Genomic DNA, 55,310 nt, shown 5'->3' with positions numbered 1-55,310 from the left:
CGGCATGCGCGGAAACGATCTGCTGGACGTCCTGGTGGAGCTGCGGGACCGGGGTGAGGCCCACGCCGTGGCCACGGTGGTGGAGACCGAGGGCTCGGTGTCCGCGGAAAAGGGAGCCAAGGCCGTGTTCGACGCCCAGGGGCGCACCATGGCCGGCTGGGTGGGCGGCGGCTGCGCCGACTCGTCCGCCGGCCAGGCCGCGCGCGAGGCGCTCGCCGATGGCCAGGGGCGGCTCATCGAGATCGACATGACCGACGAGATCCTGGGCGCCGGCGTCCCCTGCGGCGGCACCATGAAGGTGTGGGTGGAGCCGGTGCGGCCGCGCCCGACAGCCTGGCTGCTCGGCCAGGGCCGCCTGGTGGAGAGCCTGTGCCGGATGGCCACCATCTGCGGCTTCGACGTGGTCATCAACGACCCGCGCGCCACGCAGGAGCGCTACCCCGACGCGGTCCGCCTGGACACCGACGACCCGGAGTACCGGCGCCTCACGCCCGGCGCCGGGGACTGCGTCGTGGTCGCCACCCAGCACAAGGGCGATCACCATTCCGTCAGCCGCGCCCTGAGCGAGGGTGCCGGCTACATCGCCCTGGTCGCCAGCCGCAAGCGGGCGCGCCTGGTCCTGGACTCGCTCCGGGCCGAGGGATTCACCCCCGAGCAGCTGCACCGGGTCACCGCACCGGCGGGCCTGGACCTGGGCGGGCGGGCGCCGGAGGAGATCGCCCTGGCCATCCTCTCGGAGATGGTACTGCTCCACTACGGCGGCAGCGGTCGCCGCCTCTGCGAGGTCAAGCCCCTGGAGCCGCTCGATGGCTGAGATGGAATCCATCTACCGCGAGATCGTGCTGGACCACTACCGGCACCCGCGCCGCTTCGGGCCCGTGGACGACTACCCCCGGCGTGGGCAGGCCTACAACCCCCTGTGCGGCGACGATATCCGCGTCGGCGTCGCCCTGGAGCACGAGCAGCTCGCCGCCATCGGGTTCCACGGCCGGGGCTGCGCGGTCTGCATGGCAGCGGCGTCGTTGTTGTGCGAGACGCCGCCGGACACCCGTGCCGACGCCCTGCGCGCGTACGCGGGGACGGTCCGGGCTGCGCTGCAGTCCACGGACACGCCGCTGCCCGCCCCGCTGGAGCCGCTCGGTGCCCTGCGCGCCTACCCGACCCGCCACCGCTGCGTGACCCTGCCGGCGGAAGCCCTCGCCGCCGCCCTGGCCCAGGAAACCGGCACCCCGGACGACTGACGCGCCGCGGCCGGAGCACGTCGCGCAATTGTGCTGCTGCGCCATCCGCCGGCCGCTGCGGACCCATCTGCTTGTGGCCGCAGAACGGGCCGTGCGAGAATCCGCTCGCTTGCATGCGGCAGCGCAGCGGCACGTCCCAGGGATCACGCAGGAGCCCCCATGAGCGCAGAAATCCTCGACGGCAAGGCCGCAGCGGCCCGCCTGCGGCAGTCCGTGGCCACCGGCGTCGCCCGGCGCACCGGGGGCGGCGGGCGTCCCCCGGGCCTGGCCGTCGTCCTGGTGGGCGACAACCCCGCCTCACAGGTCTATGTCCGCAAGAAGCGCGCCCAGTGCGAGGAGGTGGGCATGCTCTCCCGGGCCTACGACCTTCCCGGGGACGCGGACCAGGAGCGGCTGCTGGCGCTGGTCGACGAGCTCAATGCCGACCCGGCCATCGACGGCATCCTGGTCCAGCTGCCGCTGCCGCCGCACATGGAGGCCCAGAGCGTCATCGACCGCATCGATCCGGCCAAGGACGTGGACGGCTTCCACCCCGTCAACATGGGACGGCTTGCCCTGAAGCTGCCCGGGCTGCGGTCGTGTACGCCCCACGGCGTAATGAAGCTCCTGGAGGACGCCGGCATCGCCCTCGCCGGCCGCGATGCCGTCATCGTCGGCCAGTCCAATATCGTCGGCCGGCCCATGGCCCTGGAGCTGCTCAACGCCCGCTGCACGGTCACCATCTGCCACAGCCGCACCCGGGACCTGGAGGCGCGGGTGCGCGGCGCGGACCTGGTGGTCGCGGCCGTCGGGCGCCCCGGCTTCATTCCCGGCGACTGGATCCAGGAGGGTGCCGTGGTCGTGGACGTGGGCATCAACCGCCTGGACTCGGGCAAGCTCACCGGCGACGTGGATTTCGACAGCGCCCGCGAGCGTGCCGGCTGGATTACACCGGTGCCCGGCGGGGTCGGCCCCATGACCGTGGCGACGCTCCTGGCCAACACCCTGGACGCCGCGGAGGCCCGGGACCCCCTCTGATCGCCCCGGTGCACTTTCTTCGCGCACCGCGGGAGTCGGTGCTATGGTATCCGCATCCAATCGTTAAGGATGTACGGCCAGCGAGGCCTGCCATGGCTCCCGGATCCCAAGAGCGTCGACATTTCAGTCGCGTCCCGTTCGACGGGCCGGCACAGCTGAGCACGCCGGAGACAACGCTGGACACCCAGGTCATCGACCTGTCCCTGAAGGGCGTGATGCTGATCGTCCCGGAAACGGTCCCGCTGGCCGCGGACGCCCGCTACCATCTCGTCATCACGCTGGCCGAGGAGGCCCGCATTGCCATGGCGCTCGAGCTGGCGCACCGCAACGGCCGCTATGCGGGGTTCCACTGTACCGAGATCGACATGGAGAGCATGGGGCATCTGCGGCGGCTGGTGGAGCTCAATCTCGGCGATCCCGCCACCCTGCAGCGCGAGCTGGGCGAGATGGCGGAGGACCTGCAGAGCGGCTGAGCGCCCGCCGTCCGCGGTTCAGCGGGAGAACACGGCGTCCATGGCGTCCTGCAGGCGTTCCACGCCCACGACCTCGATTCCCTTCGGCCCCTGCCTGGGAGCGTTCTTGGCCGGGATTACCGCCCGGGTGAATCCATGCTTGGCGGCTTCGGCGAGGCGCTCCTCGCCGTTGGGCACGGGCCGGATCTCGCCGGCCAGGCCCACCTCGCCGAACAGCACGCAGTCCGGGGCCAGCGGCCGGTCGCGCAGGCTCGACAGGGTGGCGAGAATCACCGGCAGGTCGCTGGCGGTCTCCGCCACCCGCACGCCGCCGACGACGTTCAGGAAGACGTCCTGGTCCGCCGTCATGACCCCGCCGTGGCGCAGGAGCACGGCGAGCAGCATGGCCAGGCGATTGCCGTCCAGGCCCACGGCCACCCGGCGCGGGCTGGAGAACGGGGTTTCCGCGACCAGCGCCTGCACCTCCACCAGCAGCGGCCGGCTGCCGTCGCGGGTGACCATCACGGCGCTGCCGCTTACCGGCTCCGGGTGGCGCGACAGGAAGATCGCCGACGGATTGCGGACCTGCTTGAGCCCGGCCTCGTCCATGGCGAAGATGCCGAGCTCGTTGGCCGCGCCGAAGCGGTTCTTCACCGCCCGCAGCAGGCGGAAGCGGCTGCCGCCCTCGCTCTCGAAATAGAGCACGGTATCCACCATGTGCTCCAGTACCCGCGGGCCCGCCAGCTGCCCTTCCTTGGTGACGTGGCCCACCAGGAACAGGCTGGTCTCGGTCTGCTTGGCGAAGCGGATGAGCCGCGCCGCGCTCTCGCGCACCTGCGCCACGGCACCCGGCGCCGACTGCAGGGCCTCGGTGAACACGGTCTGCACGGAATCCACCACCAGCACCCGGGGGCGTCGCTGCCGGGCATGCTCCAGGATCACCTCCACGCACGTCTCGGCGAGAACCTCCAGGGTGTCCGCCGATACGCCGAGACGCCCGGCGCGCAGCGCCACCTGGCGCAGGGACTCCTCCCCGGTGACGTAGAGCACCCGCTCGCGGGCGGCGAGATGGGCGGTGGTCTGCAGCAGCAGCGTGGACTTGCCGATGCCCGGGTCGCCGCCGATGAGGACCGCACCGCCCTGGACCAGACCGCCGCCGAGGACGCGATCGAGCTCGCGCAGCCCGCTGGAGAAGCGCGCGTCCTGCTCCAGCCCCACCTCGCCCAGGGTCATGACGCCGGATTCCGCGGCGTAGTGCCCGGTGGCGCGTTGCGCCGCAGCGGGCGCCTCCACCGTCTCCTCGAGGGTGTTCCATGCACCGCATTCCGGGCACTGCCCCGCCCATTTCGGGCTCCGTGCCCCGCAGGCGCTGCAGCTATACAGAGTGCGGGTGCGGGCCATGCCGGTCGCGTTCTTCCAGGAAGCGCACGCGCTGGGTCACGGTGCAGAAAAGCTCATAGGCGATGGTGCCGGCGTGCTCGGCGACTTCCTCCGCCGGCAGGCCCTCGCCCCACAGGGTTACCTCGTCGCCGACCTCCACCGGCTCGTCGATGCCCCGCAGGTCGATACAGATCATGTCCATGGACACGCGGCCGATGAGCTGCGCCCGCACGCCGTTGACCAGCACGGGCGTCCCGGACGGCGCATGCCGGGGGTAGCCGTCGCCGTAGCCGATGGCGGCCACGGCCACGGGCATGTCCTCCGGGCACACCCACGTGCCCCCGTAGCCGATGGCGTCCCCGGACCGGTGCTGGTAGATGGCATGAATGCGCGTGGTCAGGGTCATGGCCGGGCGCAGCGGGGCGTGGGGCGGATTCCGGTGATCGAACGGGGTGGCGCCGTAGAGCATGATGCCCGGGCGCACCCAGTCCGCCCGCGTACGGGGCCAGGCCAGCAGGCCGGCGGAGTTGGCGATGGTCCGCTCGCCGCGGAGACCGCTGGTCGCCTCGTCGAAGCACGCCAGCTGCCGATCCGTCTTGCCGGAGTCGAGATCATCCGCCTCCGCGAGATGCGTAATCAGCCGCAGGTGCGGCGACACCGACGCGCTGGCGGCCAGCTGCGCGTGGGCCTCGCGGACCCGCTCCGGGGGCAGGCCCAGGCGGTGCATGCCCGAGTCCACCTTCAGCCACGCGTTGAGCGGGCGCGCCAGCCGGGCATTCTGCAGCACGCTGATCTGCCAGTCCGAATGGATCACCACATCCAGGCGATAGCGGCTGGCCAGCTGCACCTCGCCGGGCTCGTACGGGCCCTCGAGGAGCAGGATCGGGTGGGCGAACCCCGCCTCCCGCAGGGGAATGGCCTCTTCCAGGCAGGTCACCGCGAAGGCGTCAGCGCCCCGCAGGGCGTACGCCGCCCGCAGCAGGCCGTGGCCGTAGCCGTTGCCCTTGATCACCGCCATGACCCGCGCCTGGCCCGCGGCATCCCGGGCCACCCCCAGATTGTGGCGCAGCGCGGAGACATTGATCACCGCCCGGGCTTCGCGGGTCACTGTTGCCAGCCCTCGCCGCCGTAGACGTCGTGGATGTAGTTCTCGAAGCGCGTGTACTGCCCGAGGAACGTCAGGCGGCAGGTACCGATCGGGCCGTTGCGCTGCTTGCCGATGATGATCTCGGCGGTGCCCTTGTCCGGGCTGTCCTCGTTGTAGACCTCGTCCCGGTAGATGAACACGATGACGTCGGCATCCTGCTCGATGGCCCCGGACTCGCGCAGGTCCGACATCACCGGCCGCTTGTTGGGCCGCTGCTCGAGGCTGCGGTTGAGCTGGGACAGCGCCACCACGGGCACGTCCAGCTCCTTGGCCATGGCCTTGAGCCCGCGCGAGATCTGCGAGATCTCCGCCGTGCGGTTCTCCTTGAAGCCGGGCAGCTGCATGAGCTGCAGGTAGTCCACCACGATCATGGACAGACCGTGCTCGCGCTTGAGGCGCCGTGCCCGGGCGCGCATCTCCTGGGGGGACAGGCCGGGCGAGTCGTCGATGAACAGCTTCGCCTCGGAGAGCAGGCTCATGGTGGAGGTCAGCCGCGGCCAGTCCTCGTCCTCCAGGTTCCCCGTGCGGATCTTCTGCAGCTCCACGCGCCCCAGCGACGAGAGCATGCGCATGGCCAGGGCGTCGGCGGGCATCTCCATGCTGAACACGGCCACCGGGGCGTCCCCCTTGAGCGAGGCCTGCTCGGCAATGTTCATGGCGAAGGTGGTCTTGCCCATGGACGGCCGGGCGGCGATGATCACCAGGTCCCCGGACTGCAGTCCCGAGGTCATGTGGTCGTAGTCGGTGAAGCCGGTGGGCAGGCCGGTTACGCTGCCGTCCTGGTGATAGAGCGTGTCGATGCGCTCGACCACTGTGGGGAGGATGTCCTTCACCCCGACAAAGCCCTGCTGGAAGCGGCCGCTGCTCTCCGCGATCTGGAAGATCAGGCGCTCGGCCTCCTCCAGGAGATCCTTGCTGTCGCGGCCGTCGGGCTGGAAGGCGGAGCTGACCACGTCGGTGCCGACGCGGATCATCTGCCGCAGGATGGAGCGCTCGCGGACGATATCCGCGTAGGCGACGATATTGGCGGCGCTGGGCGTCTCCGTCACTAGCGTGCCGAGATAGCCCATGCCCCCGGCGTCGTCGAGCTGGCCGCTGTTGCGCAGGGCCTCGGACAGCGTCACCACGTCCATGGGCTGCTGCTGCTCGGCCAGCTGCCCGATGGCGCGGAAGATCAGGCGGTGATCGTGGCGGTAGAAGTCCTCTTCACCGACGCGGTCGGCGACCCGGTCCCAGGCCTCGTTGTCCACCATGAGACCGCCGAGTACGGCCTGTTCCGCCTCCAGGGAATGGGGCGGCACCTTCAGGGCACTGGTATCCAGCTGTTCGGCGGGATTCGTCTCTGCCATGGCTCCCCGCTACCCTCGATACCGTGCATGGACTGCCGTCGGCCCCGGAGACCATGTCGCGGGCCGGACCGCACCCGCCGACGCGCCCCGGGGCAAACGCGGGCCCCCGGACTGCCGGCCATCGGTGCACGGCCCGGCGCAGCGCCGACGCGACTGCGTCAGGTCCCTTCGACGACGACCCGGATCGTGGTATCCACGTCCGTATAGAGGTGGACATGCACGTCGTACTCGCCGGTGACGCGAATGGGCCCGTTGGGCATGCGCACTTCGTGCTTGGCCAGCTCGACACCGGCCTCGGTGGCGGCATCGGCGATATCGCCGGGGCCCACCGAGCCGAACAGCTTGCCCTCGTCGCCGGCCTTGGCGGCGATGTTGAGCGTCAGCTCGGCGACGCGCTCGCGCCGGGCCTCGGCGGCCGCCAGGGCTTCCGCGGCGGCGCGCTCGAGCTCCGCCCGGCGCTCCTCGAAGTACCGGATGTTCTCCGGTGTCGCCGGCTTGGCCTTGCCCTGCGGCACCAGGTAATTGCGCCCGAACCCCGGACGTACTTTTACTGTATCACCCAGGCTACCCAGGTTTTCCACCTTTTCCAGGAGAATGACTTCCATCGCTGCAACCCCGATCAGTTCAAATCCCGAATCGACACCCGGTCGATTCACCCGCCGCTTCCGCTGCTGTGCCGCCACCGGGCCCGCAGGTCGAACCAGGTATCGGCAATGCCCGCGAGGGCATACAGCTTGAACAGAAACGGCAACAATACGTACACCGGTATCAGCACCGCCCGGTGCCAGCCGGTCACGGCCCGCAGCCCGTGCGCCACCGCCAGGGCCTGTATGGTAAACACACCCGAGGCGAGCAGCGACAGATCATGCACCAGCCCGGGCCCCGTGAACGTCGCCCCGAGCATGGCCGCCAGGGCCGCCGCCCCGAGACGCCAGTCCAGGCGCAGGGCATGGAACTCCGCCCGGAACCCGCCCGGATTGTACAGCAGTGCCTGCCACCAGCGGCCCAGAAGCAGGCTGCCCAGGACCAGGCTCCACAGCCCGAGCACCCAGTAGCCGGACATCACCGGCAGCAGCGCCTCCATCATCCCGGTCGCGTTCTCGCCCTGCGCCAGCGGCCCCAGTGAACGCTCCCAGAACGCCACCGGGTCGGTGACCAGCACGTGCCATCCGACGAGCACCACCGCGGCCATGGCGGCGGACGCCATCATGGCCAGCGGCAGCGACACCGTGACGCGCAGGACCCAGGCGAGCACGTACACCGGCCCCCAGTACTCGAGCACGCCCAGCGCCGAGACCACGGGGTTCGCCCCCATGGCCGCCAGCCCCACGCCCAGGGCCAGGGACGCCGCGGCCATGGTCACGAATCCTTCCAGCGGCCCGCGGCGCAGGGTGACCAGGGCCAGCGCCGCGCCGCCGAGCCACGCCAGCAACGGCACCAGGGTGGTGACGCCCATGAACAGCACCGGCTGCCACCGACCCTGCATGAGCAATCCCGCCAGGCCTCTCACGGACGTGCTCCGTGCTGTCCCGGCGGCCGGATCAGTGCCGGTCCGTATACGGCAGCAGTGCCAGGTAGCGTGCACGCTTGATGGCACGGGCCAGCTGGCGCTGATAGCGGGCGTTCGTCCCGGTGATCCGGCTCGGGACGATCTTGCCCGTCTCCGTGATGTAGTTCCGCAGCGTGGCGAGATCCTTGTAGTCGATCTCCTTCACGCCTTCCGCTGTAAAGCGGCAATACTTGCGACGACGGAAAAAACGAGCCATTACTCAACTCCTTGCGTTTCCTGATTCGGTTGCGGCTGAATGCGGCGCGCGATCACCACCAGCCGCTGCTGTTCCGGACGATAGCCGGTATGCCCGAGATGGCCGAGAACCCGTACCCGGCTGCCGGCCTGCAGGGCGGCGACCTCCGCCTGCAGCGCCTTGCCCCGGGCATGGACGCTTACCCGGAACCGGGTCTGGCGGCTCTCGCCGTCGTCCGGTTGCTCGGAGGCATGCTCCAGGGTGAACCGGCTCACCGGCACGCCGCCCGGCGAGGTCCGGGTCTGCGGCTCATCCACCACGGTCCCGGTGAGCGCCAGGCGATTGTCGGGCCACGGGGCGTGCCCGGACTCTGTCATGGGCGAGCACTCCTGCCCCGCCCGGCTCAGGCCTCGGCGCCGCTGTCAGCTTCCTCGGAAGCCTCGGCCTGCTCGCCCTCGCCCTGACCCTGGTCACGGGACTGCGGCCGGTCGTCGCCCCGCGGGCGATCCTCGCGCCGGCCCCGCTCCTTGCTCTCGTCCTTTTCCTTCATCATCGGCGACGGCTCGGTGACCGGCTCTTCCCGGGCGAGCACGAAGTGCCGGATGACGGCATCGTTGAAACGGAAGGCAGAGGTGAGTTCGTCCAGCTCGTCCTTGCCGCACTCGATGTTCATGAGAACGTAGTGCGCCTTGATGAGCTTGCGGATGGGGTAGGCAAGCTGCCGGCGGCCCCAGTCCTCGAGGCGGTGCACCTTGCCGTCATTGCCCTCGACGATGGCGCGATAGCGCTCCGTCATGGCGGGCACCTGGTCGCTCTGGTCCGGGTGGACCATGAAGACCACTTCGTAATGTCGCATTGTTCGCTCCCTACGGTTACTCGGGTATGTTCCCGGAGAAGCCTTTGCCGCCGCGGGCGAAAGGCAGGGACGGGCCGGTTCCGGCCCGATGGCTCTGCACCACGGCAGAGCTACCCGGGCACCTGCCCGGGTAAGCGCGGGAGTATAGCGCGGAAGGGCGCGGGATGAAAATCCTTGGGCTTACCGACCGGACCGACAAAGCGAGGCACTTGCACAGTGCAGGTGTCGACACGGCTATCAAGCAGACGGAAGCATCCGGGGCCGAGTGCGGTGTGGCCTCGGGGTTCTTGTCTGGGCTCCGGACTTCCGCCTGATTCCTCCGCTCCGGCCTGGCCGGCTGACAGCACATCCCTGTGCTGACAGCCGGTGGCGGCATCCCTGCCGCCACCCCTTCGGGGCCGGACGGCCTGCGCTCCGGGGCTCCAGTAGTCGCCCAGACAAGAACCCCGAGGCCACACCGCACTCGGCGCGGACACCCGCCCTCCAGCGCCCCCTACTCCGGAGCCTGCTGAGCTGTTCCGGCCGCCTGCCGCTGCCGGACGGCCTCGTAGAGCAGCACGCCGGTGGCAACGGAGACGTTCAGGCTCTCCACCTGGCCGGCCATGGGTATCCGCGCCAGGAAGTCGCAGGCCTCGCGGGTGAGCCGCCGCAACCCGGTGCCCTCGGCGCCCATGACAACGGCCAGCGGACCGTCCAGGTCCAGGGCCCAGGGCGGCGATTCCGCCTCTCCGGCGGCGCCCACCAGCCAGATGCCCCGCTGCTTCAGCGCCTCCAGGGTGCGCGCCAGGTTGGTCACCTGGAAGAACGGTACGCTCGCCGTCGCCCCCGAGGCCACCTTGTGCACCGTCGCCGTCAGGCCCACCGCGCGGTCCCGCGGCGCGACCACGGCGTCGACGCCGGCGGCGTCCGCCGTACGCAGGCAGGCCCCGAGGTTGTGCGGGTCCTGCACCTGGTCGAGGATCAGCAGCAACGGCGCCCCGGCCAGCCCGTCCAGGTGCCCTTCCAGGGCTTCGTCGCCCTGCGGTGCGGCGCCGCGGAACCGGATCACGACGCCCTGGTGGGCGGCGCCGTCAGTGAGCCGGTCGAGCTCGCGGCGCGAGACCTGCTGGATACGCGCGCCGCAGCGCTCCAGCTCCTCGCGCAGGCGCTGCATGCGCTGATCCCGCCGGCTGCGCTCCATCCAGGCCTCGACCACGCCGGCGGGATCGTAGCGCAGGGCAGCGCGCACCGCGTGGAGACCGTGGATCAGCTCCCCGGCGGCCACGGATCAGGCTTTCTCCTTGCGGGACCGCCGGCCCTTGCGCTGCTTGTCCGCGCCGCCCTTGCCCGGGCGCTTGCGCCCGCCCTTGCCCTGCTTGCCGGCATCGCCGTCCAGCGGCGCCTCCAGCTCGCCGTTGGCATCCAGCGAGCCCAGCATGGCCAGATCCACCTTGCGCTCGTCCGGGTCCACGCGTGCAATGCGCACGCGCACCCGGTCGGTGAGGCGGTAGACCTTGCCGGTGCGCTCCCCGGTGAGGTGGTGGCCGATGGGGTCGAAGCGGAAGAAATCGTTCTCCAGCTGGGTGACGTGCACCAGGCCGTCCACATAGAGGTCGTCCAGCTCCACGAACAGGCCGAAGCCGGTGACCCCCGTGACCGTGCCGTTGTACTCCTCGCCCACCTTGTCGCGGATGTACTGGCACTTGAGGATGGCCTCCGCGTCCCGGGTGGCCTCGTCGGCGCGCCGCTCGGTCATGGAGAAGTGCTCGCCGAGGCTGAGCAGCTCGTCCTGGCCGATGGGGAAGTTGCTGCCCTTGCCGCCGTCGAGCACGTGGCCGATGCCCCGGTGCACCAGCAGGTCCGGATAGCGCCGGATGGGGGACGTGAAGTGGGCGTACTCGTTCATGGCCAGGCCGAAGTGCCCCGAGTTCACCGGGTGATAGACCGCCTGCTTGAGCGAGCGCAGCATCACCGTCTGGATGAGGTGCCGGTCCGGGCGATTCTGGACGCTGCGCAGGAGCTTGGCGAAATCGCCCGGCTGCGGGTCGTCGCCGCCGCCCAGGCGCAGCCCGGTCTCGGCCAGGAAGCGGTTGAGGTTGTCCAGGCGGTCCTCGTCCGGGCCCTCGTGGTTGCGGAACAACGCCGGCAGCTTCTGCTTCTGGAGGTAGCGCGCCGTGGCCTGATTCGCCGCCAGCATGCACTCCTCGATCAGCCGGTGGGCGTCGTTGCGCTCCACGGGCTCGATGCTCCGGATCAGGCCGTCGTCATCGAACAGGATCTGCGTCTCGGTGGTCTCGAAGTCGATGGCACCGCGGCGGTTCCTCGCCTTGCGCAGGGACTGGTAGACACCGTGGAGATTCTCCAGCTGCGGCACCAGCGTCTCGTAGCGGGCGCGCAGGTCGCGGTCGCCGTCCACCAGGATGCCCGCGACCTCGTCGTAGAGCATCCGCGCGTGGGAGCGCATCACGGCCCGGTAGAAGCTGGAGCGGCGGATCTCGCCGCCGCCGGTGACCAGCATGTCGCAGACCATGCACAGCCGGTCCACCTCGGGGTTCAGCGAGCACAGCCCGTTGGAGAGCTTCTCCGGCAGCATGGGCACGACATTGCGCGGGAAGTACACCGAGTTGCCGCGCCGGCGGGCCTCGCGATCCAGGGCGGTGCCCGGGCGCACGTAGTGGGAGACGTCGGCGATGGCCACCACCAGGCGCCAGCCGGACGGCTTGGGCTCGGCGTAGACGGCATCGTCGAAGTCCCTGGCGTCGGCGCCGTCGATGGTCACCAGCGGCATCTTGCGCAGGTCCTTGCGGCCCTGCTTGTCGGCCTCCGGCACCTGGTCGGGGATGCGCTCGAGCTCCTTCATCACGGCATCGGGCCATTCCACCGGGATGCCGTAGATCAGCTGCGCGGTCTCGATCTCGGTGCCCGGCTGGATGTGCTCGCCCAGCACCTGGATCACCTCGCCGATGGGCTGGCGGCGCATGGTGGGCTGCTGGTTGATCTGCGCCACCACCAGCTCGCCGTTGCTGGCATTGTGCTGCTCGCCGGCGGGCACGATGACGTCCTGGTGGATGCGGCGGTTGCTCGGCACCACGAAGCCGATGCCGCTTTCCTCGAAGTAGCGCCCCACCACCGTCTTGTTGGCGCGCTCGATCACCTCCACCAGCAGGCCGGCGGGCTCGCCCTCGTGGTTGACGCCGGTGACCCGCACCACCGCCCGGTCGCCGTGCAGGACCATGCGCATGTCCCGGGGCGAGATGTAGATGCGCTGGCCGCCGACATCCGGGGCGAGCTGGCCGTAGCCGTCCTGGTGGCCGACGACGCGGCCGCGCAGCAGCTCCTCGTTGTCCACCAGCACATAGCCGCCGCGCCGGTTGCGGATGACCTGGCCGTCGCGCTCCATGGCGATGAGGCGCCGGCGCAGCCCCTCAAGGGCGTCGGGATCCTCCAGCTCCAGGGTGCGCGCCAGCTGATCCCGGGTCAGCGGCCGCGCCTGGTCGGCGATCACCTCCATGAGGAACTCGCGGCTCGGGACCGGATTGTCGTACTTGCTCTGCTCGCGCTCACGATAGGGGTCGGCCGCCGCGTCGCGCTGTTGTTTCCTTTTTGCCATAGGCTCTGGGTATCTCCCGTTGACGAACGTTTCCGGAGGCGCGGGAATCGCCGCGCCGCAGGGATGCGCACGAGGATACGCTTTCACCCCGCACATGCAATCGCAGGGGCGTCCGCGGTCGTTGACAGCCCCCGGGGGCCTCGGTAAAGTACGCGCCCTGATCCGGGGCGCTGGCCCCGCACAATCAGGCCCAGGTGGCGGAATTGGTAGACGCGCTAGCTTCAGGTGCTAGTGGGGGAGACCCCGTGGAGGTTCAAGTCCTCTCCTGGGCACCAGGCATGAAAAAAGGGCGACCAGAACGGGTCGCCTTTTTTGTTGCACTGCCCTTCGCTGCAGAACCTGCGGGAGCGCTACACCACTCCCGCGTCGAACGGATGCCGGAGCATGATGGTCTCGTTGCGATCCGGCCCGGTGGAGATGATATCCACCGGCACGCCCACCAGCTCCTCCAGCTTGTCCAGGTAGCGGCGGGCGTTGACGGGAAGCTCGTCCAGTGACGTGAGCCCGGCCGTGGAGCCCGGCCAGCCCGGCAGCTCCACGTACTCCGGCTGGCACTCGGCCATGGCCTCCGCCCCCAGCGGCGGCACGTCGTGCCACTGGCCGCCGCACTGGTAGCCCACGCAGATGCGCACCGTCTCGAGGCCGTCCAGCACGTCCAGCTTGGTCAGGCACAGGCCCGAGATGCTGTTCACCTGCGCGGACCGCCGCAGTGCCGCGGCGTCGAACCAGCCGCAGCGCCGCGGCCGCCCGGTGGTCGCTCCGAACTCGTTGCCCTGCTCCGCCAGATGGCGCCCGGTCTCGCAGTCCAGCTCCGTGGGGAACGGCCCGGCGCCCACCCGGGTGGTATACGCCTTGGTGATGCCCAGCACGTAGTCGATGTCCCGGGGGCCGACCCCGGTGCCGCATGCCGCGCCGCCGGAGGTGGTATTGGACGAGGTGACATAGGGATAGGTGCCGTGGTCGATATCCAGCAGCGCACCCTGGGCGCCCTCGAACATGATGCGGTTCCCGGCCCGCTTGTGGGCGTGGAGAATGCTGATCACGTCCTCCACCAGGGGCTGCATGGCCTCGCCGTGCGCCAGGCACTGCTCGTAGACGGCGTCGAACGACTGGGGCGGCTCGCCGAAGTACTGCTCCAGCACGAAGTTGTGGAACGCCAGCAGATCCCGCAGCTTCGGCGCCAGCACGTCCGGCCGCAGCAGGTCCGCCACCCGGATGCCGCGCCGCGCCACCTTGTCCTCGTAGGCCGGGCCGATGCCGCGGCCCGTGGTGCCGATGGCATCCTTGCCGCGGGCCTTCTCCCGGGCCTTGTCGAGCTCGGCATGGGACGGCAGGATCACCGGGCACGCCGGGCTGACCCGCAGCCGCTCGCGCGCCGGCACACCCCGGCTCTCCAGCTCGTGGATCTCCCGGAACAACGCCTCCGGATCCACGACCACGCCGTTGCCGATGAGGCAGTGCACGCCGGGCCGCAGGACGCCGGAGGGGATCAGGTGCAGGACGGTCTTGTCGCCGTCGATCACCAGGGTGTGGCCGGCGTTGTGGCCGCCCTGGAAACGCACCACCGCGGACGCGTGCTCGGTGAGCAGGTCGACCACCTTGCCCTTGCCTTCATCGCCCCATTGGGTTCCGATTACAACCACATTGTTCGCCATGCTCTCCGTTCCAACTCCTCTAGGGAAACGCTGAATCATTCCCGCGTGCTTCTGCGCGCCGCAGCGGCGCCGAGCAGAGCTAAAGCGGCGCCACTTGCCAGGCCCCGTCCTTCTCCACCAGCTGCCGGTCACAGCCCAGCTCGTCCGGGTGCACCGGCTGGCCGGGCAGCTGGACGACCACCCGCTCACCGTTGGCCCGCAGCTCGCGGATTGCGGTGACCAGGTCCGAGGCATCGCCCCAGGGCGCGAGAATGCCGCGGCGCTCGCGCTCGCCGCCGGTCTCGCCCAGGGCGGCCAGGGTCTTGAGATCCGCGCTGAACCCGGTGGCCGGCCGCGAGCGGCCGAACACCTCGCCGATGCGGTCGTAGCGGCCGCCGCGGGCGACCTCCTGGCCGTGACCCGGGACGAAGGCGGCGAAGACCACTCCGGTGTGAAAGCGATAGCCGCGCAGCTCCGCCAGGTCGAAATGCAGGGTCACGTCGGGCACGTGGCGCTCCACGGCGGTGGCCAGCGCCCAGAGGTGGCGCAGCGCCGTCTGCACTTCCTCGCCGGCACCCGCCAGCTGCTCCCCGGCCTGGTTGAGCACGTCGACGCTGCCGTTCAGGTCCGCCAGCGCCGCGAGCCGGTCGCGCGCCGGCCCCGCGGGCACGGCCTGGAGCAACTCGCCGATCTCGCCGGCGGCCTTGCGCTGCAGGCAGTCGAACAGCCGGCTCTCGGTATCGGCATCCAGCCCGGCGTCGCGGGCCAGGGCCCGGAAGATCCCGACGTGGCCGATATCCAGGTGGGGCGACGGCAGCCCGGCGATGCGCAGCACGTCCATCATCAGGGCGATGATTTCCACGTCGCTCTCCACGCCGGCGTGGCCGAACAGCTCGGCGCCGAGCTGGAGCGGATTACGGCTCCGGCCGGGCCCTTCCGGCCGCGTATTGAGAACGGTGCCCAGGTAGCACAGGCGTGCCGGGCCGGCGTACTGCAGCTGGTGCGCATCGATCCGGGCGGCCTGGGGCGTCATGTCGGCGCGCACGCCCATGAGCCGGCCCGAGAGCTGATCGGTCAGCTTGAACGTCTGCAGGTCCAGATCCGGCCCCGTGCCGATGAGCAGCGAATCCAGGTACTCGATCACCGGGGGCACGACCAGCTCGTAGCCCCAGCGCTCGCAGCTGTCGAGCACCTGCCGGCGCAGGGACTCCAGGGCCGCCGCCCGCGGCGGCAGGACCTCGTCCACCGCGTCCGGCAGGAGCCATCGATTGGCGCTGGCGAATTCCGCTTCCTTCATGGCGCTGTCGCTCCCGTCACGGCCCGAACAGATACAGCAGACCCAGGCCGCTCAGCATGGCCGCCAGCCCGCCCAGGCGCAGGCTCCGGTCGTCCATCGCCTGGACCTGGGCGAGATACCGCCGCAGCATCGCCGGGCTCAGGAACGGCAGGATACCCTCCAGGATCAGAACCAGGGCAACCGCCGTGATCAGCAGATCGAAGCCCGCCATGCAGCCTCCAAAAAAAGCCGGGCGGTTGACCGACCCGCCGTGAGGTCAGCAGGCAACCGCCCGGTGCCGTCCCGCGACCGTGAGCGCGGCCTCAGTTCTCGCCGGCGTTCGGGTTCTCCAGGTACCGGAAGAACTGGCTCTCCGGGGTCAGCACGAGAACGTCGTCCTGGCTCCGGAACGCCTCGTCGTAGGCCCGCAGGCTCCGCCAGAAATCGAAGAACTCGCGGTCCTGCTGGGCGGCCCGGGCGAAGATCTGCGTCGCTTCGGCCTCGCCCTCGCCGCGCAGCTCCTCGGCGTCGCGCCGCGCTTCGGCCAGGATCACCGTGCGCTGGCGATCGGCGTCGGCACGGATGCGCTCGGCGGCCTCGTCGCCGCTGGCGCGGATGTCCCGGGCCACCCGCTCGCGCTCGGCGACCATGCGCTGGAATACCGATTCACTGACGTTCTCCGGCAGATCCACCCGCTTGATACGGACGTCCAGCACCTCGATCCCGAGCCCGGCGGCGTAGTTGTTGGCCTGCTCGCTGAGGATCTGCATGATCTGGCCCCGCTCGCCGGAGACCACCTCCTGGATGGTGCGCCGCCCGAACTCGCTGCGCAGGCTGTCCTTGATGTTCTCGTTGAGGCGGGAGTTGGCCCGCATCGGGTCGCCGCCCACGGTGGTGTAGTACTCGCGCACGTCCTCGATACGCCACTTCACGAAGGCGTCGACGATGACGTTCTTGAGCTCGCCGGTGAGATAGCGTTCCGGGTCGGAGTCCAGGGTCTGGACCCGGGCGTCGAAGGTGCGCACGTTGTTCACGAACGGCATCTTGAAATGCAGCCCCGGCTCGTAATCGGCCCGCTGGATCTCGCCCAGGCGGAACTTCAGGGCCTCCTCCGTCTCGTCCACGGTGAACACGGAGAAATAGCCGAGCACCAGCGCTGCGGCGATGACGATTCCGGCGACAGTCTTGAGCGATTGCATCAGCGCGTCTCCCGGGACCGCAGATCACCCCTGCTGCGTCCACTGCTGTTCTGTTGCCCGTCACCGGAGCTCACGCGCCGGTCGAGCACGTCCCGATCCAGCGCCTGGGCGGATCCGCCCTGGCCCCCCGAGCCGCTGCTCATGCGATTCAGGGGAAGGTACAGCAACGAATCGGCGGAGTCCCCGGTCATGAGAATCTTGCGGCTCCGGGAATAGATATCGGAGACGGCATCCAGGTACAGCCGCGTCCGGGTGACCCCGGGCGCCTGGCTGTACTCGCGCAGCAACGCCTGGAACCGGGCGCTCTCGCCCTCGGCCTCGGCGATGACCTGCTGCCGGTAGCCCTCCGCCTCCTCGCGGATGCGCGCGGCCTCGCCCTGTGCCCGGGGGATCACCTCGTTGCGATAGGCGTTGGCCTGGTTGATCTTCCGCTGCTCGTCCTCGCGCGCCATGATGGCGTCCTCGAACGCCCCCTGGACCTCGTCCGGCGGCTGGACGTCCTGCATGTCGACGCTGACCACCGTCAGGCCGGTGCCGTAGTCCTCCATGGCCTGGCTGACGAGCTCGCGGGTGCGGCGGGCGACCTCGGTTCGCCCTTCGGTGAGGACGAAATCCATGCGCCGCTTGCCCACGGTCTCGCGCAGGGCGCTCTCGGCCATGTCCTTCAGGGTCTGGTCGGGCTGGCGGAAGTTGAACGCGTACGCCGCCGGATCATCCACCCGATACTGCACCGCCAGCTGCACGTCGACGATGTTCTCGTCCTGGGTGAGCATGAGCGCCTCTTCCGGCACCTGCCGGCGGGACGTGCCGCCGCTGCCGCTCTGGTAGCCGATCTCGGAGACCCGGATGGTCTCGACGTTGACCTGCTGCACCGAGCCGATGGGCACCGGCGGCCGCCAGTGCGGACCGGGCATGGTGGTGCGGTGATAGGCGCCGAAGCGCTTCTCCACGCCGCGCCAGCCCTCGTCCACGATGTAGATGCCGGAAGCCAGCCAGATCACCACGGCGATGCCGACAATCGCGCCCACGGCCTTGAAACTGACCCCGGACGAACCGCCGCCGGAATCACCCCCCTGGCCGTTGCCGCCGGAAGACCCCTTGCCGCCGAACAACCCGCTGAACTTCCCTTTGACCTTCCGGATGACCTCGTCCAGGTCCGGTGGCCCCTGATTTCCCGAGCCGCCCCACGGGTCCCGATTGCCACGACCGGGTTCGTTCCAGGACATACCCTTCTCCGCATGGTGGATGATTTGGATGCGCGCGGGCCGCAGACAAAACGTGGATTGTAATGACCCGGGACGCTGCCCCGCAACAAGTCACTGCGGCAGCGACTGCAGGGGCGCCGTCAGGCCCTCTTTCTCGTAGAGATGATCGAGATCGCGCCGGCGGATGTCGATCTCCAGTACCAGCTCGCCGGATTCCGTCCAGTCCTCGCCGATGACCTCGCCCAGGTCGAAGAACCGGGAACGCAGCCGGCCCTGCTCCGGCCGCAGGCTGACCCGGCCCCGGACCCGCTCGGCGGCGACATTGTCGGCGATGGCGGCGAGCAGCAGGTCCATGCCGCGTCCGTCGGCGGCCGACACCCGGACATCGGTGATGCCGGACTCCGGGTCCACCGAGACGCCCGGCTCGCGCGCCGTGCGGTCGATCTTGTTGTACACGCGGATGCGCGGAATGTCCCCGGCGCCGATGGCGTCGAGCACCGACTCCACCTGCCCGATGCTGGCGTCACGGTTGTCGTCGCCGGCATCGATGACGTGCACCAGCAGCTGGGATTCGGTGGCCTCCTCCAGCGTGGAGCGGAATGCCGCCACCAGCTGATGGGGCAGCTCACGGATGAACCCGACGGTATCTGCCAGCACGAAGGGCTCGCCGGTGGCCAGCAGCACCCGGCGCAGGGTGGTATCCAGGGTGGCGAACAGCCGGTCGTCGGCGTAGACGCCCGCCTGGGTGAGCTGGTTGAACAGCGTCGACTTGCCGGCGTTGGTATAGCCCACCAGCGACACCGTCGGCACTTCCTGCTTGCGCCGCGCCTGGCGACCCTGCTCGCGCTGCTGCCGGACGCGGGCGATGCGCTTCTCCAGCTGCTTGATGCGCACGCCCAGCATGCGCCGGTCCATCTCCAGCTGGGTCTCGCCCGGCCCGCGCTGGCCGATCCCGCCCTTCTGGCGCTCCAGGTGCGACCAGCCGCGTACCAGGCGGGTGGCCATGTGCCGCAGCTGCGCCAGCTCCACCTGGAGCTTGCCCTCGTGGGTCCGTGCCCGCTGGGCGAAGATATCCAGGATCAGGCCGGTGCGATCCAGGACGCGGCAGCGCAGGGCCTGCTCCAGGTTGCGTTCCTGGCTCGGCGACAGGACATGATTCAGCAGCACCAGATCCGCCTGTCCGGAGGCGACCAGGGCGGCGAGCTCGTCGACCTTGCCGCTGCCGATGTAGTAGCGCGGGTCAGGCGCCTTGCGGCGGCTGACGAACGTGTCCACCACCTCGGCGCCGGCGGACTCCGCCAGGGACCGGAGCTCCTCCAGGGCGTCGGCGACGCCCCGCCCCTCGGTGTCCAGGTGCACCAGCAGGGCGCGCTCACCACCCTCGGGTCGATCGAACAGGTTCAGTGCCGACGCGGCCGGCCCGGTCAGCTCACTCGTTGCCAATATCCTGACCACCCCGCTCCTGCTCCGCCGGCGCCAGCTTGACGTTGCGGGCAGGCACGATCGTTGAAACGGCGTGCTTGTAGACCATCTGATTCACGGTGTTGCGCAGCAGGATCACGAACTGGTCGAAGGATTCGATCTGCCCTTGCAGCTTGATCCCGTTGACCAGGTAAATGGAGACAGGAATCCGTTCCTTGCGCAGTGCATTGAGAAATGGTTCCTGCAGCGACTGTCCCTTGGACATTGTTCGACCCCTTTCAATTCCGGTTGAGCTTGTTCTTATCGCAGGCCCGCACGCACGCCATGCGTTCAAGCAGTACCCGCTGCCAGTCTAGCATAGCCGCCCCGCCGGACTCCGCCCCGAAGGCATGCGGAAGACCCTACGGCCCCGGGGCCGCGAGCCATCGCGCCACGGCCTCCACGGCATCGTCCGCATCCGGATCCAGCCAGGCGGCGTCGGCCTCCCGACGGAGCCAGGTCAGCTGCCGCTTGGCGAACTGCCGGGTGGCGATGACACCCCGCTGCCGGAGTGTCGCCAGGTCGCCCTCGCCGTCGAGATACTGCCAGACCTGCCGATAACCGACAGCGCGCATGGAGGGAAGGTTCACATCGAGATCGCCGCGGGCGCGGAGGGCTTCCACCTCGCCGACGAAGCCCGCGGCCAGCATCGCCTCGAAACGCTCCTCGATGCGCCGGTGCAGCCGGCTGCGCTCGCGCGGAACCAGCACCCATTTCGCCAGGGCCGGCCCCGGGGGCTGCCGGTCCCGTCGGTGCAGCCGCGCCGTCATGGTCTCCCCGGTGAGCCGCCGCACTTCCAGGGCGCGCTGGATGCGCTGGGCGTCGTTGGGATGGATGCGCCCGGCGCTGGCCGGGTCGACGGCCGCCAGCCGCCGGTGCAGGGCCGGCCAGCCGTGCTCCGCGGCCTCGGCCTCGATCTCCCGGCGCACGGCGGCATCGGCGGACGGCAGATCGGCGAGACCGTACGCCAGGGCGCGGAAATACAGCATGCTGCCGCCGACCAGCAGCGGCCATTCGCCGGCGGCGCGGGCCGCGTCGATCTCCCGGCGCACGTCGGCGCAGAAGTCGGCGGCGGAATAGCTGTCCGCGGGATCGCGGATGTCCAGGAGACGGTGGGGCGCCACCGCGAGGGTTGCCGCGTCGGGCTTGGCGGTGCCGATGTCCATGCCGCGGTAGACCTGGGCGGAGTCCACGCTGATGATCCGCACGGGGAAGCGCTGCGCCAGCGCCACCGCGACACCGGTCTTGCCGGAGGCCGTCGGCCCCATGATGCAGGGTACGGGGTGCTCGGACATGGTCACTGTCCGCGCAGGAACAGGCGATCCAGGTCCACCATCCCGAGCCGCGTCCAGGTGGGCCGGCCATGGTTGCACTGCCCGCTGTTGGGCGTGCGCTCCATGTCCCGCAGCAGCGCGTTCATTTCCGCTGTCCCCAGCCGGCGGTTGGCGCGCACCGAGCCGTGGCAGGCCATGGTCCCCAGCACCCGGTGCAGCTGCTCCTGCAGGCCGGCCCCGTCGCCGTGCCGGCGCAGCTCCGCGAGGACATCGGTGACCAGGCGGGCAACGTCGGCGCGCTGGAGCAGCGACGGGACCTGCCGCACGACAACGGTCTCCGGGCCGCCCCGGTCGACCTCGAAGCCGAGCGCCCGGAAGACATCGGCCCGGCGCTCGGCGAGCTCGGCCTCGGCGGGCGCCACCGGCACGCTCACCGGCACCAGCAGGGCCTGGGACGCCACCCCCTGCTCCGCCAGGGCCTGCTTCATGCGCTCGTAGACGATGCGCTCATGGGCAGCGTGCATGTCCACCAGGACAACGCCGTCCGCAGCCTCCGCCAGAATGAACACGCCGTGGATCTGGGCCAGGGCGTAACCCAGCGGCGGCACATCCCCGGCCCCCTCCCCCGGCAAGGCCGTCGCCGCCTCCGCCTCCGCGGCCCGGGACGGTTCCGCGGGCGCGGCTGCCGCCCCGCCGGCCGCGTCCGCGCCATCCGGCTCGGCATACAGGGCGCGCGCCTCCGCCACGCCGAACCCGAAGCCGGACTGCCCCCCTTCCGGCGACGACCGTGGACCGGAGGCCGGCGCCGTCTCCTGCCGGATGGCCTCCGCCGGCACGGCCGCGGCCGGCCCCGCGTCGGCCTGCGCGGGGCGAACGGAGGCGAGGGCCTCTCGGAGGCTGCGCGCCAGGAAATCGTGGATCAGCCGGCCGTCCCGGAAACGGACCTCCTGCTTGGCCGGATGCACGTTGACGTCCACCTGCCCGGGCTCCACGTCCAGGTACAGGACGTAGGCCGGGTAGCGGTCCTTGAACAGGACGTCCTGATAGGCCCGCCGGATGGCGTGCGCCGCTGTGCGGTCGCGCACGCTGCGGCCGTTGACGAACAGGTACTGGAGATCCCCCGTGGAGCGCGAGAACGTCGGCAGGCCCACCCAGCCCCGAAGCGCCAGGCCGGCCGCCTCCATGTCCACGCGCAGCGCCTGCTCCACGAAGGCGCTGCCCAGCACGCGCGCCAGGCGCTCCTCGCGGGCATCCGGCTCCGCGGCCGGCGCCACCTGCAGCGTGGTGCGCTCGTTGTGGCGCACCCGCAGGCCGACGTCGAAGCGCGCCAGGGCCATGCGCCGCACCAGCTCCTGGACGTGCCCGAACTCCGTGCGATCGGCGCGCAGGAACTTGCGCCGGCCGGGCGTGTTGTAGAACAGGTCCCGCACCTCCACGGTCGTCCCTTCCGGGTGCGCCACCGGCGTCGGCTCCTCGACGGCACCGTCCGGGGCCATCATGCGCCAGGCGAGCTCGGCCTCCCGCGCCCGTGAATCCAGGGTTAGCCGGGACACCGACGCGATGCTGGGCAGCGCCTCCCCCCGGAACCCCAGGCTGGCGACACGATCCAGCTCCTCCAGGGTGCCGATCTTGCTGGTGGCATGCCGGCTCAGGGCGAGAGCCAGCTCGTCGCGGGGGATGCCCTGGCCGTTGTCGCGAACGCGGATCAGGCGCTTGCCGCCGGCTTCCACGTCCACGTCGACGCGGTCCGCGCCGGCGTCCAGGCTGTTCTCCAGCAGCTCCTTGACCACCGATGCCGGGCGCTCGACCACCTCGCCGGCGGCGATCTGGTTGATGAGCTGCTCCGGGAGGGGCTGGATCGGTCGGAACGGGGGCATCGGCCGGTACCGCGCTGCTGGTGATGACAGCACGTATTATGGCGCAGGTAGCTAGTGTCCTGTAACCCGAGTTCGTTGGAATCGGTCGGCGGTTCCCCTGACGGCCCTCAGTCCGGAATCCGCAGGGTGGAGCCCACGGTGATGCGATCGCTGCTGAGGTCGTTGGCGGAGCGAAGCTCCGAGACGCTCACCTGGTGGCTGCGGGCAATGCCGCTGAGCGTATCGCCGCGCTGGACCTCGTACTCGCCGCCGGACGCCATCCGACCCGCCGTGGGACGATAGCGCTCGACGTAGCGCTCCACGCCGTTGGCGACGGCGCGGGCCAGTTTCTCCTGGTACTCGGCCTGCTGCAGGAGCCGCTCCTCCCGGGCGTTGGAGATGAACGCCAGCTCCACCAGCACCGATGGCATGTCCAGGGACTTGAGCACCACGAAGCCGGCCCGCTCGACACTGGGCTTGTGCACGTGGCCCACGGCGTCCAGGCCGTCGAGGACGTCCGCCGCCAGCTCCACGCTGGCCTCCAGCGTCGCCCCGCGGGAAAGGTCCACCAGCACGGATCGGGTCAGGTCATCCTTGTCCGCGAGGGAGACATCGCCCAGCAGATCGGCGCTGTTCTCGCGCTGGGCCAGCATGCTCGCGGCCCGCGACGACGCCCCGGTACGCGACAGTACATACACCGAGGATCCGCGCGGGCCGCCGCTCTCGACGGCGTCGGCATGGAGCGACAGGAACAGGTCGGCACCGTTGCCACGCGCGGTCTCCCGGCGCTCCGCCAGCGGCACATAGGCATCCGAGGAGCGGATCATGAGCGGCCGCACGCCCGGCATGTCCTCCAGTATGCGCTCCAGCCGCCGCGCCACCTGCAGCACGATGGTCTTCTCCATGACCCCGGACGGCCCGATGGCGCCGGGATCGCGCCCGCCATGGCCGGCGTCGATGGCCACGATGAAGTCCTGCCGGCGGTGCTCGCTGGCGGTGCGCACGGGGGCGTCGCCGCCCCCCGATTCCAGGTCCACCACGAGGCGGTGGCCGTAGTCCCCTGTGGGCTCCATCAGGAACGACTGGGTCTGGACTTGCCGCTGAACGTCCAGGACCACGCGGAGATCGTCGTTGTCGCGCACCGCGCTGCGCATGCGCCGGATGACCCCCGTGCCGGCGAGCTCGGGCGAGGCCTGCAGCCGCGCCCCGGAGAAGTCGATGACCACCCGTGGGGGGCCTTCCAGGGTGAAGATCCGGTGCTCCACCGGGCCGGTGAGATCGAACACCACCCGGGTGCGCTCGGCGCTGGCGGAGGTCCGCACGTTATCCACGCGCACCTGATCCGCCAGCACCAGGGCCGGCAGACAAAGCAGGACACATGCAAGAAGGAAGCGCTTCATGGGCGCGGGCCTGTCGGTGTTCTTCGTAGGCCGACAGTACCCCGGTTGCCGCCGACATTGCAAGCGTCACATCAAGGATAGACCACAGGTTACTGATCAGAGGGAGAAATACCCATCGGGTGCGCCATGACCGCCGCCACCGGAGTCAACGCCGTCAGGGTCGCCTCGCGTCCGTGGTTCGCATCGGCCAGCGCAATGTGCAGGTCTCCGGCGGGCAGCACGCCGCGGCCGCGTTCCGGCCACTCCACCAGGATCAGCGTCCCCGGCCCGAGCTCGTCCCGCAGCCCCAGGTACTCGAGCTCCTCGGCATCGGCGAGGCGGTACAGATCCAGGTGCACCACCCGTCCCGCCGTCAGCTCGTAGGGTTCCATGAGCGTGTAGGTGGGGCTGCGGACGGCGCCGTCATGCCCGGCGGCGCGCAGCAGACCGCGAACCAGCGTGGTCTTGCCCGCGCCCAGGTCGCCGTCCAGCAGGACCACGCACTGCCCCCCCGGCCAGCTGCGCCACAGCGCCGCCCCGAGGGCCTCCGTGGCGGCCGCATCCGGCAACGCAGTCCGGCGGCTGCCGCCGTCAGGCGAGTCCTTCATCACCGTCATCGCGGGTTGACCAGCGCACGCACGGGATCGAGCAGATCCGTCGCCAGCATGCCGCGCTCCCCCGCGGCCGCAGCGCGGTCGGCGGCGGCGGCGTGTACGCACACGCCGGCCACGGCCGCGTCCCGGGGGGACATGCCCTGGGCCAGGAAGCCGCCCACCAGCCCGGAGAGCACGTCGCCCATGCCCCCCGAAGCCATGCCGGGATTGCCGTCCGTGCACACCGATGGCAGGCCCCCGGGCGCCTGGATCACCGTCCCCGCCCCCTTGAGCACGGCGACCCCGCCGAAGCCCTGGCACAACGCCTCCGCGGCCCGAAGCCGGTCGCCCTGGACGGCCGCCGTGGTCCAGCCCAGGAGCCGGGCCGCCTCGCCGGGATGCGGGGTGAGCACCCGGCGGTCGTCATGCTCGGGGGTCTCCGCCAGCTGATTGAGCGCATCCGCGTCCAGGACCGCCGGGCCTTCGAATGCGCGCACCCGCGCCAGCAGGTCCCGGCCCCAGGCGTGCATGCCCAGCCCGGGCCCGGCGATCACCACATCCACCCGCTCGAGCAGGCTCTCCAGGTCATCGGGCTCGTGCACCATGAGCTCCGGGCAGGCCGCCAGGCAGCCCGCGACATGCGCGCCGCGGGTCACCACGCTGACCAGGCCGGCGCCGCTGCGGGCGGCGGCCCGGGCCGCCATGAGCACCGCCCCGCCGGTGCCGTGGTCGCCGCCGACGACGAGCACGTGGCCGAACCGCCCCTTGTGGGCGTCCCGGGCCCGCGGCGGGAACCAGTGGCGCAGCCCGGCGTAGTCCACCCGGCGGGCGCAGGGCGCGGCCCCGTCGTAGGTTTCCGGCGGGACATCCAGGCCGGCAAACTGGACTGTTCCCGCGTACGCCGGCCCCTGCCCCGTGAACAGCCCCGCCTTGAGGCCGATGAACGTCGCCGTCAGGTCCGCCCGGACGGCGACGCCGAGCACGGCGCCGGTCGCCCCGTGCAGGCCGGAGGGGATATCCGCCGCCAGCACCGGCAGGCCGCTGGCGTTCACGCAGTCGACGGCGTCGCGGTAGCGGCCTTCCACCGGCCGCTGCAGGCCGGTGCCGAGCATGGCGTCCACGATGACCTCCGCCTGCGCCGGCAACTCCCCCTCGAAGGCGCGCCATGGCCCGCCCGTCGCCCGGTAGCGCGCCGCCATGGCGGCCGCATCGCCCTGCAGCCGCTCCGGATCACTGAGGTACAGCACCTCCACGTCCAGGCCGTCCCGGCGTGCCAGCGCGGCGATCACGTAGCCGTCACCGCCGTTGTTGCCCCCGCCGCACAGCACGCAGAGGGCGCGGCAGCCGGGCCAGCGCTCGCGCAGCGTCCGGTAGGCGGCAACCCCGGCGCGCTCCATGAGCAGCGCCCCGGGCACCCCGCAGGTATCGATGGCGCGCCGGTCCAGCGCCGCAACCTGCTCCGGCCGGTAGAGTTCCTCGGGCAATGCGTCCATGGGCGCAGTATACCTTTCCCGTCCGCCGCCTGGGCACCGGGGGCAACCGTTGTGTCGCCGCCCGGCCACGGGGCGGTACAATACCGGCATGAACGAGGCAGCCGCGCAATCCGGGAGCGCGCCGGACCTGGCAGCACTGGCCGGGCGGATCCGCACCTGGGGGCAGGAGCTGGGCTTCCAGCAGGTGGGCATCGCCGACACCGCCCTGGACGTCACCGAGGCGCGCCTGGACGAGTGGCTGGCCGAGGGGCGCCACGGCGACATGGAGTGGATGGCCCGCCACGGCCGCAAGCGCACCCGTCCCGGGGAGCTGGTCCCCGGAACACGGCGCGTGATCAGCGTGCGCATGGACTACCACCCGGCGCCGGACGCCGACGACGCCGACGACACCCTCGCCGACCCCGGACGCGCCTTCGTCTCCCGCTACGCCCTGGGCCGCGACTACCACAAGCTCATGCGCAAGCGCCTCCAGCGCCTGGCGTCGCGGATCCGGGCCGAGACGGGTTCCGAGGGCTACCGCGTGTTCGTCGACAGCGCCCCGGTAATGGAGAAGCCGCTGGCGGAGAAGGCCGGGCTGGGCTGGATCGGCAAGCACACCCTGCTGCTCAACCACCGCGCCGGCTCGTGGTTCTTCCTGGGCGAGATCTACACCGACCTGCCGCTGCCCGTGGATACCCCGGGCACCGATCACTGCGGCAGCTGCCGGGCGTGCATCGACGTCTGCCCCACCGGCGCGATCACGGCCCCGTACCAGCTGGACGCACGGCTGTGCGTGTCCTACCTGACCATCGAGCACCAGGGCAGCATCCCGGAACACCTGCGGCCGCTGATGGGCAACCGCATCTTCGGCTGCGACGACTGCCAGATGGTCTGCCCCTGGAACAAGTTCGCGCAACCCACCGACGAGGCGGACTTCCATCCCCGCCACGGGCTGGACACCGCGGCCCTGGTCTCCCTGTTCCGCTGGGACGAGGCCACCTTCCTGGCGCGCACCGAGGGCTCGGCCATCCGCCGCCTGGGCCACCAGCGCTGGCTGCGCAATATCGCCGTCGCCCTGGGCAACGCGCCCACGGAGCCCGACGTGGTGGCGGCCCTGCAGGAACGCGCCGACCATCCGGCGGAGCTGGTGCGCGAGCACGTGCACTGGGCGCTGGCCCGCCACGGACAATCCGCACAGGAGAGCCACCGTGAATGACACCGACACCGCCAACCTCCAGGGCCTGACCATCGCGGTGCCCGAGAGCCGCGAGCTCGACCTGTTCGCCTCCATGCTGGAGGATCGCGGCGCCCGCGCCTGGCGCTGTCCCCTGGTGCGGATCGCCGACAGCCCTGATGAACCCGGTGTGCGCCGGTGGCTGGAGCGGTTCTGCGAGCGCCCGCCGGACGAGCTCGTGCTCCTCACCGGCGAGGGGCTGAAGCGGCTGCTGGGGTTCGCCGAGCGCGCGGGCGTGGACGAAGCGTTCACGCGGGCACTGGCGCGAACGCACATCATCGCCCGCGGCCCCAAGCCCGGCCGGGCCCTGCGCACCCTGGGACTGAAGCCCGACCGGCTGTCGGACGACCCGACCACGGCGGGCGTCATCCGTACCCTCGGCGCAATGGATCTGCAGGGACACCGGGTTGGCGTCCAGCTCTACGGCGAAGAGCCCAACCCGGAGCTCATGCAGGCCATCCGGGACGCCGGAGCCGAGCCCGACCCGGTGGCGCCCTACGTCTATCTCTCCGACCAGGAGGATCCGGCGGTGATCGAGCTCGTCGAGGCCCTGGAGCAGGGCCGGCTGGACGTCATCGCCTTCACCAGCAAGTCCCAGGTCCAGCGCCTGTGGGAGGTAGCCGAGGGGGCGGGTCGCGGGGACGCCCTGCTTCACGGCCTGGAGATCACCCTGGTCGCGGCCGTGGGACCGGTGGTCGCCGACGCCCTGGCGCAACGCGGCCGTCCCGCCGACCTGGCGCCGGAGTCCAGCTACTTCATGAAGCCGCTGGTGCGGGCCATCGCAGCCCGGGCGGGCTGATCGAAGGCCGCCCCCGGAGAGGACGACTCACTCCCCGAGCAGGTCGGCCACCTCGATGTTGTCGATGAGCCGCGCGCGCCCGAGGTGGGCGGCGGCCAGGACGATCAGGTCATCGGCGGGCAGATCCGGCACCGGCTCGGACAGATCGTACCGCCGGCGGATACTGACGTAGTCCGGCCGCATGCCGGCGGCGCCAAGCCTGCGCCAGCCCTGGGCCTCCAGCTCCAGGAAATCCCGCTCGCCGTCGCGCAGCGCGGTGGCGATGCCGTGCAGGCACTGGTACAGCGCCGGCGCGATCCCGCGCTCGTGGGCCTCCAGGTAGGCGTTGCGCGAGCTCATGGCCAGGCCGTCGGCCTCCCGTGCGGTAGGCGAGCCCACGATCTCCACGGGCAGGTTCAGGTCCGTCGCCATGCGGCGGATCACCTGGAACTGCTGGAAGTCCTTGCGGCCGAACACGGCACGGTCCGGCCCCACCATGTTGAACAGCTTGCACACCACCGTGGCCACGCCCGTGAAGTGGCCGGGCCGGTGCGCGCCGCAGAGGATATCCGACAGCCCCGGTACGTGGACGGTGACCAGGTGATCCAGGCCGCGGGGATAGACCTCGGCCACCGACGGGGCGAACAGGACCTCGGCGCCCTCGGCCCGCAGCTGCTCGCTGTCCGCGTCCAGGGTGCGCGGGTAGGCGTCGAAATCCTCCCCCGGGGCGAACTGGGTGGGATTGACGAACACGCTGACCACCACGTGGTCGCTGATGCGCCGGGCATGGCGCACCAGCCGCAGGTGGCCCTCGTGGAGGTTGCCCATGGTGGGCACGAAGCCGACGACCCTGCCCTCGGCCTGCCAGGCGCGCACACGGGCGCGAACCGCCTCGATCCGGTGGACCGTCTCCATGGGGCCTCCGTCAGAAGCTGTGCTCGGCAAGCGGGAAGGCGCCCTCGCGCACGGCTGTCACGTACGCCGCCAGGGCGTCCTGGATGCTGCCCGCACCGGCCATGAAGTTGCGCGAGAAGCTGGGCGTCTGCCCCGGCGTAATCCCCAGGACGTCCTGGAGCACCAGGATCTGCCCGTCCGTGTCCGGTCCGGCGCCGATGCCGATGACGGGCACGCCCACTTCCCGGGTGATGCGCGCCCCCACCGCGGACGGCACGCACTCCAGCAGGATCATGTCGGCGCCGGCGTCAGCCAGCGCCCGGGCATCGTCGATCATGGCTTCGGCGTCCGCCGCGTCGCGCCCCTGGACGCGGTAGCCGCCCAGCTTGTGGACGGATTGCGGCTGCAGCCCGAGATGCGCGCACACGGGCACGCCGGCGCCGCTGAGTCGGCGCACCGCCTCGACCTGCTCGCGGCCGCCCTCCAGCTTGACGATCTGCGCGCTGCCTTCCTTCATCATGCGGGCGCCGTTGCGCAGGGCATCGTCCACCGTGGCGTGGCTCATGAAAGGCATGTCCACCATCAGCAGCGCCGTCGGCCGCGCCGCGGCCACGCAGCGGGCGTGATAGATGAGATCCTCCATGGTCACGGGCAGCGTCGTCTCCCGTCCCTGCATGGTCATGCCCAGGGAATCCCCGACCAGGATCACGTCCATGCCGGCGCGGTCCGTCACCGCGGCAAAGGTATAGTCATAGGCCGTCATGCACGCAATCTTCTCGCCGGCCTGCTTCATGCGGGCGAGGGTGGCCACTGTAACGGGCCGCTTGCGGTTGTCACCGGTGTACATAGGCACTCCCGTGCACTCCTGCGGGCCGGGCCCGCGGGTGGTCAGGCGATGGGCGCCGGATTGAAGAAATGCCGGCCGCTGCGGATGGAGCGGATGCGCTCCAGCAGCTGGCCGTAGTCGGCTTCGTTGCCGACCAGGTCAATCTCGGCGGCGTTGACAATGAGCAGTGGCGCCCGCTCGTAGTGATGGAAAAACTCCACGTAGGCGTCCGTGAGACGCTGCAGGTAATCGGTGTCGATGCGCTGCTCGTGGGCGATGCCCCGCCGGCGGATGCGCTCCAGGAGGACATTCACCGGCGCCTGCAGGTAGATCACCAGATCCGGCGGCTGGAGCTCCGGCGCCAGGTAGTCGTACACCCGCTGATACAGCGCAAACTCGTCGGCGGTCAGCGTGAGCTGGGCGAACAGCCGGTCCTTCTCGAACAGGAAATCGGCGATGCGGGTGGTCTCGAACAGGTCCGCCTGACGCAGCCCCCGGAGCTGCTCGGCGCGCTGCAGGAGGAAGTGCATCTGGGTGGCGAAGGCCGCGTCCCGGGGATTCTCGTAGAAACGCTCCAGGAACGGGTTGTCCTCGGCGCCCTCCAGTAGCAGCCTGCTGTCGAAGGTCTCGGCCAGTCGCCGCGCCAGGCTGGTCTTGCCGACACCGATGGGCCCTTCCACCACGATGTAGCCGGGCTCGCCATGCTCACTCATTGCTGACTGCCACCGCTGTACCGTCCTCCTGGATGCGCCGCAGGCCGTCGGCAGGGCACGCCGCCAACAGCGCCCGCACCTCCCCCCTGCCGGGCACCCGGGCGTCGGGCGCTACTTCGGCGAGAGGATACAGCACAAAGCTGCGCTCATGCATACCCGGATGGGGCACCACCAGGGACGGCTGGCGGATCCGGCGGTCGCCGTAGAGAAGCAGGTCGAGATCCAGCGTCCGCGGCCCCCAGCGCCGCCCGCGCCGACGCTCGTGGGCGGCCTCCTCCGCCTGCAGCAGCACCAGCAGGGCGTCCGGGGACAGCGTCGTGCGCACGCCCATGACGGCGTTGACGTACTCCGGCTGATCCTGCGGCCCCATGGGCGGACTCAGGTACAGCCCCGAGCGTCCCGCGCTCTCCAGCTGCGGATGGCGGGCCAGGCGCTCCAGCGCCCGCTGCACGTGCGCCCTGGGATCGTCCAGATTGCTGCCCAGCCCGATCCAGGCGGTCACGGCCTCGTCGGTCATTACTCCGGCGTTTCCGGGCTGGCGCGGCCGGATTTGCCCCGGCGCCGGCGGCGCTTGCGGCGCCGCGGCGCTTCGGCGGCCGCCGCACCGTCGGCCTCGCCGGTGCCGTCGGCGTCCTGCATTCGGGTCCAGGTATCCGCCAGCTCCTGCGGCGCGTCGCCGGCGGCCGCCCGGATCAGGAGGAAGTCGTAGGCCGCGCGGAAGCGGGGATGACCCAGCAGCCGCCGCGCCCGCTTGCCCCGGAAGCGTTCCAGCCGCGACTGCAGCAGCATGATCTCGCGCATGGGAATGCTGAAGCGCTTGGGAATGGCGACGCGCTCCAGCTGCCGCTCCACCACCTCGGCCATGGCCTCCTGCAGCGCCTGGGCCGGCGAGACCTCGGTATCCTGCGCGAACTCCTCCGCCCGCTCCGAGACGCTCGGCCACAGCAGCGCCGCGAACAGGAACGCCGGCGTCACCGGCTTGCCCTCGTTGACCCGGCGGTCGGTGTTCTCCAGGGCGCGCAGGATGAACACGTCCCAGACCTCGCCCTTGTCGCCGTCCAGGGCCTCGTCCGCCTGCGGGAACAGATGGCTGAACAGCCCGTACCGGCGCAGGATGGCGTAGGTCTCGGTGGCCACGCCCGCCATGAACAGCTTCATGATCTCGTCGAACAGGCGCGCCTGGGGGATGTGGTCCAGCAGTCCCGCCATCTCCGGGATGGGCGCCCCGGTGTCGGCATCGATGCGGAAGCCGAGCTTGGCGGCGAAGCGCGCCGCGCGCAGCATGCGTACCGGATCCTCGCGGTAGCGCGTGGCCGGATCGCCGATGAGCCGGACCCGGCCCTCGTCGAGGTCGTCCAGGCCGTTGGCGAAGTCCACCACGGAGAAGTCGGCGATGTTGTAGTACAGGGAGTTGATGGTGAAGTCGCGCCGGAAGGCGTCTTCCTCCACGGAGCCGTAGACGTTGTCCCGGAGGATCCGCCCGTCCTCCATCTCCACGTCGCCCTCGGCGTCGACGGACTCCGGATCGTGCAGGGCCCGGAAGGTGGCCACCTCGATGATCTCGCGGCCGAAGTGTACGTGGGCCAGCCGGAAACGCCGCCCGATCAGCCGGCAGTTGCGGAAGAGATCGCGGACGTCCTCGGGACGCGCATCGGTGACCACGTCGAAATCCTTGGGCTCGCGCCCCAGGGAGAGGTCACGGACGCCGCCGCCGACCAGATAGGCCTCGAAGCCGGCATTCTTCAACCGGTAGAGGACCTTGAGGGCGTTGTCGCTGATGTCCTTGCGGGAGATCCGGTGTTCTTCTCGCGGGATCACCCGGATGCGGGCGCGCAGATCGTCGAGTTCCTGTTCCGTCACGGAGTCCAAGCTTGAGCCAACTGAATGAGCGCGTATAATACCACTCCCGTGGCGCGGTTGAAGAACATTCCCGCGCCGGCAGGTAAAACCGCGCTCCCATCGTCTAGCGGTCCAGGACGCCGCCCTCTCACGGCGGAAACCGGGGTTCAAGTCCCCGTGGGAGCGCCATCTTCATCTTGCTGATTTTCCTGGGTTTCTCCCTTCGTTCCTCGCTTCGCTGGCTGTTTACGCTTCTGCTGTTGGGTGTGCCTCTCGGTGGAACCCGAGTCCCCTTCGGTACCCTCGGGGGTCCCCCGGGTCTCACCTGCTTCAGAGGCCGCACTCTCGCTACTCTCATCCGCTTGGGTGGCCTGGGTTTCCTTGGCCGAGGCCTTCGCCTGCGCATCCTCGATGATGCAAACTTCCGCCATCTCCAGTGCGGCCAGAGCTTCACTTGCGCGCTGCTTTGCAGCTTCCACGCGCGGCGCGGGCTCCACCTCCAGGCGATCCTTCGGCTCGCCGTAGATCCGCTTGTAGAACGCGAGTGTTAGCTTCTCGTGGTTATCGCTCATAGGTCCTCCTGTGTTGAGCGTGAGTTAGTTCATGATTGTCCATTCGCGTACAGCACTGGTTTATTTCGCTATGAGCTGTACCTTTGGGCAAAAGAAAACCCGGCGCGCAGGCCAAGGCGTTCAGGTAAAGTGTTGACGATGCGCCCCGATCTGGCTAAACCCCCCTACTGAACGGGGGGTTACAGATCGGGGCGCTAGACATGGCCAGCCAAAAATTTGGCAGAGACAACAGGCATCCCCACATCCCTTCCCCCTCGGGGGATCCAGGTGAACCACTGCAAGAACCCCGTCTGCAGCAACTTCGGGGTCCCTGCCGAGCTAAGTCGCAACGATCCGCACTACCTACGCACAGGTACCAATCGACGGCCTCCTCGAGGTGGTGATGGCAGCAAGGGCATCGCGCCCTCAATCCGCTGTCGCAGCTGCGGTGAGACGATCCCGCTGAAAAGCAACGCTGCCATCTGCGACACGGTTCGTATCCTCGATTGGCAGCCTGGCCAGTTCACCTGTCCCAACCCGGCCTGCGACAACGCCTATGTCGACATTCGCGCGTATCCCGGCGCCTATCAGCGCTTCGGGCAAAGTGCCGCCGGTACGCCTCGCTTCCGGTGTCCGCTGTGCCGGAAGACCTTCTCAATTCGGCGCCGCATCCGGCCGCCTCCCGAAAAAGACGGCCTCCGTGTCCAGACGCTCGGCGGCCTCGCGCTCGCCGGAACATCCAGGACGTGGGTATTGCCCCAGGGCCGCCCTCCATCGGTCGCTATCGGCCGGGGAGTGCCTTAACGTGCACCGGCGCATGGCCGTTGAAGTAGGCCAGCATATTGTCTTCGAGCTGCTGCCTCAGGGCGCTTTCGCAGCTTAGCTTGCTGAGAATGGCGCCCATCTCCGAGCTCAGAACGCTCGAGGTCGTGATCGAGTTCTGCCGCTGGATAACGGCGTTGAACTTGGTGGGCACGTGGGCCTCATTGTGCACGCGACTGCCGGCCGACCCGCCGACATACTGACCCAGGCCGTTTGTGTACTCGCTCCAGTAGATCCTTTCCTGCGTGTAGTGGGTGGTCGGCTCGCCACAGGCGCCGAGCAGGCGTTGCCGGCCAAGGGCATAGGCCGCGATGAGGTTCCCCTGCCGGCGCATCGACTTCTCAGCGTGCATAAGAGCCGTAAGGGCCCTGGTCATGGCATTGTCCGGATTGCCGCCAAAGGGGTTTGACGCCGTTGCGATGAACTCCTCCTCGATCCGATCGGCGAGCGCGAAGTCCCCGATGGCAATGCTGCGAAGCACAAGGCTGGGGTAGCTATCGTTGAACACACCCTGGTTCACCGACCCTACCTCCGCCGCGCCTGCTCGGCGCGCCGCGGCGATGGCAAGCGGCTGTTGCAGCCTGATCTCAAACTGACGGGACCCGAAATCCACGAGCACATCGCGACCACCCTCGCGATACTCGAGATAGGGAAAGGCCTGACGCATATTACCCCGGAAGCGCTCGAAGACCGCCCCGGAGCAGCCCGTGCCCGCGAACACGCGACGCCAGTTCTTTGCGAGACGCTCCATGACCTCACCGAGTCGGCGATTCGTGGCCTCGAGGCTGAAGTCGGGCCGGATATTCTCCTCGTAGAGCTGCGCGCGGATCGGGGCATGGACCAGGGCCGCGATCACGAACGCGGCATAATCGTCCTTGAGCAGCCCTATCGTGCGCGCCCGGGAAAACGGCGGGGTGGTGTAGAAGTCCATCGGCCCGGCCGGGGTGGCCGCACACTGCTCCCAGTACGCGGTGTGGAAGGCGAGATGATCGAGCAGCACGGTATCCAGGGGGGTCTCCGAGGACCGTGGGCGGCCCTCGAAAACACGCTTGTAGCGCTGCTGCTGGTTCCGTGGCAGGAAGTCGAGATCGACCTCGAGCGGCTCCGGGGTGGCCCCAGGCGCTTCGCTGGATGCGGCCTGCGAGTCCCGCAACGCCTCCAGGTCCAGTGAGGCCAATGGATCGTTGCCGCCCGTGCGGCAATGCTCGAGCAGGGGCGCGACATCCGAGCGGAAGGTGCTGAGATCAAGGCCGCCGCTCAACGTCAGGTATTGGCCGTCCCGCATTGTCAATGGCTGGCCATCCGCCGTACTCAATGAGTACTGGAGGTTGCTGGTTCCGCGCAGGGCCAGGAGAAAGGGGTCATCCGCCCGCACGGAGCCGGATACACGCGCCACGACGTCGTGACTGGGGAAGGTTTCAACCCATTGCACGGGCAGCCGTCGCTCGAGATCCTGACCGTAGGGCATCAGCAGGAGTTCGTATTCCGTACCCGGAGGCACGGGCACGACGTCGTCGACCTCGCCCGGGTACTGGCGGACGATCAGGGAGAAGTCGATGACGCCCCCGCCCCGGCAGCGCATGACGAACTCGAGCTGACGGTCGGTGATGTAATAGTAGCTGTCGCGGTCATAGACGAAAGCAGGCACGCCCTCGATGGAGACGAGCACGAGTCCGCTAGGGGTCGCTCGCTCGGCATCCCGGCCGCTTTGATCCACACGGCTCGCTGTGATCGCGGCAACGGTATCCGCCCGGGCGAGCTCCGCGAGCCGACCGAGATAGGCAATCTCCTGCGTATCGAGCGCCGGGGGCGAGGCCTGGGCAACAGTGGCGGTTGCCGCGCACGCGAGCATCACGAGGCCGGCAATCCAGGATGAGGGGGGTCGCGAACGCATGAGGCTCACCATGTCGTGCTATTGAGGGAGCACGCCAAGGTCAGCCGGCTCCGACTGTGTGGGTCCGTCCGACAGGGCCATCAATCCATTGAACTTGAAGATGCGGCCGTTCGGGGCGCCTGTCAAGCAGCTTTGGCAGCGCATCCATCCTCTTCGCCCTCGCCTATGATTCTTCGGGGCGGGACAATCTCTGGGACCAGCTGTGCGCGAGCGCAACGGTTCGGGATGGTCGGCCCCTTACCTGGTCCGCTCCCACGACGGAAGCGTCACAGCCAACGCACATGGACGATGAGCCCCGGATCGTGCATTAGCGGGCCGCTGGATCGGGCAGATCGACATTCCAAGGCAAGAGATCATCGACCGGATCACCGGCGGCGATACCGCGCTGCGGCAACTCCCGGAACACCTGGGCAAGATAGCCGTAGGGCTCGATGGCGTTCACCTTCGCCGTTTCGATGAGCCCGTATAGGCTGGCACTCGCCTTGGCCCCGGCCGGCGTATTGGCAAACAGCCAGTTCTTGCGCCTGATGACGAACGGTTTGATCGCGCGCTCGGCGGTGTTGTTATCGATCGCCGTCTCACCATGCTCGAGATAGCGCGTGAGCTAGGGCCACTGTTTGCGCGTATAGGTGATCGCCTTGCCCAGCAGGCTTTTCGGCGGCACGCGGTTGGCGAGGCCCGCCGGCAAACACTGCCGACTCAGGCCGCGCGCAACTCCTCGAGGTCACGGCCCCAGCGGGCTCGTTGCCGCTTACGCTGAGGTTGTCGATGTCCCTCGCCGGCGAGATCTCGTCATGCGCTGCTTGTCCCTCTTGGCACAAGATCGTCCGAAGGGTCATTGGCCGTGCCCCTACGGATCCGGGAAGCGCTTAAGAGACTGCTATTGTGCCGAGTTCATCGAGTTGAGGCATAAAGTACCGCCCAAGATGGCAAGGCAGATGCGATCCTGCATCCTCTCGCGGGAGAGCCATCGCGGCCGGCGATGTCGTTGACCGCTACATAGGCCTGACACCGCCTTGGAGGAGCCGGTGAATCAGTTGCCGGGGACGTTGCTATGCGGCTCTACGCCCCGCCGCTCCCCACGATCCTTCCTCGAATACGTCTAGATTTCCTTCCTGGTATACGAACAGCGGACCCCCGGAGCTGGGTGGTCCGATGCTCATATCCCATCTATACGGGAGGGGGTACCCGTCCCTCACAAGCGTTCAACACTTTACCTGAACGCCTTGCGCGCAGGCCGGGCTCTCGATTCCCCTGCGCGTCCCTGCGTTGTCGTGCACTTCCTTGCGCTTGGCCCGGGTTATCCTAGGTGCCTCGCTGCTTCGTGGCTCACATCGCTTGCCAATAAGTGCCCATAGTGGCGATTCACCATATTGGTGTTCGTGTGCCCGAGCAGAGTCGCCACGGCCTTATCGCTCATGCCGGCCTTCAGAAGCTTGGTGGCGTACGTGTGCCGCAGCGTGTTGGTGCTCGCAACGCCATATCTCTCTACTATCGCCGGGTCATTCAGGCCCGCGCGCTCCATCGCTGCCTCGATCCCGGCGGTGCCATTGCCGCTCCTGCGTTCATTCACAGGGTGGCCCGTAGGCGCCCGCCTGGGAAAGACCCAGTGGATCCCGTGCTTGCGGTTGCCAACCCTACGCCCCATGACTTCCTGGAGGCGCGGGGTCATCGCGAGCTCGGTCAGCACCTTGCCGCCGCTCTTCTCTCGATACACCAGTACCACCCCACGCTTGAGGTCGACATCACGCCAATGGAGATAAGTCGCTTCGCTGTACCTGCACCCTGTGTCCAGAAAGAACACGGCCAGATCATAGTTGTCCTGCGATCGATCCTTCAGCGGGCCCGTGCGCTCGGTGAAGCGCAAGCCGCCCACATAGCCTTTGCTTGGGTCCAGCTCGTGCAGCAAGCGCTGTACCTCGTCGTCATCAAGCGCACGCGGGCGCGCGCTCGCGGTAAACTTTTCGAACCGAAGATTCGGGTTCACGTCCGCCTCGAGCTGGCGCTTGCTGTAGTTGACAGCGGCTTGCAAAGTGGTTAACTCTCGATTGATTGTGCCCTCTTTGTTGCCCTCGCTCAGGCGCTGGCGCACAAGCTCCTCAATGTGTCGCACAGAGAGGTCCGAGAGCTTGAGGTCGAGATCCAGCCCCCAGCGGGCCCCCCGCTTGCCCTTCCCTGACAGCTTGTCCAGGCGCTGGAGCGCATTGTATTGATCGTTGAGGCGTGGCACGCGGTTTTGCCGGTACTCGTCCAGCGCTTCACCAACGGTCATGTCCATGCGCCGCCCGTGCAAAACCTTCTGCCGAAGCTTTTCCTTCTCCTCCTCCGCCACATTAAAGGCCTTGCCATAGTCCTCCGTGCCTGTGTTAATGCGATGGCGCTGGCCCTTGATCTTGCAGTCATGAAGCCACGAGCCGTACTCGCGGCCCTCTGCATCTTTTTTCCTGTACAGTGCAATACTGCCCGTTTTGCTCGGCATAGGTGCCTCCTTTTTTGTGTCTAATCTCGTGTGAACTTCTTTATTTATTTGAACATTTTATAATACGTGTCCCGCATGTTCAGCACGGGTAATTCAAGGAACATATCGCGGGCTTTCGTCCACGGCCCATGGTCCACTCCTAGCCAGTACGCCGTGTACGTTGACCCACTTTTATCTGTCGCAATCGACAAAATAAGGTCCGGCCAATCATCTGCGCTGAGATAGAAAGACCAGTGCAGAAACTCAATGCCACCCTCCTTTTGAGTCGATGTTTCGTGTTCGTAGTCGTACCCCAGATCCGTGAGGTGCGACAAAAAGCGAGAGAATTCGGTCCTTTCCGCCTCGTCCGTGTAGCGCGTTATCCTGCGCCCTCCCTTTTCGTACCGTAAATGTGGCATTAGCTCGCTTCTTCCTTCTTTTTGAAGCACAGGTCGTACATTAATGGATCGTAATGACGCAGAAGCGAGCGCGCGAACCCCTGGACATCCTGGATATCAAGCGCTCTGGCCCAGTGTTCGATCTCTTCGGTGGGCAACCGCCTTACGCCAGTCTCCACCTGGGAGATGAACGTGTAGTAATCCAGGTTCAGGCGCTTGGCCATTTCCATCTGGCTCATACCGGCTTGCTGACGATAGGTTTTAATCATCTTGCCGGCCTGTTTCCTGAGGTCCTTGTACTCGCTTCCACGTAGGTCGTATCGCGTATGTGCCATCGTGTGGTTCTCCTGGCTAGTACTGGGTGAGCGACGACCAGGCACAAAACCAGGACGCCGCGGTTGCCAGTATAGCCAGGGTTGCCATTACCGTCCAGGACATTTTTCTAGTGCTGTACTTTGGTAGGCCTGCGGGGGCTCGAGGCGACAATCCACCGCCTCGAGAGAAAAGCGTGAGAATCAGGCGTGACGCGGGCTCATATAGGTTGACAAAAGAAGAAACCAGGCACACGGGGGCCCGCGTTTATCATCGCTATTTTGCCCGTGAGCGGCCGGGTGAGGCCCTTGGCCGCCCTGGTAGTCCGTCCTGAATAACCCGTTATGCGGCAGCCCGCATTCCGGGTTTGAGATTCTGATTACGGATTCCGGTGTCGAAGACGGCCCGTAGCCGCCCAAGTATTCGGCGCAAAAGAGCGGGCATCGCCCGGAGCAGGAGCCGGATGTTGTGCCCGGCAGCCACGAGCACCGCATTGAGCGCATCGCCCAGAGCACCTTTCAGTCGGCACCGGTCCATGCGGCCGTCGGTTTTCATGTGACCGATCACGGCTTCGATGGCGCTGCGGCGTTTGAGCTCCCTCTTCAGCGTTCGGGTGTTCATACCGCGTTTCTGACCAGAAAGTAGAGTCCCCAGAAGTGTGTAACTCGGCGGCCGGGAGGGTTGCCGGGCCGGTCAGGCAGGGAGGCTGAGAGGCCACCGCGGGTCTCGTTAGGATTCGGGCTGAATCAAGACGTAGGACCCAATCGAAGGAGAACCCGCGATGACCGAGAACAGGATGGCACTGCTGGAGATGGCTGAGAAGGGTGGCGATGTGGACTTCCTGCGTGAGCTCGTGCGCGAGGTCGTCCACAAGCTCATGGACGCGGAAGTCACCCAGCACTGTGGTGCCGAGCGCCACGAGCGCAGTGAGCAACGCCAGGATCAGCGCAATGGCTACCGCACGCGGCGCTGGGATACCCGGGTGGGGAGCATGGAGTTGCAGGTCCCGCGGCTTCGCCACGCCAACTACCTGCCCTCGTTCCTGGAGCCGCGGCGGCCGACCGAGCAGGCGCTGGTGGGTGTCGTCCAGGAGGCGTATATCCAGGGCGTGTCGACGCGCTCGGTCGATGAGCTGGTCAAGGCCGCCGGCATGGAGGGGATATCCTCATCGCAGGTCTCGCGGCTGTGTGCCTCGATCGACGAGCGGGTCCAAGCCTTCCTCGAGCGGCCCATTGAGGGGCACTGGCCGTTTCTGTGGCTGGATGCGACCTACGTCAAGGTCCGCGAGCACGGCCGGGTGGTCTCCAAGGACTGTGTGATCGCTGTGGGCGTGAACACCGAGGGCCGCCGGGAGGTGCTGGGGCTGCGCGTGGGCCCGAACGAGACCCAGGGCTTCTGGAAGCAGTTCCTGCGCGAGCTCCTCGGGCGGGGCCTGACGGGGGTGGAGCTGGTCATCTCCGACGCCCACCAGGGGCTCAAGCGCGCCGTCGGCGAGGTGCTCCACGCGAGCTGGCAGCGCTGCCGCGTGCACTTCATGCGCAACATCCTCTCCTACGTCGCCAAGCGCCACCAGAGCATGGTTGCGGCGATGGTGCGCACGGTCTTCGCCCAGCAGGACCACGCCGAGGCACGGGCGCAGTGGCGCACCGTGGCCGATCAGCTCCGGGGGCAGTTCCCCAAGGTCGCCGAGGCGATGGACGCCGCCGAAGAGGACGTGCTCGCCCACATGGCCTACCCGGCGGCGGTGTGGTCGAAGATCTCCTCCACCAACCCGCTGGAGCGGGTGAACAAGGAGATCAAGCGCCGCAGCAATGTGGTGGGCATCTTCCCGAACGACGAGGCGGTCACCCGCCTGGTCGGGGCGGTGCTCACCGAGCAGACCGAGGAGTGGGCCACGGGGCGGCGCTACATGAGCCTGGACAGCCTGCAGCAGGTCACCCCGGCTGACGCCGACGACCCCGAGCAGGCCCTGGCCCAACTCGAAGAGCAAGTGGCCTGAATCAGCGAAGAGACCGCGGTGGTCAATGAAGGCCTTTTACACAGTTGACTGGGCACTGCCGACCAGAACGGAAGACCTGGACGTCCGGGATGGCCGCTCCCTGGTAACCACGATCGACGTAGCAGCGCTTGGGTGCCACACCGCTCAGGATCTCGGTCTGCTCCAGCGTCTCGGCCAGGGTGTGGCCGTCGAACGGGTTGTTTGGCATGGAGCGGCAGCCGACCACGAAGCTCTCCCGGTTGGTCACCGCCACCGAGACCTTCACGCCGAACTCCCACGGCTTGGCCACCTTGCCCTTGCCGATGACCTCGACCTCCGGGGCATGCCAGGACAGCAGCTTGTTCTTGCTCTTGCGCGTCTGGTTGAGCAGCCGGTTTGCCCGGTGCAGCGGTTGCTGGAACGCCGTCTGGGTGACGTCCGGTGCGTCCTCGATCTTGCGCTCAATGTCGCGGGTCACCCGGCCCAGGTAAGTCTTCAGCCGTTTGGTCATCCGTCGGGTACGTGATCGCCTTCTCCTGGACGGTGGTATCCACGCTCACGCGTTCCAGGCTCTGGCGTTTCACCACGCCGGTGCGCTTGGCGACTTCCACGGTCTCGGCAAGCAGCAACTCCACGCCTTCCTCGCCGATGCGCTGCCGCCACCGGGTCAGCGACGAAGGATCGACCGGGAACTCATGCTGGAAGTATTTCTCGCCGCAGAAATGCTGCATGTAGGGATTTTCCACCCAGCGTTCGACCACGGCCTCGTCGGAGAGGTTGTAGGCGTGCTGCAAATACAGCAAGCCTGCGATCAGCCGCGGTGGCGCTGCGGGTCGGCCGGTTGGCGAGGCAAAGAGTTCGCTCCACTCGCGCTCGAACACCGACCAGTCGATGCGATTGGCCAGCTTCACCAGCGGGTGACGCGGATCGATCAGGTTGGCCAGCTCACTGCGGAAGAGATCGTCCTGTGGCGTATGCCGCTCGTCCCGAGGCCCCATCCAACACCGTTATTGCAGGGAAACTGCCTTGAGGATACCAAAAACCGGCAATTTCAGAATGCTGAAAAACTCCAGAATCTCCGCCGCATCAGTGGGTTGGGAGTTTTTCAGGACCGACCTGGTAAGCCCTTCAGGAGAAGCGCCCGCGCACCGTTGTGTCCGCGAGGCCTAGGGCATATGAAAACTAGGAAAAAACAGGAGCAACAAGCGCTTTATAGGCGAGCTTGCGCTCCCTCAAGGCGGAGCCCCGCGGGTGACAATCGTCGACTTATCAAGAAGCTAGAACAGCCTAGGCGGGCACCGGGGGGACTATAACGGTGGACCCCGGTTTGTCAGGCGATTTCTATAGGGAGGCGTCGGGCGTTTGTCAAGTCCAATGTATAACCAGCGACCGCTCGTCCGTCAATGGTTGACAACGGTCGGACGTTTCCATGGACTCTGGTGGCTGTCAACTCGTTATTCCTAGAGCACATCGGACCCCCACCGGGGGGATTCCTGGCGCGCGAGAAGAAAGGGTATCCGGATTAACTGGTTGAAGGGGCCTTCAAACTCCTCCGCCCCCTAATCTGTCCGGAAGGGTGATAGATCGACGCCGTAGTTCTTCTCGACCGGGGGAAGGCTCTTGCCGTAGGTCATGGTGGCCCTGCCCAGGAACGGGGATTCCTTGGTCTGCGGCGACTTCTTCTTGTGCTTGGTGGTGTAGAGCATCCGAGCGCGCATCACCTCGAACGAATAGCCCCGGCCATCGCGGTTCTTGTCCTTGGCCAGTCGGTTGATCGACTCCGTGAAGGCGTTGGTGATCGGGATGTCGGCCTCGAAGTAGGTCAGCATCTCCTCACGCCAGTTGCTGACAGCTTTGACGAGATCCTTCCAGACTTCCTTCTGCCCCTGCGGGATGTCGTCAATCCATTGAGCCAGCGCCTTCTCGGCGTCACGCCGGTTGGTGCAGTCCCAGATGTGGAAGAACCGCTCCTTGTGCTCGTGTGCCGCCAGGAGCTGGGGGAAGGCCCCAGTCCAGGTCTCCATGATGAGCCATTCGCGGTCTGAGACGTCGTGAGCGCACTTCAGCAGGATCTTCCGGTCACCCTTGAGGGTTCGGCGCTGATTGGGCGTCAGCTCCTTCCTGAGGCCCTTGCGGATGCTGTCCATGGCATCGTTGGCCATGCGCACGACGTGGAACTTATCGACCACGATACGGGCTTGTGGCAGCACCGCTTGGACCGCCGCCCGGTAGGGCTTCCACATGTCCATGCTGACGATCTCCACCTTGTGGCGGTCGGTCATGTTCATGAGGCGCCTGGTCACCGCATCCTGTTGGCGACCAGGGAGCAGGTCCAGCAGGGTGCGCTCCTCCAGGTTGGTCAGGATGCAGCGGTAACGGCGATTCAGGTACAGCTCGTCGATGCCCAGGCAGCGAGGCGTCTCGAAGCGGTGCCAGGCTGCGAGGAACTCGGCCTTCTTCTTGAAGATCTCGCGGACGGTCTTCTCGTCGAGGCCTGTGGTATCGGCCACGTAGGCATAGGGGTGGTTGAAGGCTTCCTTCTCGACATGAGTGTGGAGCCGGCGAGTCATGCGGTGGTCATCCACCATATCCGGGAGCTTAGGGCGGAACGTTTTCTCGCAAGCCCGGCACACGTAGCGGCGGCGAACAACCCAAAGGGTGACTCGCTTGCCATGGATAGGCAGATCTCGGTAAGCCATATCGCGCTTGCCGAACCTGACGAACTCACCCCCAACGCCACATTCCTCGCACGCTAGAGGTTCAGGCGCTTCAATTTGATAGTGGAGATCATGCTCATCTTGTTTAGTGTTCAGGATATTATATTGCGGCAAATGCAGGACATTGTTGGGCAGGTTCGTCACACATCTCTCCCTGAGAGGTTCACCATTTCATCTAGCCCCGGGTGTCTGGATTAACTGGTTCAAGAGAGCCCAGCATGACAAGCTGGGCGCTGCTCGACATTTATGTAGAAAACGCAGCGCGCCCGTGGCGCTGGGGTATGGCTACATCTGACGGAACAGTGCCGCCACCAGAATACCGCCGGCGATCGCTGGCAGTGGCTTCTTCAGCGTCAGCATAATCACGGCGGTGGTCAGCAGGGCCAGACGGGCGCCATTGTCACCGGTGATCGCCAGCGGCGCGAGCAGCGCCACTAGCACCGAGCCGGACATGGCGTGAATGAACCGTTTGACGCGGTAGCCGATGGGCACGAAGGACATCGCGAAGACGCCACCCCAGCGAGTCACCAGGGTCACCACCGCCATGATCAGGATGATGGCGAGCGCGCTCGGGTTGCCTGTCTCAATGCTCATGGTCACGACTCCCCCAAAAGAGGCCGACCAGGCCACCGGCGATGGCGCCCACGACCACATGGCTGTTTTCCGGCAGGTAGCGATAGGCCAGCAGGGAAGCGCCCGCCGCCACCGCCCAGATCACCAGCATGCGCAGGTTCTTCTCACTGCCCACCACCATGGCGAGCAGGAAGCAACCCATCACCATGTCCAGTCCCAGGCTCGCGGGGTTGCTCACGGCGTTGCCGAAGTACAGACCCAGCCACGTGCCAAGAACCCAGAAGCTCCATAGGGCGATACCACCGCCCAGCAGCAGCCCCAGCCCCGGCCGGCCCTGGCTGAACGCCTGCATGGCCATGGCCCAGTTGGCATCGGAAGCCACCAGCATCACGCCGTAGCGCTTCGCCGGCTTGAGTGGCTGCAACCAGGGGGAGAGCGTAGCGCCCATCAGCAGGTGCCGGGCATTGATCGCGAATACGGTGAGCATCATCGTAAAGAGCGGGATATGTGGCCCCCACAACTCCAGAGACGCGAACTGTGCAGCACCCGCGAAAACCAGGGCGCTCATGATGACGATGGACGCATCGCTCAGCCCAGCCTGAGTCGCCGCCAGGCCGAAGGCAGCGCCGAAGACGATGACAAACAGCGAGATGGGTAACAGTTCCCTGAACCCTTGCCACGTTAGCGCCCCGTCCAGACGATGCAGTGCCGCCTCCTCACTAGCCATCTCGTTGGTCATGCCGTACTCCTCCTGTCTCATGACATGGCCGTCACTATGCCGCGGCGCACCTCTTGATGAAAGCGAATGATTTTGCTATTAGATATTCGAGAATCGAATTCATGTGGCAGCGTATGGCCTACCAAGATCTGCAGATCGACTGGCTCAAGTGCTTCGTCGCGGTGGTGGACGCCGGCTCACTCTCCGCCGCCGCCCCTGAGGTGCATCGCTCCCAGTCGGCGGTGAGCATGCAGCTGAAGAAGCTGGAGACCGCTCTGGGGCATCGCCTGCTGGAACGAGGGCCTCGGTCGCAGCAGCTCACCCCGGAAGGGCAGCGGCTGCTGGGCTATGCCCGCAGGATGCTCGACCTGCACGCTGAGACCCAGGCGGCGTTTCACGGCCGGGTGCTGACCGGGCATATCTGTCTCGGCGTGCCGGATGACTATGCGGCACGCTACCTGACTCCGGTGCTGAAGCGCTTCGCGCCGCAGCACGGCGCGGTGGAGATCGAGCTGAGCTGCGAGCAGTCGACCGCACTGATTCCGCGGGTCGAGAATGGCGACCTGGACCTCGCACTGGTCTCGCGGGAACAGCCGCGTCACGGCACCCTGCTGTTCCATGAACCGATGGTGTGGGTCGGCTCGCCGGAGTTTCCTACCTGGCGGCACGACCCGTTGCCCATCGCTGTCTACGAGAGCGCCAGCCTCGCCAAGCGCAGTGCCATCAACTCCCTGGCTCTGCAGGGACGCCGCTACCGGGTGGTGTACAACAGCTCCAGCCTGGCAGGGCAGATCGCTGCGGTGGAGAGCGGCCTTGCCGTCGCCGTGTTGACGCGGTGCAGTGCCCCGCCCCACTTGGAGATCCTTGGCGGCAAGCATGGTCTGGGCCCGCTGGAGCCCATGGCGGTGGCGGCCTATCGCAGTCAGGCCTCTCAGGGCAACGAAGCCGTCGACAGCCTCTATCAGCTGCTGATCAGGACGCTGCGCAGCACGGTGGATTGAGCTATCGCTCAGCGAGCGGCGCTAGCCCGATACCCCTATGGCCGGTCGAGGACGGAGCGCAACAGCCCCAAACCAGCCGTATCCTGGTAGCGGGCACATGAATCGCAAAAGCTAGCTACTACGATCATCTGTTGGCTAGCGACATTGGACGATCATTGATCGATAAGGCAGCGCTGCTGGTTGCACAAGACCGCTCAGCATCCTAATTCTATCAACCGAATAATCCGGAGAGCACAGGAATAGATGCCACATCATATTGGGGAGCTATCAACCAATTAATCCGGATACCCTTTTTCTTCTCTACGCGAGACCAGCGCGTGTACGCGCGAGAAGCGCAAGCTCCCTGGGGATCCTGTGTTGTCTCTCGCGCGCGTTCGCGCGTTTACGCGCAAAGAACCAGGTTGACAAGAGTGTTGCATCTTTATATACTTATGTAATAATGAAAGGTTTTCTTCGAGTACCGCCTCACAAGCCCAACCTTTGCACTCTAGGACCCAAGGGTCCAGTGATGCCCCTTTTGCCGCACACGCGGCGCCTCAGTAAGCCGCAAGCCACCCTTAGGAGGACGCAATGGAGATTGTTGTCGCAATCCTGAGCGGACCCGTGACGCATGCGCTGGCAGCATTCGGTTGTCTCCTGCTGTCGTGCTCCGCAATGACCTACGCCGCAACCCAGTGAGGTCCTTATGCTGAAAGCGCTCGATCGCATCGTCGTGACCGCCATGTTTCTGTACATGGGCGCCCATTGGGTTCTCGCCTTTACGCAGTAACGCAAGCCACCTAGGAGGCGCCTCTGGACTTCGCAGACCGCGTGATGCACCAAATCGCCTATGCCACGCTCGGGCTTCTCGAGCGCGAGGTGGGCGACCTGCCGTCCAACACGGTCCCACCTGGGAAGAACCCCTGGGGCTTCGAGGACAAGGCGCCGGAGGCTTTCGGGGGTGTCTCCCAAGCGATGCGCCTTCGCCGCCGCATCAAGCATCTCGAGGAACAACTGGAGGAAGAGCGTGAGAAAAACGCCGGGCTGAGCGAGCAGGCGGTCCTCGAGTTCGCTGATCACATGCATACGACCACTCAGGCTGACGATAACCAGCGCCTGATCAACCAGATGGCGCGACTTATGGACAGCCTGCAACTGGAGATCCACGAGCAACTCGAGGCCTACCGGGACTATCGCTTCCTGCGGGTTGAACTTGCGCTAGCGCGGAGCGACAACAAGCATGACTGAGGCCCTTCCGTGCTTCCTTGACATCGAAGCCTCGGGCCTCGAGCCCGGGAGCTTCCCCGTGGAGATCGCCTGGAGCCTGCGCGATGGGACCATCAATGGGGCGCTTGTGCGCCCGCACCCTGAGTTCGATATGGACTCCTGGGATCCACGGGCCGAAGAGCTCCATGGGCTGTCCATCGACTACCTGGAGCAGCACGGGGAGGACGCGGGCGTGATCATCAGCCGACTCAGGGCCGGAACCCAGGGGGCGCCGATGTACTGCGACGCGATCGCCTTCGATCCGCATTGGCTCGAGATCCTCTGGATGGTCTCGGGGGCATGGATTGCCAGAGGCGACTACCCACGCCTCCTGGCCGCCTACGAGCTCTTCTCGGATGTCTCCGAGGCACCCATACAGGCAATGGAGCGCCTGCGTGAGGCCATTTCCCGGGACGACCGGAGCCTACGGCCGCATAGGGCGAAGGATGACGTGAGAGCGCTTCTGACAGCGTATCTCATGCGCAAGAAAAACCCCGGGTGAGGGCCCGGGGTAAAACGAGATTAGACACAAGCGAACTCTCGAACGGTAAAAATAGAAGAGGACTTATGCCTACGAATTATGGTACCAAAGCTGAGACCGGAATGCCTACGCCCGCGGTGGCGTCCATGCGCTACACCAAGGACACCACGGGTGACCACGAGCTCCATCGTTTCGAGTTCCTAGGCTCCCACGGCGTCGAGCCGCTTGAGATCGCAGGGCCGCTGGAACTCAAGCATCTGCTATGCATCGCATGGCATCTCGCGGATGCCCTGGGCCTCGGGCAACCGCCCGAGCTGGCTGAGGTCAGTCAGGCTCGAAGCTGACCACCTCCACGAAGTCCTCCACCATCTGTCGCTTCTTTCCTCGCACATCGACTGCGCCAACATACCGTCGAGCATCGGGGCAACGACGAACCGGCAATGCACCGATTCGAATTCCTCGGCCCCTGCGATGTCGATCCCCTTGTTATTCACGGCCCGCTGCGCACCGCGGATTTCGTTTTTTTGTTGCGTGGCACCTCATGGATGTCATGGGATTCGGCCGCGAACGAGAAATCCACGAGGGGCACCAAAGATGGCCCGCCCCATTCCGGTCACGCATCACGGCTATCCGAGATGATTCCCCGCCGGTTGTAGCTAATCTCTTGTCACTGAGCACCGAGACAACAGCAGTCGAATCGCCCGGTGACACCGCTCCTTGCATTTGCCTCACTGACCCCGACGCTTTCATCGCCCGAATACCACCAGAGTTTGTACAAAACGTCGCTGTCGTCGAGAGTGACATCGTCCGAGCTTCCGCTCGCAGCTCTGCGAGCATCGGAGCGTATGCGCAATGTCCAATGCGAACCGAATATGGCCATCATCAAGGCCACAGTCCGGTACTGACACCGTTTCTGCCCGCCCAGGCAGGCAAAGTGCCCCGTAAGGCATCGAAACTGCCATCGCTGGCAGCAGCTTTTTCGCCCAACCCGCGCCAACACCCACAGTGTTTCGCTCAAAAAGACGCTCTACCTTATATGCGTTATATAACTTTATAATTGTTATAACCGTTATAATAGTTATAACATTTTTTCCTAAAAAAGGGAATGGTGCGTTCAATTGATCGATGCAACACCCTTTGTCCTAATGTTGCTTTTGGGGGGTGGTGCATATGGCACGTATGGGGAGACCGGGGCTCTCAGCCGAACAGAAGGCCGAGGCCTGGGCACGATGGAGAGGCGGGGAATCGCTCAGTGACATTGGCCGCGCCCTGGGCAAGCATGCCGGATCCGTTCATGGTGTCGTCGCTGCGCGTGGCGGCATCGCGCCCGCTGAGCGCCGTCGATCGCACTTGGCGCTGACGCTTGCAGAGCGCGAGGAGATCTCGCGTGGCCTTGCCACCGGGGCATCGATTCGTGGAATCGCCGCGAACCTCAACCGTGCCCCGTCCACACTCAGCCGGGAGATTAATCGTCACGACGCTCGGGGCACGTATCGCGCTTCGCTGGCGGATTGCCAAGCCTGGGATCGTGCCCATCGTCCCAAGCCGTGCCGGCTTGCGACGCGTCCACAGTTGCGAATGGCAGTTGCACGGAAACTTGCACTGGACTGGTCACCCGAGCAGATCGCAGGTTGGCTACGGGTTCGGTATCCAGACAACTCTGACATGCAGATCTCCCATGAGACGATCTACCGCAGCCTATTCGTCCAGGCTCACGGCGTTCTCAAGAAGGAGTTGATGAAGCACCTGCGCTCGCGACGGATGATGCGCCGTTCACGCCTTGCGAGCACGGAAGGACAACCACGCGGCCAGATCATCGATGCCGTGTCGATCCGAGAGCGCCCAGCAGAGGCAGAGGACCGTGCCATACCAGGTCACTGGGAAGGGGATCTGCTCTCTGGCGCGAAGAATAGCCACATCGCCACGCTCGTCGAGCGTCACTCGCGCTATACGATGCTGGTAAAGGTCGACGGCAAGGACACGGCAAGTGTTGTGGGGGCGGTCAGTCGGGAAATCCGTGCACTCCCGCGGGAGCTGTGGCGCTCTCTGACTTGGGATCGCGGCAGCGAAATGGCCAGCCATAAGGCCTTCACTGTGGCCACGGACGTGAAAGTCTACTTCTGCGACCCACAGAGTCCATGGCAACGCGGGACGAATGAGAACACCAACCGCTTACTCCGCCAGTATTTCCCCAAGGGCACGGATCTCTCTGGGTTCTCCCAGGCCGATCTCGACGCGATCGCCCAACGCCTTAACCAGCGACCGCGTAGAACTTTCGGGTTCCACAACCCGGTGGATAAACTCATGGCTACTGTTGCGTCGACCGGTTGAACGCACCATCCTCTTTCTACTCCTATCAATGCGGCCTTCCTATTCATTGAGGCGCTGTTGCAATGACGAAAGCAAACGCTTTTCTGAAGCGTCTCATTCTTAACAAGTCGGTCCTGAAAAACTCCGGAATCTACGCCGCATCAGTGCCTTGGGAGTTTTTTCAGGAGCGACTACTTAAGCGGCCGTCCGCGCAGCAGCAGGTGGATCCCGAACGAGTGGCCGAACGTGTGCGTGCTGATCATGAACGGCGCCCCGCTGACTTCTTCCACCACGGCCTGAATGTGGACTTCCCCGGGTGTCGTGGACACTCCGACGCCATGATTGCACCACTCCTCAATCCTTTAGCAGACCGACGCCGGCGGAGCTCGGCGGGCTTCCCGTGAGGGTTTTTGGCTATATTTCAACTCGGATTAAGATAGGGTTATCTAACTCAGTCCACTATACTCTTCATCAGGCCGGCGTTGGTTAAAGTGCCGAGACGCTAAGCCCACTGCCTATGAAGCACTTCAATCCGATCCAGTAGATCCTCTGGTACTCCGAGCAAATCTGCAGGATGCTTCATCAGGGCGCCTCTGCCGCAGAGGAAGTTGAGAGCGAACTGAAGATTAGCCGCATCAAGGCTGATAAGATCGATTGCGCTGAAATTATAATGCGGCTGATCGCGCTTAGAAGTATACAGCGGGCAAGGTGGCCACTTTCGCTCATGTGCTGCGCACAGTCAGCCAAGCCGAGAATAGCGTCGCGATACGTCTCCAAAGAAATCATGGACTCACGGTGAACATACGCCTCAAGGGCGCCCCGACCGAAGTCGTCGACCTCTTCATCGGACAGCTCAAACTCATTATCAAATTCGTTCTTCACGTCGTCACCTCCGTCCCGCAAGTTAAATGACTGTACTCCAGCCAGTATATAGGCGCATTAAAAATGTGTAGCTTTAGCACCCAACGGGTGCTACTTCGGGAGAATTATTTCATGTCGTGTAAAACGCGCTAAAAGCCCGATTTTGCGCAAACCATCTCCGCCACCAAGACGGCTGTCCTCTCTGCATCTCGTTTCACGTGGGTGTTACCCCACCTCGGTGGACAGGTTCGGATTTGAGCCCTCCGCTTAACTGGAACGCCCGGGCCGCAACGGCGATGCAGTGGATAGTTGGATGCTAAACAACCTTTCAAGGGACGGGCGTGACCGTGGTCGCAAAAACTCCGTGGCATGGGCTGCTAACTCCCTTCGCAGGGTCGTCAGTATCCCCGCCAGTCACAGCGGAGTGCCGACCGCGACCCTGAGCTGTCGGTCGGCCGGTACCTGCGAGAGTCCGCTTTCAAGAACTGTCCACGACACCGGTGGAAGGTCAACCAGAATAATTGACGTCAGACAGCCGGCCCACCAAGCAAGGCGTTATGGGTGCCGTGTCGCGTTCCCCGACCGGGGCATGTTGAACAACGCTTCCAGCATCGAACAATCCGGCGTTTCGGCGCCCGTGCAGCGGCCGACCAACTCGGACAAGGCATTCTCCACTTGGCGCAGGTCGGCGATCTTCTCGCGCACCGCTTCCAGGTGCTCCTGGCCCAGCGCCTGCACTTCAGCGCAGGTGTAGCTGCCGCCGTCGATCATTCGCAACAGGGCGCGGACCTCTTCCAGCGAAAAGCCCAGATCGCGCATCCGTCGGATGAACAGCAGGCGGCGACGATGGCTGTGGTCGTAGACGCGGTAGTTGTTCGACTCCCGGGCCGGCGGCGGCAGGACGCCAATGCGCTCATAGTAGCGAATGGTCTCCACCTGGCAGCCCGTCTCACTTGCTAACTGGCCGATACGTAGTTTCACAGATAGTTCCCTCATTGACCTTATAGCGACTGCAGGGTCTATGGTTCTGTAGTTCCAGTCAATGAAACGGACAGGCGAGCCATGGAGAAGCATACAACCGACGATGCTGCGGGAATGCAACGGCAGATGGCTTTGCGAGAATCAAGCGGCTGGCTTGCAGGTGGTGGTGTTGTTGGCGGCCTGCTGGCGACCACGTGCTGTGTTCTCCCGCTGGTTCTGTTCTCCATGGGCGCGGGTGGCGCCTGGATCGGCACCCTGCGCAGCCTCGAGGCCTACCAGCCCGTCTTTGTGATCGTGGCCGTAGCCTTCATCGCAGCCGGGTTCTGGAGCCTTCGACGTCGCCGCCGGACGTGCATGGTCAATGGCTATTGTGCAACGACAACCGCGACCCGGGTAACAACGGTGGCGCTCTGGGTAGCGACTGCGCTGGTCGCGCTCTCGCTGGCCTGGCCCTGGTTGTTCCCACTCGTCATCGGACGCTGAACGCCGGGAGGATTTTTCCATGAAGACGTCTGCCATCAACGCGGCGTTGGTCGTGATCATTGGCTTGTCCTGGGCGGGAATGGCCCAGGGCGTGGAACGCACCGTCGCGCTCAGCGTCGACGGCATGACCTGCGTGAGTTGCCCCTACATGGTCGAGCAGTCCCTGAAACGCCTGGACGGCGTTGTCGACGCCCGCGCGTCCATGGGGACCGATGCCGCCGAAGTGACGTTCGACGACGACCGCGTGAGCGTCGAAGCGCTGGCAAGCGCAACGGCCAACGCGGGCTTTCCCTCGAGCGTACAGGGAGTGACCGACCATGAAGGATAAGACGCTGCTGCGCACCGGCATTGTCGGCACCGTCATCGCCGCATTGTGCTGTTTCACGCCGATACTGGTCATCGCGTTCGGCGCGGTGGGGCTGTCGGCATGGCTTGGCTATGCCGACTACGTCCTGCTACCTGCGCTGGCATTTTTCATTGGCCTGACCGCCTACGCCCTCCACCGGCGACGCCGTGCGGCAGATTGATGCGATACGGAGACCGTCTGAAACGTTCTCTCGACAAGCCGACAGACTTGGAATCCTTATGACGACACATGAACTGAAGATCACCGGCATGACCTGCGAAGGCTGCGCCATGAAGGTGCAAACCGGCCTCGAGCGGCTCGCCGACGTTCACGCCCGGGTGAGCTATGAGCGGGAGCGAGCGACCGTCGAGGCGCCGAGCGCCCTCTCGCGAGAGCGCTTGCTCGAGCAGGTGCGCGCCGACGGGTATGGCGCTGCGTTTGTCGAGGATACCGATGAAACGCCGGTCCGGGGGAATACCTCCGGCCAGACCCATGTCGCCATTATCGGCAGCGGTGGCGGTGCGTTCGCCGCGGCCATCCGTGCCGCCGAGGAAGGCGCCCGGGTGACCATGATCGAGGCGGGCACCATCGGCGGCACGTGCGTGAACGTCGGCTGCGTCCCCTCGAAGATCACGCTGCGGGCAGCGGAGCTCCACCACCGTCGGGCCCACCACCCGTTCGACGGCATTGCCCGTGACGCCGGCCCGGTGGATCGTAGCGCCCTGCTGGCGCAGCTCCGCGGCCGTGTCGAGGAGCTGCGCCAGTCCAAGTACGAGAGCATCCTGGCTGATGAGCCTGCCATCGAGTTCCTCGCCGGGCGGGCCCGCTTCGAGGACGCAGGCACCCTGGCCGTGGAACAGCCCTCGGGCGCGGCGCAGCGCCTGCAACCGGACCGCATCCTGATCGCCACGGGCGCCTCGCCGGCCGTGCCCCCCATCGACGGTCTCGCTGCAACGCCCTACTGGACGTCCACCGAGGCGCTGTTCACCGACGAGATCCCTGAGCACCTGCTGGTTCTTGGCGGCTCGTTCGTGGCGCTGGAGACCGCCCAGGCCTACCGGCGGCTCGGCAGCGAGGTCACGGTCCTTGCCCGGAGCACACTGCTCAGCCGCGACGACCCGGAAGTGGGCGCCGCGCTGCAGGCAGCGCTGGAGGATGAAGGGATTCGCATTCTCACACACACCGCTGCGCGGCGAATCGACCATGACGGGGCACGCTTCCGGGTCGCCCTTGACGGCGAAACCCTCATGGGCGAGCGACTCCTTGTCGCCACCGGCCGTCAACCGAACACGCAGATGCTGGATCTGGAAAACGCCGGCGTCGAGACCGATGATAGCGACGCCATTTCGGTGGACAGCCACCTGCGCACCTCCGCTGCGGGCATTTTCGCCGTGGGCGACTGCACGACGATGCCGCAGCTGGTCTACGTGGCCGCGGCGGCCGGCACGCGGGCCGCCATCAACATGACCGGTGGCGACGCGGAACTGGACCTGACAGTAGTGCCCACCGTAGTGTTCACTGACCCCCAGGTTGCAACCGTCGGTCTGACGGAACGCGAGGCCGAGCACCGCGGCATCGCACCGGATGCCCGCCGCATCGACCTGGAACACGTCCCCCGCGCCCTGGCGAACTTCGACACCCGCGGGTTCATCAAGCTGGTGACAGAAGCCGACACCGGGCGCCTGATCGGAGCGCAGGTCGTTGCCCACAACGGTGGCGAGATCATCCAGATGGCGGCGCTGGCCATCCGCAACCGCATGACCGTGAACAGCCTGGCGAACGAGCTGTTCCCGTACCTGACCATAAGTGAGGGCATCAAGCTCTGCGCGCAGACGTTCTCGAAGGACGTCGCCAAACTTTCGTGCTGCGCAGGGTGAGATTAATCGGCACCGATCGGAGGAAAGCGCCATGCTCAGTAACATGCTAGATGTAGTAACCCGCCTGGGCGACAAGTTCGGCTTCGGGGCCACGTTGGTTGCCGGAGCGGGTTGTTCGGTGTGTTTCCCGGCGCTGGCCGGTGTCGGGGCCGCCGTTGGCCTGGGTTTTCTCGCTCCGTTGGAGGGTGCGCTGGTCAACGCGGTGATTCCGGCGATCGCGGTGCTGCTGGTGGTGATCAATGTCCTGGGATACTTCAAGCACCGGCAGTGGCACCGCCTGGCGCTAGGCCTCGTTGGTCCTGTGCTGATTCTCATGGGTGCGATCGCCATGAGCGAGCTGCTTTTCTATCCAGGGCTTGCCGCGGTACTCGGCGTATCCATCTGGGATATGCTCTCCGGCCGCGACAAGCAATGCGAGACATAAGTACGCCGCTTACGGCTGACCACCTGATGCGGAGTGATGGTATTCCCAACGAGGCAGCGCGTTGAAGCCAAGTCCCTGGCTTCGACTGCTTCGTCAACCTGCCGTTCGTGATGAAAGGCTAACGGGTTCCACTCAGAGTCGTACCTCGCCGTCAAACAATGGGCAAAGCTAGCCGACTCACAGCCAATAATGTCCGGGGAAGCCGGCACGGGTCAGCCGAGAGCGTTGACAGCGAAGTAGCCCGACTCATATCCATGCTCATAGTTTGCAGTTGATAAGCAACTCCACGCAGTGGCTTTCGCGCCCCCGAATGTCAGCTCGCCACCTGTCCGTGGGCGTCGAGGTTCTCCCGCAGGAACTCCCGGAACACCCGGACCCGTGCCGGCGCCTCGCGTCCGCCGAGCGTAATGGCGTAGAGCGTGCCCTCGGATACGTACCACTCCGGCAGGACCCGTTGGACAGCGCCCGAAG

Annotated in this window: 55 protein-coding genes, 2 tRNA genes and 3 pseudogenes; 20 read left to right on the top strand and 40 right to left on the bottom strand. The window is 66.9% G+C overall.

What is annotated here, in order from left to right; all coding sequences use genetic code 11:
* The first annotated feature begins 4 nt into the window (after nucleotides 1-4).
* From QWY84_RS17045 to QWY84_RS17030, 4 genes are all read left to right on the top strand, one after another.
* Nucleotides 5-814, top strand: a complete 810-nt coding sequence (locus QWY84_RS17045) for an XdhC family protein (RefSeq protein WP_290204115.1) — start codon at nucleotides 5-7, stop codon at nucleotides 812-814.
* Nucleotides 807-1,241 (top strand): iron-sulfur cluster assembly scaffold protein, encoded by a 435-nt coding sequence (locus QWY84_RS17040; RefSeq protein ID WP_290204114.1) that lies wholly within the window; start codon nucleotides 807-809, stop codon nucleotides 1,239-1,241. Before QWY84_RS17045 ends, QWY84_RS17040 begins: the two co-directional genes overlap by 8 nt.
* Before the next feature lie 159 nt (nucleotides 1,242-1,400).
* Nucleotides 1,401-2,258, top strand: coding sequence for a bifunctional methylenetetrahydrofolate dehydrogenase/methenyltetrahydrofolate cyclohydrolase FolD (gene folD, locus QWY84_RS17035; protein ID WP_290204113.1), 858 nt, complete (start codon nucleotides 1,401-1,403; stop codon nucleotides 2,256-2,258).
* Nucleotides 2,259-2,350: 92 nt separating this feature from the next.
* Nucleotides 2,351-2,731 (top strand): PilZ domain-containing protein, encoded by a 381-nt coding sequence (locus QWY84_RS17030; protein WP_290204112.1) that lies wholly within the window; start codon nucleotides 2,351-2,353, stop codon nucleotides 2,729-2,731.
* An 18-nt stretch (nucleotides 2,732-2,749) separates the two neighbouring features.
* On the opposite strand, the gene radA is transcribed toward QWY84_RS17030, so the two are convergent.
* The 10 genes from radA to rnr all read right to left on the bottom strand — a co-directional run bounded on the left by radA (nucleotide 2,750) and on the right by rnr (nucleotide 12,776).
* The gene (gene radA / locus QWY84_RS17025; RefSeq protein WP_290204111.1) at nucleotides 2,750-4,111 is read right to left on the bottom strand and encodes a DNA repair protein RadA; all 1,362 of its coding nucleotides are present in this window, start codon (nucleotides 4,109-4,111) and stop codon (nucleotides 2,750-2,752) included.
* Nucleotides 4,086-5,198 (bottom strand): alanine racemase, encoded by a 1,113-nt coding sequence (alr, locus tag QWY84_RS17020; RefSeq protein WP_290204110.1) that lies wholly within the window; start codon nucleotides 5,196-5,198, stop codon nucleotides 4,086-4,088. The genes radA and alr overlap by 26 nt, the downstream gene beginning before the upstream one ends.
* Nucleotides 5,195-6,586, bottom strand: a complete 1,392-nt coding sequence (gene dnaB, locus QWY84_RS17015; protein ID WP_290204109.1) for a replicative DNA helicase — start codon at nucleotides 6,584-6,586, stop codon at nucleotides 5,195-5,197. Before dnaB ends, alr begins: the two co-directional genes overlap by 4 nt.
* A 158-nt stretch (nucleotides 6,587-6,744) precedes the next feature.
* Nucleotides 6,745-7,191 (bottom strand): 50S ribosomal protein L9, encoded by a 447-nt coding sequence (gene rplI, locus QWY84_RS17010; protein WP_290204108.1) that lies wholly within the window; start codon nucleotides 7,189-7,191, stop codon nucleotides 6,745-6,747.
* Nucleotides 7,192-7,238: 47 nt separating this feature from the next.
* Nucleotides 7,239-8,072: a YybS family protein gene (locus tag QWY84_RS17005; protein ID WP_290204107.1), complete on the bottom strand. Its 834-nt coding sequence runs from the start codon at nucleotides 8,070-8,072 to the stop codon at nucleotides 7,239-7,241.
* 55 nt (nucleotides 8,073-8,127) lie between these two features.
* Nucleotides 8,128-8,352: a 30S ribosomal protein S18 gene (gene rpsR, locus QWY84_RS17000; RefSeq protein WP_290204106.1), complete on the bottom strand. Its 225-nt coding sequence runs from the start codon at nucleotides 8,350-8,352 to the stop codon at nucleotides 8,128-8,130.
* Complete coding sequence (gene priB / locus QWY84_RS16995; RefSeq protein WP_290204105.1) at nucleotides 8,352-8,708, bottom strand: primosomal replication protein N; 357 nt, start codon at nucleotides 8,706-8,708, stop codon at nucleotides 8,352-8,354. The genes rpsR and priB overlap by 1 nt, the downstream gene beginning before the upstream one ends.
* 26 nt (nucleotides 8,709-8,734) lie before the next feature.
* Nucleotides 8,735-9,187: a 30S ribosomal protein S6 gene (gene rpsF, locus QWY84_RS16990; protein ID WP_290204104.1), complete on the bottom strand. Its 453-nt coding sequence runs from the start codon at nucleotides 9,185-9,187 to the stop codon at nucleotides 8,735-8,737.
* A gap of 493 nt (nucleotides 9,188-9,680) precedes the next feature.
* Nucleotides 9,681-10,451, bottom strand: a complete 771-nt coding sequence (gene rlmB / locus QWY84_RS16985; RefSeq protein WP_290204103.1) for a 23S rRNA (guanosine(2251)-2'-O)-methyltransferase RlmB — start codon at nucleotides 10,449-10,451, stop codon at nucleotides 9,681-9,683.
* Between the two features lie 3 nt (nucleotides 10,452-10,454).
* The gene (gene rnr, locus QWY84_RS16980) at nucleotides 10,455-12,776 is read right to left on the bottom strand and encodes a ribonuclease R (protein WP_290204102.1); all 2,322 of its coding nucleotides are present in this window, start codon (nucleotides 12,774-12,776) and stop codon (nucleotides 10,455-10,457) included.
* 188 nt (nucleotides 12,777-12,964) lie between these two features.
* Between rnr and QWY84_RS16975 the strand changes: the two genes are divergently transcribed.
* Nucleotides 12,965-13,051: transfer RNA gene (locus tag QWY84_RS16975), tRNA-Leu, on the top strand.
* A 75-nt stretch (nucleotides 13,052-13,126) separates the two neighbouring features.
* Here QWY84_RS16975 and QWY84_RS16970 read toward each other — a convergent pair.
* The 12 genes from QWY84_RS16970 to QWY84_RS16915 form a co-directional block, all read right to left on the bottom strand.
* Complete coding sequence (locus QWY84_RS16970; protein WP_290204101.1) at nucleotides 13,127-14,431, bottom strand: adenylosuccinate synthase; 1,305 nt, start codon at nucleotides 14,429-14,431, stop codon at nucleotides 13,127-13,129.
* 79 nt (nucleotides 14,432-14,510) lie between these two features.
* Entirely contained in the window at nucleotides 14,511-15,707 is a 1,197-nt protein-coding gene (locus QWY84_RS16965) for an ATP phosphoribosyltransferase regulatory subunit (RefSeq protein ID WP_290204100.1), read from the bottom strand.
* A gap of 16 nt (nucleotides 15,708-15,723) precedes the next feature.
* A complete protein-coding gene (locus tag QWY84_RS16960; RefSeq protein ID WP_290204099.1) occupies nucleotides 15,724-15,918 on the bottom strand; it encodes a DUF2065 domain-containing protein in 195 nt (64 codons plus the stop codon).
* Between the two features lie 91 nt (nucleotides 15,919-16,009).
* Complete coding sequence (gene hflC, locus QWY84_RS16955) at nucleotides 16,010-16,885, bottom strand: protease modulator HflC (RefSeq protein ID WP_290204098.1); 876 nt, start codon at nucleotides 16,883-16,885, stop codon at nucleotides 16,010-16,012.
* On the bottom strand, nucleotides 16,885-18,111 hold the full coding sequence (gene hflK / locus QWY84_RS16950; RefSeq protein ID WP_290204097.1) for an FtsH protease activity modulator HflK: 1,227 nt from the start codon (nucleotides 18,109-18,111) through the stop codon (nucleotides 16,885-16,887). The genes hflC and hflK overlap by 1 nt, the downstream gene beginning before the upstream one ends.
* Nucleotides 18,112-18,201: 90 nt before the next feature.
* Nucleotides 18,202-19,533 carry a ribosome rescue GTPase HflX gene (gene hflX, locus QWY84_RS16945; RefSeq protein WP_290204096.1) on the bottom strand — a complete coding sequence of 444 codons (1,332 nt, stop codon included), beginning with the start codon at nucleotides 19,531-19,533 and terminating at the stop codon, nucleotides 18,202-18,204.
* Complete coding sequence (gene hfq / locus QWY84_RS16940; protein WP_290204095.1) at nucleotides 19,520-19,777, bottom strand: RNA chaperone Hfq; 258 nt, start codon at nucleotides 19,775-19,777, stop codon at nucleotides 19,520-19,522. Before hfq ends, hflX begins: the two co-directional genes overlap by 14 nt.
* Nucleotides 19,778-19,913: 136 nt before the next feature.
* Nucleotides 19,914-20,846: a tRNA (adenosine(37)-N6)-dimethylallyltransferase MiaA gene (gene miaA, locus QWY84_RS16935; RefSeq protein ID WP_290204094.1), complete on the bottom strand. Its 933-nt coding sequence runs from the start codon at nucleotides 20,844-20,846 to the stop codon at nucleotides 19,914-19,916.
* Nucleotides 20,847-20,848: 2 nt separating this feature from the next.
* The gene (gene mutL, locus QWY84_RS16930) at nucleotides 20,849-22,702 is read right to left on the bottom strand and encodes a DNA mismatch repair endonuclease MutL (RefSeq protein ID WP_290204093.1); all 1,854 of its coding nucleotides are present in this window, start codon (nucleotides 22,700-22,702) and stop codon (nucleotides 20,849-20,851) included.
* 107 nt (nucleotides 22,703-22,809) lie between these two features.
* Nucleotides 22,810-24,081, bottom strand: coding sequence for an N-acetylmuramoyl-L-alanine amidase (locus tag QWY84_RS16925; RefSeq protein WP_290204092.1), 1,272 nt, complete (start codon nucleotides 24,079-24,081; stop codon nucleotides 22,810-22,812).
* An 89-nt stretch (nucleotides 24,082-24,170) separates the two neighbouring features.
* Nucleotides 24,171-24,668: a tRNA (adenosine(37)-N6)-threonylcarbamoyltransferase complex ATPase subunit type 1 TsaE gene (gene tsaE / locus QWY84_RS16920; protein WP_290204091.1), complete on the bottom strand. Its 498-nt coding sequence runs from the start codon at nucleotides 24,666-24,668 to the stop codon at nucleotides 24,171-24,173.
* A 5-nt stretch (nucleotides 24,669-24,673) separates the two neighbouring features.
* Complete coding sequence (locus tag QWY84_RS16915) at nucleotides 24,674-26,146, bottom strand: NAD(P)H-hydrate dehydratase (RefSeq protein WP_290204090.1); 1,473 nt, start codon at nucleotides 26,144-26,146, stop codon at nucleotides 24,674-24,676.
* A gap of 88 nt (nucleotides 26,147-26,234) precedes the next feature.
* On the opposite strand from QWY84_RS16915, the gene queG reads away from it, so the two are divergent.
* Complete coding sequence (gene queG / locus QWY84_RS16910; RefSeq protein WP_290204089.1) at nucleotides 26,235-27,341, top strand: tRNA epoxyqueuosine(34) reductase QueG; 1,107 nt, start codon at nucleotides 26,235-26,237, stop codon at nucleotides 27,339-27,341.
* On the top strand, nucleotides 27,334-28,158 hold the full coding sequence (locus QWY84_RS16905; protein ID WP_435373001.1) for a uroporphyrinogen-III synthase: 825 nt from the start codon (nucleotides 27,334-27,336) through the stop codon (nucleotides 28,156-28,158). Before queG ends, QWY84_RS16905 begins: the two co-directional genes overlap by 8 nt.
* Before the next feature lie 27 nt (nucleotides 28,159-28,185).
* On the opposite strand, the gene panC is transcribed toward QWY84_RS16905, so the two are convergent.
* The 5 genes from panC to pcnB are packed head-to-tail and all read right to left on the bottom strand — an operon-like array spanning nucleotide 28,186 to nucleotide 32,430.
* A complete protein-coding gene (gene panC / locus QWY84_RS16900; RefSeq protein WP_290204088.1) occupies nucleotides 28,186-29,052 on the bottom strand; it encodes a pantoate--beta-alanine ligase in 867 nt (288 codons plus the stop codon).
* A gap of 10 nt (nucleotides 29,053-29,062) precedes the next feature.
* Nucleotides 29,063-29,878 (bottom strand): 3-methyl-2-oxobutanoate hydroxymethyltransferase, encoded by an 816-nt coding sequence (gene panB / locus QWY84_RS16895; RefSeq protein ID WP_290204087.1) that lies wholly within the window; start codon nucleotides 29,876-29,878, stop codon nucleotides 29,063-29,065.
* Between the two features lie 41 nt (nucleotides 29,879-29,919).
* Entirely contained in the window at nucleotides 29,920-30,570 is a 651-nt protein-coding gene (locus QWY84_RS16890) for a deoxynucleoside kinase (protein ID WP_290204086.1), read from the bottom strand.
* Nucleotides 30,563-31,087: a 2-amino-4-hydroxy-6-hydroxymethyldihydropteridine diphosphokinase gene (folK, locus tag QWY84_RS16885; protein ID WP_290204085.1), complete on the bottom strand. Its 525-nt coding sequence runs from the start codon at nucleotides 31,085-31,087 to the stop codon at nucleotides 30,563-30,565. Before folK ends, QWY84_RS16890 begins: the two co-directional genes overlap by 8 nt.
* Nucleotides 31,087-32,430 carry a polynucleotide adenylyltransferase PcnB gene (gene pcnB, locus QWY84_RS16880; RefSeq protein WP_290204084.1) on the bottom strand — a complete coding sequence of 448 codons (1,344 nt, stop codon included), beginning with the start codon at nucleotides 32,428-32,430 and terminating at the stop codon, nucleotides 31,087-31,089. Before pcnB ends, folK begins: the two co-directional genes overlap by 1 nt.
* 92 nt (nucleotides 32,431-32,522) lie before the next feature.
* Between pcnB and QWY84_RS16875 the strand changes: the two genes are divergently transcribed.
* Nucleotides 32,523-32,598, top strand: a tRNA-Glu gene (locus QWY84_RS16875).
* On the opposite strand, the gene QWY84_RS16870 is transcribed toward QWY84_RS16875, so the two are convergent.
* The 6 genes and pseudogenes from QWY84_RS16870 to QWY84_RS16845 form a co-directional block, all read right to left on the bottom strand.
* Nucleotides 32,577-32,981, bottom strand: coding sequence for a hypothetical protein (locus QWY84_RS16870; protein ID WP_290204083.1), 405 nt, complete (start codon nucleotides 32,979-32,981; stop codon nucleotides 32,577-32,579). The two genes, QWY84_RS16875 and QWY84_RS16870, sit on opposite strands and share 22 nt — an antisense overlap.
* Nucleotides 32,982-33,741: 760 nt before the next feature.
* Nucleotides 33,742-35,676, bottom strand: coding sequence for a hypothetical protein (locus QWY84_RS16865; RefSeq protein ID WP_290204082.1), 1,935 nt, complete (start codon nucleotides 35,674-35,676; stop codon nucleotides 33,742-33,744).
* Nucleotides 35,677-35,983: 307 nt separating this feature from the next.
* Nucleotides 35,984-36,331 (bottom strand): annotated as a pseudogene (locus tag QWY84_RS16860) (IS66 family transposase); the annotation flags it as partial.
* 645 nt (nucleotides 36,332-36,976) lie between these two features.
* Nucleotides 36,977-38,155: a tyrosine-type recombinase/integrase gene (locus tag QWY84_RS16855; RefSeq protein WP_290204081.1), complete on the bottom strand. Its 1,179-nt coding sequence runs from the start codon at nucleotides 38,153-38,155 to the stop codon at nucleotides 36,977-36,979.
* A 397-nt stretch (nucleotides 38,156-38,552) separates the two neighbouring features.
* A complete protein-coding gene (locus tag QWY84_RS16850; RefSeq protein WP_290204080.1) occupies nucleotides 38,553-38,867 on the bottom strand; it encodes a helix-turn-helix domain-containing protein in 315 nt (104 codons plus the stop codon).
* 319 nt (nucleotides 38,868-39,186) lie between these two features.
* Nucleotides 39,187-39,489 (bottom strand): annotated as a pseudogene (locus QWY84_RS16845) (transposase); the annotation flags it as partial.
* A 136-nt stretch (nucleotides 39,490-39,625) separates the two neighbouring features.
* Between QWY84_RS16845 and QWY84_RS16840 the strand changes: the two are divergent.
* Complete coding sequence (locus QWY84_RS16840; RefSeq protein WP_290204079.1) at nucleotides 39,626-40,843, top strand: IS256 family transposase; 1,218 nt, start codon at nucleotides 39,626-39,628, stop codon at nucleotides 40,841-40,843.
* A 22-nt stretch (nucleotides 40,844-40,865) separates the two neighbouring features.
* Here the strand turns inward: QWY84_RS16840 and QWY84_RS16835 are convergent, their stop codons facing one another.
* The 5 genes and pseudogenes from QWY84_RS16835 to QWY84_RS16815 form a co-directional block, all read right to left on the bottom strand.
* Nucleotides 40,866-41,300, bottom strand: coding sequence for a hypothetical protein (locus QWY84_RS16835; RefSeq protein ID WP_290204078.1), 435 nt, complete (start codon nucleotides 41,298-41,300; stop codon nucleotides 40,866-40,868).
* A gap of 16 nt (nucleotides 41,301-41,316) precedes the next feature.
* A pseudogene (locus QWY84_RS16830) lies at nucleotides 41,317-41,820 on the bottom strand (transposase); the annotation flags it as partial.
* A gap of 561 nt (nucleotides 41,821-42,381) precedes the next feature.
* Nucleotides 42,382-43,683: an ISL3 family transposase gene (locus QWY84_RS16825; RefSeq protein WP_290204076.1), complete on the bottom strand. Its 1,302-nt coding sequence runs from the start codon at nucleotides 43,681-43,683 to the stop codon at nucleotides 42,382-42,384.
* 141 nt (nucleotides 43,684-43,824) lie between these two features.
* Nucleotides 43,825-44,133, bottom strand: a complete 309-nt coding sequence (locus tag QWY84_RS16820) for an AzlD family protein (protein WP_290204075.1) — start codon at nucleotides 44,131-44,133, stop codon at nucleotides 43,825-43,827.
* Complete coding sequence (locus QWY84_RS16815) at nucleotides 44,123-44,851, bottom strand: AzlC family ABC transporter permease (protein ID WP_290204074.1); 729 nt, start codon at nucleotides 44,849-44,851, stop codon at nucleotides 44,123-44,125. Before QWY84_RS16815 ends, QWY84_RS16820 begins: the two co-directional genes overlap by 11 nt.
* Nucleotides 44,852-44,964: 113 nt before the next feature.
* Between QWY84_RS16815 and QWY84_RS16810 the strand changes: the two genes are divergently transcribed.
* The 6 genes from QWY84_RS16810 to QWY84_RS16785 all read left to right on the top strand — a co-directional run bounded on the left by QWY84_RS16810 (nucleotide 44,965) and on the right by QWY84_RS16785 (nucleotide 50,271).
* On the top strand, nucleotides 44,965-45,831 hold the full coding sequence (locus tag QWY84_RS16810) for a LysR family transcriptional regulator (RefSeq protein ID WP_290204073.1): 867 nt from the start codon (nucleotides 44,965-44,967) through the stop codon (nucleotides 45,829-45,831).
* Between the two features lie 813 nt (nucleotides 45,832-46,644).
* Entirely contained in the window at nucleotides 46,645-47,058 is a 414-nt protein-coding gene (locus QWY84_RS16805) for a hypothetical protein (RefSeq protein ID WP_290204072.1), read from the top strand.
* Nucleotides 47,051-47,578 (top strand): hypothetical protein, encoded by a 528-nt coding sequence (locus QWY84_RS16800; RefSeq protein ID WP_290204071.1) that lies wholly within the window; start codon nucleotides 47,051-47,053, stop codon nucleotides 47,576-47,578. Before QWY84_RS16805 ends, QWY84_RS16800 begins: the two co-directional genes overlap by 8 nt.
* 125 nt (nucleotides 47,579-47,703) lie before the next feature.
* Complete coding sequence (locus QWY84_RS16795; RefSeq protein WP_290204070.1) at nucleotides 47,704-47,901, top strand: hypothetical protein; 198 nt, start codon at nucleotides 47,704-47,706, stop codon at nucleotides 47,899-47,901.
* Nucleotides 47,902-48,727: 826 nt separating this feature from the next.
* Nucleotides 48,728-49,888, top strand: coding sequence for an IS30 family transposase (locus QWY84_RS16790; RefSeq protein ID WP_435373000.1), 1,161 nt, complete (start codon nucleotides 48,728-48,730; stop codon nucleotides 49,886-49,888).
* Nucleotides 49,889-49,950: 62 nt separating this feature from the next.
* Entirely contained in the window at nucleotides 49,951-50,271 is a 321-nt protein-coding gene (locus QWY84_RS16785; protein WP_290204069.1) for a hypothetical protein, read from the top strand.
* A 178-nt stretch (nucleotides 50,272-50,449) separates the two neighbouring features.
* On the opposite strand, the gene QWY84_RS16780 is transcribed toward QWY84_RS16785, so the two are convergent.
* Nucleotides 50,450-50,749: a hypothetical protein gene (locus QWY84_RS16780; RefSeq protein WP_290204068.1), complete on the bottom strand. Its 300-nt coding sequence runs from the start codon at nucleotides 50,747-50,749 to the stop codon at nucleotides 50,450-50,452.
* Between the two features lie 534 nt (nucleotides 50,750-51,283).
* Nucleotides 51,284-51,709 carry a MerR family transcriptional regulator gene (locus QWY84_RS16775; RefSeq protein WP_290204067.1) on the bottom strand — a complete coding sequence of 142 codons (426 nt, stop codon included), beginning with the start codon at nucleotides 51,707-51,709 and terminating at the stop codon, nucleotides 51,284-51,286.
* 81 nt (nucleotides 51,710-51,790) lie between these two features.
* Between QWY84_RS16775 and QWY84_RS16770 the strand changes: the two genes are divergently transcribed.
* The 5 genes from QWY84_RS16770 to QWY84_RS16750 are packed head-to-tail and all read left to right on the top strand — an operon-like array spanning nucleotide 51,791 to nucleotide 54,839.
* Nucleotides 51,791-52,192, top strand: a complete 402-nt coding sequence (locus QWY84_RS16770) for a mercuric transporter MerT family protein (protein WP_290204066.1) — start codon at nucleotides 51,791-51,793, stop codon at nucleotides 52,190-52,192.
* A gap of 19 nt (nucleotides 52,193-52,211) precedes the next feature.
* Entirely contained in the window at nucleotides 52,212-52,520 is a 309-nt protein-coding gene (locus QWY84_RS16765; RefSeq protein ID WP_290204065.1) for a cation transporter, read from the top strand.
* Nucleotides 52,510-52,719: a mercury resistance system transport protein MerF gene (gene merF, locus QWY84_RS16760; RefSeq protein WP_290204064.1), complete on the top strand. Its 210-nt coding sequence runs from the start codon at nucleotides 52,510-52,512 to the stop codon at nucleotides 52,717-52,719. The genes QWY84_RS16765 and merF overlap by 11 nt, the downstream gene beginning before the upstream one ends.
* A gap of 58 nt (nucleotides 52,720-52,777) precedes the next feature.
* On the top strand, nucleotides 52,778-54,415 hold the full coding sequence (gene merA, locus QWY84_RS16755; protein WP_290204063.1) for a mercury(II) reductase: 1,638 nt from the start codon (nucleotides 52,778-52,780) through the stop codon (nucleotides 54,413-54,415).
* Between the two features lie 31 nt (nucleotides 54,416-54,446).
* A complete protein-coding gene (locus QWY84_RS16750; RefSeq protein ID WP_290204062.1) occupies nucleotides 54,447-54,839 on the top strand; it encodes a MerC family mercury resistance protein in 393 nt (130 codons plus the stop codon).
* Nucleotides 54,840-55,310: the final 471 nt, after the last annotated feature.

The sequence above is a fragment of the Aquisalimonas lutea genome (genome assembly GCF_030409225.1).
In the GTDB taxonomy this organism is placed as follows: domain Bacteria; phylum Pseudomonadota; class Gammaproteobacteria; order Nitrococcales; family Aquisalimonadaceae; genus Aquisalimonas; species Aquisalimonas lutea.
This window is presented reverse-complemented; position numbering and strand designations above follow the sequence as displayed.

Bases quoted from the DNA above. Each gene is read 5' to 3' on its own strand.
- QWY84_RS16870 (WP_290204083.1), bottom strand. From the start codon at position 32,981: ATGAGCGATAACCACGAGAAGCTAACACTCGCGTTCTACAAGCGGATC.
- QWY84_RS17030 (WP_290204112.1), top strand. From the start codon at position 2,351: ATGGCTCCCGGATCCCAAGAGCGTCGACATTTCAGTCGCGTCCCGTTC.
- QWY84_RS16815 (WP_290204074.1), bottom strand. From the start codon at position 44,851: ATGACCAACGAGATGGCTAGTGAGGAGGCGGCACTGCATCGTCTGGAC.
- QWY84_RS16840 (WP_290204079.1), top strand. From the start codon at position 39,626: ATGACCGAGAACAGGATGGCACTGCTGGAGATGGCTGAGAAGGGTGGC.
- rnr (WP_290204102.1), bottom strand. From the start codon at position 12,776: ATGGCAAAAAGGAAACAACAGCGCGACGCGGCGGCCGACCCCTATCGT.
- QWY84_RS16925 (WP_290204092.1), bottom strand. From the start codon at position 24,081: ATGAAGCGCTTCCTTCTTGCATGTGTCCTGCTTTGTCTGCCGGCCCTG.
- hflC (WP_290204098.1), bottom strand. From the start codon at position 16,885: ATGCAATCGCTCAAGACTGTCGCCGGAATCGTCATCGCCGCAGCGCTG.
- QWY84_RS16965 (WP_290204100.1), bottom strand. From the start codon at position 15,707: ATGAAGGAAGCGGAATTCGCCAGCGCCAATCGATGGCTCCTGCCGGAC.
- tsaE (WP_290204091.1), bottom strand. From the start codon at position 24,668: ATGAAGGACTCGCCTGACGGCGGCAGCCGCCGGACTGCGTTGCCGGAT.
- QWY84_RS16890 (WP_290204086.1), bottom strand. From the start codon at position 30,570: ATGAGTGAGCATGGCGAGCCCGGCTACATCGTGGTGGAAGGGCCCATC.
- QWY84_RS16850 (WP_290204080.1), bottom strand. From the start codon at position 38,867: ATGGCACATACGCGATACGACCTACGTGGAAGCGAGTACAAGGACCTC.
- QWY84_RS16820 (WP_290204075.1), bottom strand. From the start codon at position 44,133: ATGAGCATTGAGACAGGCAACCCGAGCGCGCTCGCCATCATCCTGATC.
- QWY84_RS16795 (WP_290204070.1), top strand. From the start codon at position 47,704: ATGCGCTACACCAAGGACACCACGGGTGACCACGAGCTCCATCGTTTC.
- QWY84_RS17045 (WP_290204115.1), top strand. From the start codon at position 5: ATGCGCGGAAACGATCTGCTGGACGTCCTGGTGGAGCTGCGGGACCGG.
- QWY84_RS17005 (WP_290204107.1), bottom strand. From the start codon at position 8,072: ATGCAGGGTCGGTGGCAGCCGGTGCTGTTCATGGGCGTCACCACCCTG.
- radA (WP_290204111.1), bottom strand. From the start codon at position 4,111: ATGGCCCGCACCCGCACTCTGTATAGCTGCAGCGCCTGCGGGGCACGG.
- priB (WP_290204105.1), bottom strand. From the start codon at position 8,708: ATGACAGAGTCCGGGCACGCCCCGTGGCCCGACAATCGCCTGGCGCTC.
- QWY84_RS16915 (WP_290204090.1), bottom strand. From the start codon at position 26,146: ATGGACGCATTGCCCGAGGAACTCTACCGGCCGGAGCAGGTTGCGGCG.
- QWY84_RS16805 (WP_290204072.1), top strand. From the start codon at position 46,645: ATGCACCAAATCGCCTATGCCACGCTCGGGCTTCTCGAGCGCGAGGTG.
- QWY84_RS16970 (WP_290204101.1), bottom strand. From the start codon at position 14,431: ATGGCGAACAATGTGGTTGTAATCGGAACCCAATGGGGCGATGAAGGC.
- panB (WP_290204087.1), bottom strand. From the start codon at position 29,878: ATGTACACCGGTGACAACCGCAAGCGGCCCGTTACAGTGGCCACCCTC.
- folD (WP_290204113.1), top strand. From the start codon at position 1,401: ATGAGCGCAGAAATCCTCGACGGCAAGGCCGCAGCGGCCCGCCTGCGG.
- hfq (WP_290204095.1), bottom strand. From the start codon at position 19,777: ATGTCCAAGGGACAGTCGCTGCAGGAACCATTTCTCAATGCACTGCGC.
- merF (WP_290204064.1), top strand. From the start codon at position 52,510: ATGAAGGATAAGACGCTGCTGCGCACCGGCATTGTCGGCACCGTCATC.
- QWY84_RS16865 (WP_290204082.1), bottom strand. From the start codon at position 35,676: ATGCGTTCGCGACCCCCCTCATCCTGGATTGCCGGCCTCGTGATGCTC.
- QWY84_RS16960 (WP_290204099.1), bottom strand. From the start codon at position 15,918: ATGGCGGGCTTCGATCTGCTGATCACGGCGGTTGCCCTGGTTCTGATC.
- QWY84_RS16770 (WP_290204066.1), top strand. From the start codon at position 51,791: ATGGAGAAGCATACAACCGACGATGCTGCGGGAATGCAACGGCAGATG.
- QWY84_RS16750 (WP_290204062.1), top strand. From the start codon at position 54,447: ATGCTCAGTAACATGCTAGATGTAGTAACCCGCCTGGGCGACAAGTTC.
- QWY84_RS17040 (WP_290204114.1), top strand. From the start codon at position 807: ATGGCTGAGATGGAATCCATCTACCGCGAGATCGTGCTGGACCACTAC.
- QWY84_RS16800 (WP_290204071.1), top strand. From the start codon at position 47,051: ATGACTGAGGCCCTTCCGTGCTTCCTTGACATCGAAGCCTCGGGCCTC.
- QWY84_RS16785 (WP_290204069.1), top strand. From the start codon at position 49,951: ATGACGAAAGCAAACGCTTTTCTGAAGCGTCTCATTCTTAACAAGTCG.
- miaA (WP_290204094.1), bottom strand. From the start codon at position 20,846: ATGTCCGAGCACCCCGTACCCTGCATCATGGGGCCGACGGCCTCCGGC.
- QWY84_RS16765 (WP_290204065.1), top strand. From the start codon at position 52,212: ATGAAGACGTCTGCCATCAACGCGGCGTTGGTCGTGATCATTGGCTTG.
- QWY84_RS16790 (WP_435373000.1), top strand. From the start codon at position 48,728: ATGGCACGTATGGGGAGACCGGGGCTCTCAGCCGAACAGAAGGCCGAG.
- folK (WP_290204085.1), bottom strand. From the start codon at position 31,087: ATGACCGACGAGGCCGTGACCGCCTGGATCGGGCTGGGCAGCAATCTG.
- rpsR (WP_290204106.1), bottom strand. From the start codon at position 8,352: ATGGCTCGTTTTTTCCGTCGTCGCAAGTATTGCCGCTTTACAGCGGAA.
- dnaB (WP_290204109.1), bottom strand. From the start codon at position 6,586: ATGGCAGAGACGAATCCCGCCGAACAGCTGGATACCAGTGCCCTGAAG.
- queG (WP_290204089.1), top strand. From the start codon at position 26,235: ATGAACGAGGCAGCCGCGCAATCCGGGAGCGCGCCGGACCTGGCAGCA.
- rplI (WP_290204108.1), bottom strand. From the start codon at position 7,191: ATGGAAGTCATTCTCCTGGAAAAGGTGGAAAACCTGGGTAGCCTGGGT.
- panC (WP_290204088.1), bottom strand. From the start codon at position 29,052: ATGGAGACGGTCCACCGGATCGAGGCGGTTCGCGCCCGTGTGCGCGCC.
- rpsF (WP_290204104.1), bottom strand. From the start codon at position 9,187: ATGCGACATTACGAAGTGGTCTTCATGGTCCACCCGGACCAGAGCGAC.
- mutL (WP_290204093.1), bottom strand. From the start codon at position 22,702: ATGCCCCCGTTCCGACCGATCCAGCCCCTCCCGGAGCAGCTCATCAAC.
- hflK (WP_290204097.1), bottom strand. From the start codon at position 18,111: ATGTCCTGGAACGAACCCGGTCGTGGCAATCGGGACCCGTGGGGCGGC.
- merA (WP_290204063.1), top strand. From the start codon at position 52,778: ATGACGACACATGAACTGAAGATCACCGGCATGACCTGCGAAGGCTGC.
- QWY84_RS16855 (WP_290204081.1), bottom strand. From the start codon at position 38,155: ATGCCGAGCAAAACGGGCAGTATTGCACTGTACAGGAAAAAAGATGCA.
- QWY84_RS16810 (WP_290204073.1), top strand. From the start codon at position 44,965: ATGGCCTACCAAGATCTGCAGATCGACTGGCTCAAGTGCTTCGTCGCG.